Origin of the sequence: Pseudomonas sp. V98_8 (assembly GCF_029967975.1) — a bacterium.
Classification (GTDB): domain Bacteria; phylum Pseudomonadota; class Gammaproteobacteria; order Pseudomonadales; family Pseudomonadaceae; genus Aquipseudomonas; species Aquipseudomonas umsongensis.
This window is the reverse complement of the sequence record NZ_JASCAE010000031.1, coordinates 1-56,361: the sequence shown is the minus strand read 5'-3', so window position 1 is coordinate 56,361 and position 56,361 is coordinate 1. Positions and strand designations below refer to the sequence as shown.

The following is a 56,361-nucleotide window of genomic DNA, read 5'->3' as shown; positions in this document are numbered from 1 at the left end:
GGCAATACCCGGCTGGTGTCTGACTGGCTGTTGGTGAAGATCACCGCCAACCCCGGTGAGTCGACACTGGATCGCATGATCGCCCTGGTCGAAGGCGCCAAGCGCCAGAAAACCCCGAACGAAGTGGCGTTGGACATCCTGTTGATCGGCCTGACCCTGATCTTCCTGCTGGTGGTCGTGACTCTTCAACCGTTCGCCCACTTTGCCAATGGCAGCCTGCCGCTGGTGTTCCTGGTGGCGTTATTGGTCACGCTGATCCCGACCACCATTGGCGGTTTGTTGTCGGCCATCGGTATCGCTGGCATGGACCGCCTGGTGCGCCTGAACGTGATCGCCAAGTCCGGTCGCGCGGTGGAGGCGGCGGGGGACGTGCACGTCCTGCTGCTGGACAAGACTGGCACCATCACCTTCGGTAACCGTCGTTGCGCCGCCGTTGTTCCCGCTCCAGGCGTGACGGCCAGCGAACTGGCCGAGGGTGCCTTGTTGGCCTCTCTGGCCGATGACACGGCGGAAGGTAAATCCATCGTCGAATACCTGCGTGGCACGCAACCGCAACCGGAGCCGGCCGCCGAATTGCTGACGGCTGTACCGTTCAGTGCCGAAACCCGGCTGTCAGGTGTCGACTATCAGGGCCGCGTGTATCGCAAGGGCGCAGTGGATTCCCTGCTGGCGTTCGTCGGCTTGAAGCGCGCCGATCTGGCCGCGCCGTTGTCCCGGGAAATCGACAGGATTGCCCAAAGTGGCGGCACGCCGTTGCTGGTCTGCGCCAACGGCAAACTGCTCGGTGTGATCCACCTCAAGGACGTGGTCAAGCCGGGCATCCGCGAGCGTTTCGCCGAGCTGCGCAAGCTGGGGATTCGCACGGTCATGGTGACCGGCGACAACCCGCTGACCGCTGCCGCGATCGCCGCCGAAGCGGGTGTTGACGACGTGCTGGCCGAAGCCACGCCGGAGAAAAAACTGGCGCGCATCCGGCACGAGCAGAACGACGGTCGCCTGGTTGCCATGTGCGGCGACGGCGCCAACGACGCCCCGGCCCTGGCCCAGGCGGACGTCGGCATGGCGATGAATGACGGCACGCAGGCGGCACGTGAAGCGGCCAACATGGTTGACCTCGACAGTGACCCGACCAAGCTGCTGGACGTGGTGCAGATCGGCAAGGAACTGTTGGTGACCCGCGGCGCGCTGACGACCTTTTCCATTGCCAACGACGTGGCCAAGTATTTCGCCATCCTGCCGGCGCTGTTTGCCGCGATCTACCCGCAACTGGGCGTGTTGAACGTCATGCAGCTGCACAGCCCGCAGAGCGCGATTCTCTCGGCGATCGTGTTCAACGCCCTGATCATCGTGGTGCTGATTCCTCTGGCTTTACGCGGTGTGCGCGTGCAGGCGGCGAGCGCGGCGGCGTTGCTGCGACGCAATCTGCTGATCTATGGCCTGGGGGGGATTGTGGTGCCGTTCGTGGGCATCAAGGCGATCGACATGCTGTTGACGGCGTTGCATCTGGTTTGACCGTGTGTCAGGCGTACCGCCTTCGCGAGCAGGCTCGCTCCCACAGAGGCACCTCGTTTCCTTGTGGGAGCGAGCCTGCTCGCGAAAAAGACGACACGTTGCACATGACTGAACGCGGTACTTGTTCACCGAATTCGAGGAGTTTGAAATGTCCACAATGATACGCCCGGCCCTGAGCCTGTTGGTCCTGATGACCCTGATCACAGGCGTCGCCTATCCCCTGGTGGTCACCGGCGTGGCCCAGGTCGCCTTCCCGGACCAGGCCAATGGCAGCCTGGTGCGCGATGCCGACGGCAAGGTTCGCGGCTCATCGCTGATTGCCCAGGATTTCGTCGGCGACGCCTGGTTCCACCCGCGGCCATCGGCTGGTGCCTTTGCTACCGTATCGAGCAGCGCCAGCAACCTGTCGCCAAGCAACCCGGCCCTGGCCACTCGGGTGATCGACGACGCCAACAAGCTGCTGGTGCCAGGGCAAGGGCCGGTTCCGCTGGCGCTGGTCACCACCTCTGGCAGCGGCCTCGATCCGCACTTGCCACCGGCCGCGATTGCCTATCAACTGGCGCGTGTTGCGGCGGCGCGCAACCTGCCGGTTGCGACGCTCCAGCAACTGCTGGACGCCCACACCGAACAGCCATTGGTAGGCCCTGCGGTCGTGAATGTGCTTGAGTTGAACCTGGCACTGGAAAAGTTGTAGTCGGCAGTGACGCCATTCGCGAGCAGGCTCGCTCCCTCAGGAGAATGCATTCCAAATGTGGGAGCGAGCCTGCTCGTGAAGACGGCCCCCCAGGCACCACATGAATACCTGAATAAAGAGAACTGAAAGCATGAGCGACTCCGGCCGCGCCGACGCGCTATTAGCAAACCTGCCCCGTGATGGCCGTGGCCGGCTCAAGGTATTCCTCGGCGCCGCGCCCGGCGTCGGCAAGACCTACGCCATGCTGCAAGCGGCCCACACCCAATTGCGCCAAGGCGTGAAAGTCATTGCCGGTGTGGTCGAGACCCATGGCCGCTCCGAGACCGAAGCGTTGCTCAGCGGATTGCCGCAAATGCCATTGGTGCGCTCGGTGTACCGTGGCGTGGAGCTCGAGGAGATGGACCTCGACGGTCTGCTCGCAGCCAAGCCCAGGCTGGTGCTGGTGGATGAACTGGCCCACACCAACGCCCCCGGAAGCCGTCACGAAAAACGCTGGCAAGACATCCAGGAGCTGCTCGCCGCGGGCATCGACGTGTACACCACGGTCAACGTCCAGCACCTGGAAAGCCTGAATGACCAGGTGCGTGGCATCACGGGCGTGCAGGTGCGCGAAACCCTGCCCGACTGGGTATTGCAGGAAGCGTACGAACTGCTGCTGATCGATTTGCCACCGCGCGAATTGCTCGAGCGTTTGCGCGACGGCAAGGTCTACGTGCCCGAGCAGGCGAGGGCCGCCATCGATGCGTACTTCTCCCAGACCAACCTCACGGCGCTGCGTGAGCTGGCCATGCAAACCGCGGCGGCGCAGGTCGATAACGACCTGACCCAGGGCTATCGCCAGATGGGGCAAGCGGCGCCGACGGTGCGCGGTCGCTTGTTGGTCGGCGTCGATGGCGATGCCCAGGCCGAGCGCCTGGTGCGTCACGCCAGCCGCGTCGCCCAGCGTCGGCATCTGCCGTGGAGCCTGGTGCATGTGGATAATGGCAGCGTGCGTGACGAGCAGTCGCGCCTGCGTCTGCAAAGTGCCCAGCAACTGGCCGAACGCCTGGGCGGCGAAGTGGTGCTGCTGCGGGCCGGCGAGGTCGCCAAGACCCTGATCCAGCATGCCGCCGAACGCCGCGCCAGCCTGGTGCTGGTCGGCCAGTCGCGGCCGCGCCTGCGTCGTCGATTCTTCGGTGGCGGCCTGGCGGCGCGACTGCTGCGCAATGCCCGTGGGTTGGAAATCAACGTGCTCGACACCGAGCATCAACAGCATCAACCACGCCAGCGTTCGATGCAGGCGCCGGTATGGTTCGACTACGCCCTGGCCGTGGTGGCGACGCTGTTGGCCACTGCCCTGGCCTGGGCAGTTGCCAGTGTGCTGCCGTTGCCGAACATCTCGCTGGTGTTTCTCGCCGCGGTGTTGCTGGTAGCGGTGCGCAGCAGTCTTGGCCCGGCCCTGGCCTGTGCGGCGTTGTCGTTCCTGACCTACGATTTTTTGTTCATTCCGCCGAATTTTTCCTTCAGCATCCAGCGCGAAGAAGACGTGCTGACCTTGCTGTTTTTCCTGCTGATGGCGGCACTCACCGGCAACCTTGCTGCACGCCAGCGTCGGCAATTGCAGGCCCTGCGTGATACCCAGGAAGAGACCAGCGAACTGCTCGATCTGTCGCGCAAACTCACCGCCGCCACCGATCGTCAGGCGGTGGTCAACGCGGCGGCCCAGCACCTCAGCGGCTGGAGCGACCTGCAATTGTGCCTGCTCAATCGCGACGGCCAGAGCGGCTGGAAAGTCGAGATCGGTGGCCCGCTGGCGTTCACCGAAGCCGAACGTGCCGCCGCCGATTGGGCGTGGCAGCACGATCAGCCGGCGGGCGCGGGCACCGGGACCTTGCCGTTCGGTCGTTGGTGGTGGTGGCCATTGTCGGTGGAGGATGGGCCGCTGGCGCTGCTCGGTGTGTGTGCCAAAGAAGGCCAGGCCTTGAGCGGCCAGCGTCGACGTTTGTTGACCGCGTTGAGCCAGCCGTTGGCCCAGGCGCTGGCCCGAGCACAACTGGCCGATGATCTGGAAGCCGCGCGGCTGCACGGCGAAACCGAACAACTGCGCAGTGCCTTGCTGGCCTCGGTGTCCCATGATTTGCGTACCCCGCTGACCTCCATGCGCGGCAGTATCGATAGCCTGCTGGCCCTCGGTGAGGCCATTCCCCTGGAGGATCGCCGTGAATTGCTGGAAGGTACCCGCGACGAAGCCGAACGCCTCGATCGCTACATTCAAAACCTGCTGGACATGACCCGCCTCGGTCACGGCGCATTGAAGCTGGCACGGGACTGGGTGTCGCCGGCAGACATTGTCGGCAGTGCGCTCAATCGCCTGCGCGCGGTATTGGCGCCGTTGCAGGTCACCACCGAAGTGCCGGCGCAACTGCCGCTGTTGTTCGTCCACGCCGCGCTGATCGAGCAGGCCCTGGTCAACGTGATGGAAAACGCTGCGCGTTTCTCGCCATCCCACGGGCGCCTGCACGTGCGCGCGGGGGCTGATGACACGGAGCTGTTTTTCTCGGTAAGCGACGAAGGGCCGGGGATTCCGGAAGCGGAGCGGGAGAAGATTTTCGACATGTTCTACACCGCCGCCCGCGGCGACCGTGGCGGGCAGGGTACCGGGCTGGGGTTGGCGATCTGTCAGGGCATGGTCGGTGCCCATGGCGGGCGGATCAGCGTGGCCGACGGTATTGAAGGGCGCGGCACCTGCATCACTTTGCACTTGCCTTTGCAGGCGCAGCCGGGCTTTGAGAGTGAAGCCTGATCGTGCTTGCGTTACTCTCTTGCCACTACTTTGTGTTGATGTGAATTCATGAGCCAGACCGCGACCATCCTGGTCATCGACGACGAACCGCAAATCCGCAAATTCCTGCGCATCAGCCTCGCTTCACAGGGCTACAAAGTGCTGGAGGCCGGTACCGGCACCGAAGGCCTGGCGCAAGCGGCGTTGAACAAACCGGACTTGCTGGTGCTCGACCTCGGCCTGCCGGACATGGACGGCCAGCAGGTACTGCGTGAGTTTCGCGAGTGGTCGACGGTGCCGGTGCTGGTGCTCTCGGTGCGTGCCGGTGAAGGGCAGAAAGTCGAGGCGCTGGATGGCGGTGCCAATGACTACGTGACCAAGCCCTTTGGCATCCAGGAATTCCTGGCGCGAATTCGAGCGCTATTGCGCCAGGCGCCGGTGGGCGAGGCCCAGCAAGCGGCACTGGCCTTCGGTCCGCTGACGGTGGACCTGGCCTATCGGCGGGTATTGCTCGATGGCAGCGAAGTCGCGCTGACCCGCAAGGAATATGCAGTGCTGGCGCAACTGGCACGGCATCCCGGACGAGTCATCACCCAGCAACAACTGCTCAAGGACATCTGGGGGCCGACCCACACTGAAGACACGCATTACTTGCGGATCGTGGTGGGGCACCTGCGCCAGAAACTGGCGGACGACCCGATGCAACCGCGGTTCATCGTGACTGAGGCGGGGGTGGGGTATCGGTTGTTGAACGAGGGTGGCTTCTGATTTTTGTGTTGAATTGTTCGGCCTCATCGCCAGCAAGCGGGCTCCTACAGGGATCTGCGTCGAACACAAAACCTGTAGGAGCCGGCTTGCTGGCGATGAGGCCCTCACATTCACTCGAAAATTTCAGGAATCTCGCTCACTCTCATAGCGATCCAGCGTATCGCGCGCAATCTCGCGTCCCAGCGCGATCAACTCCGGCGCCTTGTAGAACTCGAAAAACCGGCACACCCGCTTCGGCACGTTGATCAGGATGTCCGGCGGATACCCGGCAATCTTGTATTGCGCCAAGGAGGTCTGCATGACCTCGAAACTCTGGTTGATCAAATCCAGCAGGGACGCCGGCCCCACGTTGTCGATGATGAACGACCCGGTGGCGGACTTCGGCGCACCGTCCCGTTCAGGCGCGGCCGCCGGTTGCTGGGCTTCAGGTTCGGCCGACTCGACCCAGGGGTTGATCTCTGCCGCTTCGGCCATCAACGCCTCCTTCTCCAGCAGCAGCAATTGTTCGGCCTGCTTGCGCCGGAACGGCAACTTCGAGCCCAGGGAATTGATCAGGCTGTCGAAGCGGGTCTTGAAGGCAGCTGGGCGCTGGATCACCGGTAACTGGTAGTGACGCTGGTTGGTGGAGTTGAGGTTGACCGCGATGATCAGATCGCAATGGCTCGACACCACCGGCACGATCGGCAAGGGGTTGAGGATGCCGCCATCGACCAGCATGCGGTTGCCCTGCATCACCGGGGTAAACAGACTGGGAATCGCCGCCGAGGCACGCATGGCCTGGTGCAGGCAGCCCTCCTGGAACCAGATTTCCTGCTGGTTGGTCAGGTCGGTGGCCACCGCGGTATAGGGGATGCGCAGGTCTTCGATATTGATTTCGCCAACGATCTTGCGGATTTGCCCGAAGACCTTTTCCCCACGGATGGCCCCGAGGCGAAAACTGACGTCCACCAGGCGCAGTACGTCGAGGTAATCCAGGCTCTCGATCCAGTCGCGATAATCATCCAGTTTGCCGGCGGCGTAGATCCCACCGACCACCGCGCCCATGGAACAACCGGCGATACAGGCGATATCGTAGCCTCGCCGTTCAATTTCCTGGATGACGCCGATATGGGCATAGCCCCGGGCTCCGCCCGAGCCCAATACCAGTGCGACACGCTTTTTCATTGATCGCCCTCGTTAGAATCGTTCAACAATGCACCCAACGAGGGGCGCGCTTCAATCGACAGGTCGTTCGGCCGCGTGAATGGGTCGTTTTTTCGACACTCCATGGCGGTGGATGGGTATTCTCGCCCCGTTGGGTTAACGTTGCCGACGGACGGCACTTTTTGTCCGCCGGACCGTCCTACCTGCATGACTGTTTACCTATTTTAGAGGTGTAAGAAATGAAAGCCTGGATCTGTGTGCCACTGATTGCCCTGGCACTGGCCGGTTGTGCCGGCAAAACTGCTTATCGCGACAGCTGCGGCAGCCAGCTCGATGCCGCCTGGCGTGAGCTGGACCTGGCAAAGGCCGAAGGTTTCGCCGGAACCGTTAGCTACTCCAAGGCTTTATCGCTGCTGACCGCAGCCAAGACCCAGCAACAATTCGAAGGCTTCGAGGGATGCGCGAAGAAGGCCGAAAAGGCGCGTTTCTATATTCGTGAGTCGCGCGCAGGGCGATAGGCGAAAAGCAGCTATAGGTTATAAGCTGCAAGCTACGCTCTCAGCTTGCAGCTTGCAGCTGTCTACGGAGTAAATGCCCATGATCGATAGGTTGGTGGCCCGGGTCTTGGGCTTGGAAATTCGTCTATTGGCCTGTCAGGCACGCTTGAGTGCCCACACCGATTCTGAGGCATTGCACGAGTTGCGTACCACGGTGCGCCGGTTGCGCAGCCTGCTGCGGCCGTTGCGGGGGCTGCCCGGAGTCGAGCAGCTGGAAGCGGCGGCGTCCGAAGTTGGCGACTTGACCACGCCATTGCGTGATCGCGAGGTGTTGGCGGCCTACTTGCTCGATCACGATCAAGTGCAAGCCGCGCAGCGGCGCATGGTGCAAATGGCCAAGGCTTATCCTGCGGTGGCGACCAGTTCGCAGTTTAAGCAGCTGCTGCTGATCCTCGATGCCTTTCCGCGATTCCTGCGCGCCGCCCAGCGCCAGGGTTTGCTCAAGGGGCTGGACAAGCGCATCGAAAAACGCCTGGGCAAACAGTGGAAGAAACTCGACACCGCCTTGCACGATCCGGCCCATGACCGCCATCGTTTGCGCTTGCTGATCAAGCGCGTGCGTTATGCCATCGACGCTTACCCCGAACTGGATCGCCTGCCCAAGGCCGCCATGCCCCGGCTGAAATCTGCCCAAGGGGCCTTGGGGGACTGGCACGACTGTGTGCAATGGCTGGCGATGGCCGAGCAGGAGGCGGATTTGCAGCCTTGTGTCGCCGCTTGGCAAGCCACCATGGCCAAGGCCGAACAGCGCGCGGACCGGGTGCTGGAAAAACTCAGCAAGGCCTGTTTCAAACCCTGAAACCACCACGACCCCTGTAGGAGCTGCCGCAGGCTGCGATCTTTTGATCTTTGTTTTTAAAATCAAAAGATCGCAGCCTGCGGCAGCTCCTACACAGGCGCAGGCGGCTTATCTGTCAGTCAATTTGACCGGAATAGGCACTGTACAGCCCCAGTGAGCTGGTTAAGATTCCTTCATCCGTTTCCTGCCTTGAGGTCTTCATGCGCTTTTGCGATTTGCTCGACGCTGTTCGCCGTCAACCACTGGAACTGTCGATCCCGACTGGATGGGCGCAAGGCCGTGCCAGTTTCGGTGGCCTGGTGGCTGCCTTGCAGTACGAAGCCATGCGCGCCAAGGTGCCAGCGGACCGACCGGTGCGCTCACTGGCAGTCACCTTTGTCGGCCCGGTCGAGCCCGACGTGCCGGTCAGTTTTGAAGTCGATGTATTGCGCGAGGGCAAGGCGGTCAGCCAAGTGCTGGGCCGCGCAATGCAGGGCGGCCAGGTAGTCACCCTGGTGCAGGGCAGCTTCGGCGCCTCGCGTCCATCGGAAGTGGCGGTGCAAGCGTTGCCGGCACCCGAGATGAAGCACTGGGACGACTGTCAGGAATTGCCTTTCATCGAGGGCGTGCTCCCGCAATTCATGCAGCACCTGGCAATGCGCTGGAGTGTTGGCGGGTTGCCATTCACCGGCAATACATCGCGTCAAATGGGCGGCTGGGTGCGCTTGCGTGGTGATGTGAAGGAGGAACCTGTCACCGAAGCGCACATCCTGGCGCTGGTGGATGCCTGGCCACCAGCCCTGATGCCGTTTCTGAAGAAGCCGGCGATGGGCAGCACGCTGACCTGGACCATCGAATTCGTCCAGCCATTGCTGGCGCTAAGCACCCTGGACTGGTGCAAATACCTGGTTGAAACCGAGCATGCCGCCGACGGCTACGGCCATGCCGCGGCGAAGCTGTGGGACGTGGAGGGGCGGTTGATTGCCATGAGCCGGCAGACGGTGACGGTGTTCGGCTGATCAATGTCGACGGTGGCGTTCGCGCCAGGCGCGCCACCAGCCGCCGCTGAGGACGTATCGCGGGAAGGTCAGGAACTGCTCGACCAACAAGCGTGAAACCGCATCTTTGCGATCGCTGAATGGCTCGGAGGCTTGCGCCTCCAGGGTATGGCCATGACGTTGCAATCCCAAGGCGGCAATTACACCGATGACGCCGATGGCGAAATTCGCCAGGTTCAGGCCGAATACCCCGCAGGCGATCAGCAGGAAGGCGACAATGAACAGTGGCACGGCAATCAGGTGCAACACCAGGTTGGTCGGGTGCTGGTGATTGTTCGGGTACGCACGCCATTGCCAGGCGGGAAGGTTGGGGTGACGTTTACCCATGATGCTTATCCTCGATCCTTGTTGAACTCATGAATCAAGGATAGGCCCGGTAAATGCAGGCGGCGAATCAAGCTTGGCTATCGAAGCGATAGGGGTCATGTTCACCCTCGATGTTATAGCTTGAGCTGCCCTATCGCCGTGCTCAACTCCCCGGCCAACACCGCCAGTTCATCACTGGTGGTAGCCGAGCTGACGGTCTGGCGCACGGTATTTTCGGTCACATCGCGGATGCTCACTACCGCCCGGTTCATCTCTTCGGCCACCTGGCTTTGTTGCTCGGCCGCCACGGCGATCTGGGTGTTGCTTTCGCGCATCTGCGCCACTGCCCCGGTAATCTGCGCCAACGCGGCCCCAGCCTCCTGGGCTTGCTGTACGCATTCATCGGCCTTGAATGAACTCTCCTGCATGAAGTCCACCGCATCGCGAGTACCTGATTGCAAGGCGGACACCATCACGGTGATTTCATCGGTGGAGGTTTGGACGCGCTTGGCCAGGTTGCGTACTTCATCGGCGACCACCGCAAACCCACGGCCCATTTCGCCGGCCCGGGCCGCTTCGATTGCCGCGTTCAGCGCCAGCAGATTGGTCTGCTCGGCAATGCTGTGAATTACGTTGACCACACCGTTGATCTTCTGGCTGTCCTCGGCGAGGCGCTGGATCATCTCGGCGGTCTGCTGCACCCCGGTAGACAGTCCGGCAATCGATCGCTGTACCCGCATGACCACTTCCTGCCCGCTGCCGGCCAAGGTGTCGGCAGATTGCGAAAGGTCTCGGGTGGCACCGGCGTGCTGGGCGATGTGATAGACGGTGGCGGTCATTTCATTGATGGCCGTTGCCGCCTGATCGGTTTCGCTCTGCTGGCCAAGCATGCCATGACGCACTTCATTCATGTTCGATGCCAGGCGTGCGGCGCCTTCGTCCAGTTGTCGGACGGTGCTGGCGACGGTACTGACCACGCCTTGGTAACCGGCCTGCATGGCGTTGAAAGCGTTGGCCATCTGCCCGACTTCGTCGCTGCAGGTCAGCGGGACACGGGCCGACAAGTCGCCAGTTTTTTCAACGTGGAGCATCACGTCTTTCAGGGTATTGAGTTGACTGAGCAAAAAGCGAATCAACAACTGTGAGGCACCGAGCATCGCCAGCATCAGGATAAACACCGCCAGCGCATAATTGACAACACGCTCGCTGAACACCTGGCCCAGGCTTGGACCATGGGCAATCAAGGCGACCCGCTGGCCGTCAGTGCGGGTGAAGACTTCGGCGCCGATCGGCGGGTTGCCACCGAAATACGGCAGCGCGTCGAACTCGACCCAGCCGGTGGCATCGGCCAGTGCCTGCAGCGGCTGTCCGTCCAACCGCGGTGCCTGGCCGTGATCGAAGGTCAGCAGGTTCCCGGCCCTGGGCAACGGCTGCCCGGCAGGCCAGGCTTCGAGCAATCGCGCCTGGGCCTGGGCCGATTCCTGGGCGGCATGGCTGCGGGCTTGTTGTTCGAGTTGCACGGCATAAAACACCAGCAGTAGCGTGGTGACGAAAGCGACGGCGTTCACCGCCCAGAATTTGTACTTCAGTGAGATGTTGCTAAGCCAGGCACCCATGGAGGTCTTCTCTGATAGCGGAAACAGTTTTGGCAAGGTGCCATTATTGTGCCGCTATTGTTGGGCTGAACGCTTGATGCAGGTCAAGATTGCGAGGCTTGCTTGCAAGACGCCATCGCAGGGCGTAATGCGCTATCCTGCGCGCCCTGAAAATTTACCAGCTACAGGATCCGCCCCCATGAAAGCCGCCCTCATCGAACTCATCAGCAACATCAGCTCCGGGTGCATGGCCGATGACGAAATCGAGAAAGTCGCTGATGAAGCGGCCCAGGCTTACGCTGATCCGGCGGCTTTCCTGAACGCCAACCCGGACATCAACTACGACGACAGCTTCCCGATCCCGCTGGGTGAGTGGGTCGTGGTTGGCAGCCTGCCCGAAACCGTGTTGTTTCAGGCCGACACCTATGTGGACCTGTTTGCCCAGATCGTCGCCTCGTTCGGCCCCGGGGTTGAGTTCAATCTCAAGCCCAAGCAGTTGGCCAGGACCGAAGCCCTGACCGCACTGAATCGCATCCAGGTGCAGATGAGCAGCCTGAACAAGGAAAACGGTGGCTACACGCTGATGAACTTCAGCCAACTGCTGGACGATGAACTGCAAGTGGTGCTGGTCTATGGCAATGCCGTGCCTCGGGTGCTCGAACTGTGCGCGCAAGTCGGCATCGCCGCTGCGCCATCGCTGGAAGCCTTGAAAGTGGCGATCCACGTCTGAACCGGTAAAGCTGTCAAAAAAAGGGAACCCTGTTCACGGCGGGCTATCCTAAGAGGGCATATCACTCTTCAGGAGCGTCATCATGGGTTCCACGTTCAATAGCCTGGTTGGCTTGATCATTCTTGCCTTGGACATCTGGGCAATCATCAACGTGCTGAAAAGTGGCGCCGAGACCGGAATGAAAATCTTCTGGGTGCTGTTGATCCTGTTGCTGCCGGTTCTGGGCCTGATCATCTGGGCCATTGCGGGCCCACGAGGAAATGTGCGCATCTGAAGCGAAACACTCGCCGGAACATTGCCCGGCGCCCGAGGTCGAGATAGGTGTAAGCCCATCCATGGGTTTTATCGAGGAGGCACCGATGCAAAGGTGGAAAGTCACTTTCGTGGATGATCATGGTGAAATAATCGACGAAGTCTTCGAGTGCGATGAGTGCCCGAGTCACGAAAAGGCCGCCAAACTCATCAAGGAACGATTGCTTCCCGTGGCCGCCGAACTGGATTTGAACGACTATGAGGGCCGGACCCCTGATGCAGGCGTCAAAAGCCTGAAAGCCCAGAACAGTATTGAAATTCGCAGCATCACCCCCGTCTGAACCTCTTCTCGTTATCGACTACAGAACCAGGCCTTGGCAGCGGCTCTATCTTGGGGCTACTCTGCAAGCGAGATCAGCGAATGGATCGCTAAGGTCTGGTCTTGTCAGCTCCATGCTTGTTTCCCGTCGCGCGCACCCTTGGGTTCGCACAAGGGAGTACGGAAAGTCTATCCATCAGTTTGAGGAGGACGTTTCATGAGCACAGCCTATCAAGAAGACATCAGCAGCAGTGTACTGCGCCGCATGAAAGAAGGCGGTTTTGACTTTTCCCGGTTCCATCCCATCGAGTTCTACGCCATTTTCCCGGACGAGGAGCGGGCACGCAGGGCGGCAGGTCATTTCCACCGTGGTGAATCCCTGGATGCGCAAATCAGTGTGCGCGACGATGGCGCCTGGGCGTTGGAATTGTGCAAGGTCATGTATGCGACCTACGACGACATTGGCGATTTCGAACAGGGTTTCGAGGCAGTGGTCGAGCCTCTGGGCGGCATCATCGAAGGCTGGGGTGTGAAACAGGAGGTACGAGGGCGACTCGCATAAACCTATGAACAGTTACAACCAGCAATGACGGCTAACCTTCGGGTTGGCCGTTTTCGTTTTTGCCGATGGCAATCAAACAAGGCCGACCCGATCGCCGGCAAGCCGGCGCCTACGGTCTATGCTGGTGATGGGCGACGACAACGCCTTGCAATGAAGCGGGGGCCGTCAGGTGGGGGCATTTGCCGCACAGGATTGGTGCGGCGCTCGCGTAGTGATTATCCAACCGATTGAAATCAAAGCGTTTCTGCCGATGGCACGGGCCTTGCGAAGGCCTGTATGTCCGGGTGACAAGGAGTACGGCATGATCCGCACCTATTTTGATGAAATGTACGACGCCGGCGGCCAGGTCCGCCCGCATTATCGGGAGTTTGCCCGTTGGCTGGCCGAGACGCCTGACGAGCTTCTGGCACAACGGCGACGCGAGGCCGATCTGCTGTTTCATCGCGCCGGGATTACCTTCACGCTCTACGGTGATGAGCAGGGCACAGAGCGCCTGATTCCCTTCGACACCATCCCGCGCAGTATCCCCGCCAGCGAATGGCGTGTGGTCGAGCGCGGCTGTATCCAGCGGGTCAAGGCGTTGAACATGTTTCTCGCCGACCTTTACCACGAGCAGCGCATCATCAAGGCCGGGATCATTCCGGCCGAGCAGGTGCTGGCCAACGAGCAGTACCAGTTGGCGATGCAAGGCCTGGACCTGCATCGGGATATCTATTCGCACATTTCCGGCGTCGACCTGGTGCGCGACGGCGACGGCACGTACTACGTGCTCGAAGACAATCTTCGTACACCGAGCGGCGTCAGCTACATGCTCGAAGACCGCAAGATGATGATGCGCCTGTTCCCCGAGCTGTTTGCGGCCCAGCGCATTGCCCCGATCGACCATTACCCGAACCTGTTGCTCGACACCCTGAAAAGCTCAAGCCCGATCGAAAACCCGAGTGTCGTGGTGCTGACGCCGGGGCGCTTCAACAGCGCTTTCTTCGAGCATGCGTTCCTGGCGCGGGAAATGGGCGTGGAACTGGTGGAGGGCGCGGACCTGTTCGTGCGTGACGACAAGGTGTTCATGCGCACCACCGACGGGCCGAAAGCCGTCGATGTGATTTACCGCCGTCTCGACGATGCGTTCCTCGACCCGCTGGCGTTCAATCCCGACTCGATGCTGGGCGTGCCCGGCCTGCTGTCGTCCTATCGTTCGGGCAATGTCGTGTTGGCGAACGCCATCGGAACCGGGGTGGCGGACGACAAATCGGTGTATCCATTCGTCACCGACATGATCCGTTTCTACCTGGACGAAGAGCCGATCCTGAAAAACGTGCCCACGTGGCAGTGTCGCAATCCTTCTGAACTGTCCCACGTCCTGGCCAATCTTGCGGAGCTCGTGGTCAAGGAAACCCAAGGCTCCGGCGGCTACGGAATGCTGGTGGGGCCCGCGGCAAGCACCGCGGAAATCGAAGCCTTCCGCGCACGCATCATCGCCAAGCCCCATGCCTACATCGCACAGCCGACGCTGTCGCTGTCGACCTGTCCGACCTTTGTCGAAAGTGGCATCGCGCCACGCCATATCGACCTGCGTCCGTTTGTACTGTCTGGCCGCGAAACCCGGGTCGTGCCCGGCGGCTTGACCCGTGTCGCCCTGCGCGAAGGCTCCCTGGTGGTGAATTCCTCCCAGGGCGGCGGAACCAAGGACACCTGGGTGGTTGAGGATTGAAGGAAGCCTGACATGTTAAGTAGAACTGCCTCGGATTTGTATTGGATGTCGCGTTACCTGGAGCGGGCGGAAAACCTCGCGCGGATGCTCGACATCAGTTATTCGCTGTCGCTGATGCCCCAGGATGGCCGTGGTAACGGCCTGCACGAATTGGCCATGCCGTTGCTGATTACCGGCACGCTGGATGATTATCTCGAACGCCACGGCGAGCTGCATGCCGAAAGGTTGTTGCATTTCTTTGCCCTGGACGCGGCCAACCCGGCCAGCATCTACAGTTGCCTCGGCGCCGCACGGGCCAGTGCCCATGCGGTACGTGGCCGCATCACCGCCGACATGTGGGAAAACATCAACGCCACTTGGCTGGAGATTCGCGGCATCGCCGAACAGGGCCTGGGCCGCTACGGCATGAGCCGTTTCTGCGAGTGGATCAAGGAACGTTCCCATCTGTTCCGTGGTGCGTCCTACGGCACCATCATGCGCAACGACGCGTTCCGTTTCATCCGCCTGGGGACGTTCATCGAAAGGGCCGACAATACACTGCGCCTGCTCGATGCGCGCTATGAAATGGCCGGTGATCAGGCCGAAGCGGTCAGCGACGGCACGGCCCACGCCTATTACCAGTGGAGTGCGCTGTTGCGGGCCCTGTCGTCTTTCGAGGCGTACACCGAGATCTACCGTGACGCCCCCGGCGCCCGGCATGTGGCCGAGTTGCTGCTGCTGCGGGCCGATGTTCCACGCTCCTTGCGCGCCTGCACCGAAGAAATCGATCTGATCCTGGCGCAACTGCCGGGGGCCAATGGCCGCCCGGCACAGCGCCTGGCTGCGGAGATGGACGCACGATTGCGCTACACCGGCATCAACGAAATCCTCGACGAAGGCCTGCATGCCTGGCTGACCGAGTTCATCCCGCTGGTGCGCCAGTTGGGTAATGCCATTCACAGTTCCTACCTGGAGGCTGCATGAGACTTTCCATAAGCCACGAGACCACCTATCACTACGAGGATCAGGTGCGGGCGAGCATCCAGTACCTGCGGCTGACGCCTCACGACAGCGAGCGCCAACACGTGCTCAGCTGGCAGCTCGATCTGCCGCGGCCGGTGCGAGCGCAACTGGACCCCTTCGGCAACATCCTGCACGTACTGACCATGGACGAACCTCACGCGGCCATCATCATCGGTGCCCGTGGCCAGGTTGACATCGACGAGTTGCGCGAAGCCGAGCACGAGAGCCAGTCGGCATTGCCGTTCCTGCGTTTCACCCGGCTGACCGAGGCCGACCAGGCGCTACGCGCGTTCGCCGACAAGGCTTGCAAGCAGCGCCGCGACCGAACGGCGCTGATCGACTTGATGCATGGCTTGAACCAGCACATGACCTACACGCCGGGCGCCACCGAAGTGGACACCAGCGCCGCGCAGGCTTTCGCCGGGCGTTCGGGCGTGTGCCAGGACCATACCCACGCGTTCCTCGCCTGCGCCCGCAGCCTGGGCGTGCCGGCGCGCTATGTGTCGGGTTACCTGTACAGCGAAAACAGCGAACACCTGGCCAGCCATGCCTGGGCCGAAGCGTGGCTCGATGACGCCTGGTACAGCTTCGATGTGACCAATGAACTGGCCCGTCCTGAACGCCATTTGAAACTGGCGGTGGGGCTCGATTACCTGGACGCCTGCCCGGTACGTGGCATGCGCCGCGGTGGTGGGTGTGAGCAGATGCATGCCAAGGTGTTCGTATCGCCGACGCCTGCGCCGGTGATCTCCGTGCAGCAACAGTAAAATCGGGGATACCGCTTCGCGAGCAAGCCCGCTCCCACATTTGATCTTTGTTGGTCACAAATTCTGTGTTCGCAGAAGATCGAATGTGGGAGCGGGCTTGCTCGCGAAGAGGCCGGCCCAGACACCACAAACTCAGGGTTTAACCTTGCGCCCGGCCATGTGCTGCAAATACCCCACCAACATCTGCAGATCCCCATCCGGCAGCACCTCGGCCGAGAACCCCGGCATTTTCGCCTGCGGCCACTGGCGCAAACTCTGCGGGTCGCGGATATAGCGCTGGAGGAAATCCGCGCCGAAGTACTCGGTCGGGTTGTACGGGATATTCAGGTCCGGGCCGAACTGCGAATCCCCGGCACCGTTGAGTCGATGGCACGCCAGGCAGTTTTTCTGAAACAGCGCAAAGCCCTTGTTCACCGGATCGTCGGCCTTCAACGCAGGATCAGGCAGCAGGGCAGGGAAGCGCGCGGCCACCGGTGCCATGCGCTTGATGCTGGCGACTTCGAACGGCCATTGTTCCGGGCTGATGTTGCCTGCCCGCGGATCGGTCCAGACCAGGTAAAACGGCCCGGCGCTGTGTTTGCCTTCTGCCAGCGGCGGCCACGGCTGGGCCGGATCTTCGATCGCCAACCAGGCACGCGCGCCTTGGGTATTGAGCAGCGGCGCCGCTGACAACTCGGCCGCGAAGCCGTCCAGCGCCACGGCTTGCAGGTGATCATCAGGCTGGATGTCGGTCATTAGCGCAGCGAGCGGCACGGCGCGATAGGTCATGTCACGCTTGTAGGACACGTCATTGCTGATATTGATGGTCTGGACCTGAGGATGCTTGAGCAACTCCTCGGTTTGCCACGTGCGACTGTTCGCGCCCAGCTCCAGGTTCAGCTGTGCGGCATGAAGAGGCGTGCTGAGTAGCAAGGCCCCGAACACAATAAGCGTTTTCAAATGATCGCCATCCATGTCGTGCAAGTGCCGCAAAGGTTGGCACAGCCAGGCTGGCCCGGGAAGCGAGCCAGTCACATTTTTACATGGCGATTAAAGACCTGCCGCCGTCTTTTCAAGATCGACTAACCGATCACCTTGGTCAGGTTTGGCAAAATCAACAATAGAGTGGTGGCGAAAAGAATGAGTCCGGCTTGACGAACTTTAGATTGTTTGAACATGGCTGACCGCCTTTTTTTTTGTTATTTCCTGATGCCTGCCTGCCCATCTCCATGACGGCAAACGTTGCACTTCCTGTAGCACGAGCGCCTCGGCAAAACCCGACGACAACTTCGTACACCTTCACCTTAGAGCCCGCGTCACACTTGGTTTAGATCCATTTAGTATGGTGTTCTCACCGAATGCTATTAAAACGGCATGAGGCCTATTGCCAGCTTCTTGGGCGGCCTTTTGCTAGACACCTGCGTGTGCTGAACCCCATCGCCGGTGGCGGGATGACCGTCCGTCTGAGCGTGGGGGTCAACGTTGGTGAGCGTTGCGGTCATTGAATGGCCGGCAGCTCGGAATAAGGTGGAGGCTCTCTGGTAGATCAAAATATCGCAGCCCCATCAGGTTCGAGGACGCCATGACCCAAGCTTTGATTTTCGACGCGTTACGTACGCCCCGTGGCAAAGGCAAGCCCAGTGGCGCCTTGCACAGTGTCAAGCCGGTGAGCCTGGTGGCCGGCTTGCTCACGGCGCTGCAACGGCGAACCGACCTTGATACCAGCCAGGTCGACGACGTGGTGCTCGGATGCGTGACGCCCATCGGTGACCAGGGCTCCGACATCGCCAAGACCGCGGTCCAGGTGGCGGATTGGGACGTCAGCGTGGCGGGCGTGCAGATCAATCGTTTCTGCGCCTCTGGGCTGGAGGCAGTGAACCTGGGGGCGATGAAAGTCCGTTCCGGTTTCGAAGACCTGGTGGTGGTCGGCGGCGTCGAGTCCATGTCACGCGTCCCCATGGGCAGCGACGGCGGGGCGTGGGCGCTGGACCCGCAAACCAACCTGCACGGCCATTTCATTCCACAGGGCGTGAGCGCCGACCTGATCGCCACGCTTGAAGGTTTCAGCCGGCAGGACGTCGATGCCTACGCCTTGCACTCGCAACAAAAAGCCGCAAGGGCGAGGGCTGACGGGGCTTTCAAAAACTCATTGGTGCCGGTGCAGGACCAGAACGGCATCATCCTGCTCGATCATGACGAGTTCATCCGCGCCGAATCGACCCTGGAAGGCCTTGGCAAACTCAAGCCGAGTTTCGAAATGATCGGGCAAATGGGGTTCGACGCCACTGCGCTGCGGGTTTTCAGCCAGGTGGAGCGGATCGATCATGTACACACCCCCGGCAACAGTTCCGGGATCGTCGATGGCGCGGCGTTGATGTTGATCGGCTCCGAAGCCATGGGCCGGGTCCTGGGCTTGCAGCCACGGGCGCGGATCGTCGCCACCGCAGTCACCAGCACCGATCCGACCCTGATGCTCACCGGTCCTGCGCCGGCCACCCGCAAGGCGTTGGCCAAGGCCGGGTTGCGGGTCGACGACATTGATCTGTTCGAGGTCAACGAGGCGTTTGCCTCGGTGGTGTTGAAGTTCATCAGGGACATGGCCGTCGACCCGGAAAAAGTCAATGTCAATGGTGGTTCGATTGCCATGGGCCACCCGTTGGGCGCCACAGGCTGCGCCATTCTCGGCACGCTGCTCGATGAACTGGAAAGTCGGAGCCTGCGCTATGGCCTGGCGACCTTGTGTGTCGGCGGCGGCATGGGCATTGCCACCATCATCGAACGCCTCTGAGCCCCGATTGCAAGGAACCTGTATATGAGCCAAGCCATTCGCTACGAAAAAGGCCAGGACCGGATCGTCGTCCTGACCATCGACCTGCCGGGCCAGAGCGCCAACACCATGAATGCGCTGTACCGCGAGGCCATGGCCGACTGTGTCGCCCGCCTGCAGGCCGAAAAAGACAGCATCGCGGGCGTGATCATCACCTCGGCCAAGAAAACCTTCTTTGCTGGCGGCGATCTCAATGAACTGATCAAGGTCGACAGGCCCCAGGCCACGGCCTTTTACAACAGGGTGCTGAGCCTCAAGAGCCAACTGCGCACCCTGGAAACCCTTGGTAAACCCGTGGTCGCCGCAATCAACGGCGCGGCGTTGGGTGGCGGCTGGGAAATCTGCCTGGCTTGCCATCACCGCATAGCGCTGGACGATCCCTCCCTGCAACTCGGCCTGCCGGAAGTGACCCTCGGTTTGCTGCCGGGTGGTGGGGGAGTGGTGCGCATGGTGCGAATGCTGGGCATTGAAAAAGCCCTGCCGTATCTGCTCGAAGGCAAGAAATTAGCCCCGCAGAAGGCCTTGCAAGCGGGTTTGATCGATGACCTGGCGAGCGATCGCGAGGCGCTGCTGAGCAAGGCGCGCACTTGGATCAAGGCCAATCCAACGGCTGTCCAGCGCTGGGACGTGAAGGGATATCAAATTCCGGGTGGCACGCCGTCGAACCCGACAGTCGCCCAGATGCTGGCGATTGCACCGTCGATCCTGCGCAGTAAAACCCAGGGTACGTTGCCCGCGCCGGAGAAAATCCTGTGTGCGGCGGTGGAGGGTGCCCAGGTGGATTTCGACACGGCGCAGCTGATTGAAACCCGTTACTTCACGGAGCTGGTCACCGGCCAGGTCGCGAAAAACCTGATCGGCACCTTCTGGTTCCAGCTCAACCAGATCAATGCCGGTGGTTCGCGTCCTGAAGGTTTCGCACCTTATGTGACGAAAAAAGTTGGCGTGCTCGGCGCCGGGATGATGGGGGCGGGTATCGCTTTTGTCAGCGCGTCCGCCGGTGTCGACGTGGTGCTCAAGGACGTCAACCTGGCGGCGGCCGAGAAGGGCAAGGCGCATTCAGCGGCGTTGCTGGACAAGAAAGTGGCGCGCCGGCAAATCAGCGTCGAGCAACGTGAAGCCGTGCTGGCGCGCATCCATACCACGGACAATGACGCCGATCTGGCAGGCTGCGATCTGATCATCGAGGCCGTATTCGAGGACCGCGAATTGAAGGCCAGGGTCTCATCGGCCGCGCAAAAAGTAGTGGGCGCCGATGCAGTGATCGCCTCCAACACCTCGACCCTGCCGATCAGCGGCCTGGCCACGGCGGTGCCCGACCCGAGCAAATTCATTGGCCTGCATTTCTTCAGCCCCGTGGAAAAAATGCCGTTGGTGGAAATTATCAAGGGCGCCAGCACCAGCGACGAAACCCTGGCCCGTGGGTTCGATTTCGTGCTGCAAATCAGGAAAACCCCGATCGTCGTCAACGACAGTCGGGGTTTCTTCACTTCTCGGGTGTTCGGCACATTTACCAATGAAGGCATTGCCATGCTGGGTGAAGGCGTCTGCGCGGCGATGATCGAGACCGAGGCGCGCAAGGCCGGCATGCCAGTCGGACCTCTGGCGATCTCCGACGAAGTTTCCCTCAGCCTCATGAGCCATATCCGACAGCAAACCGCCAAGGACCTGCAGGCAGAGGGCAAGGTGCTGGTCGAACACCCGGCGTACGCCGTGATCGACTTGCTGCTCAGCGAGTACAAGCGTGCAGGCAAGGCCGCCGGGGGTGGGTTCTATGAATACCCGGCGGGCGGGCAAAAACAATTATGGCCGGAACTGAAAACCCGCTTTGAAAAGGCTGATGGGCAGATTTCGCCCAAGGATGTGCGCGATCGCCTGCTGTTTGTGCAAGCCATCGAAACCGTGCGCTGTGTGGAGGAGGGCGTGTTGACGTCGACGGCGGATGCCAACGTCGGTTCGATCTTCGGTATCGGCTTCGCTGCCTGGACCGGCGGTGCACTGCAGTTCATCAATCAGTACGGGGTCAAGGACTTCGTCGCTCGCGCCCAGTACCTGGCCGGGCAATACGGCGAGCGCTTCGCACCACCGGCCCTGCTGCTGGAAAAAGCCGCCAAGGGCGAGGCGTTTTAGGGATCGGTGACACACTGCGGGGCTTGCCTTGTCACGGTGTTTCAAGGCAGGCTCTGGGCTGTGCATTATTCCCATCACGTGTCAGGTATTTTTTATGTCGTTACGCATCTGCATTTTGGAAACCGACAACCTGCGTCCGGAATTGGTCGACCAATATCAGGGCTACGGGCAGATGTTCAAACACCTGTTTTCGCAGCAACCCATCGCCGCTGAATTCACGATCTATAACGTGGTACAGGGTGAATATCCCAGCGATGACCTGACCTTCGACGCCTACCTGGTTACCGGCAGCAAGGCTGACTCCTTTGGCACCGATCCGTGGATCCAGACCCTCAAGGAGTACTTGCTGACCCGCTATGAGCGTGGCGACAAACTGTTGGGCGTGTGCTTCGGCCATCAGTTGCTGGCGCTGTTGCTGGGCGGCAAAAGCGAACGTGCAACGCAAGGCTGGGGCGTTGGCACCCATAAATACAAACTCGCTGCCAAGGCTCCCTGGATGAACCCGGTGAGGGAAGAGCTGACCCTGTTGATCAGCCACCAGGATCAGGTCACCTCGCTACCGGAAAACGCTACGGTGATCGCCTCCAGCGATTTCTGCCCATTTGCCGCCTACCACATCAACGACCAGGTGCTGTGCTTCCAGGGACATCCGGAATTCATCCACGACTATTCCCGGGCCTTGCTGGAAATTCGCCAGCAGGCGCTGGGGGAGCAGGTGTATTCCAAAGGAATCGCGAGCCTGGAAAGTGAACACCACGGCACCACGGTCGCCGAGTGGATGATGCGGTTTGTGGCGCACAAACCCGAAGCCCTTTAACGGCTAAAACCTTCGCGAGCAGGCTCGCTCCCACACGGAACTGTGCAGCATCGAAGATCCGATGTGGGAGCGAGCCTGCTCGCGAATATCCCAGACACATCGGTCTCGATTACAACCACCCCGACCTTTTGAAGCTCGCCCACAACCCCACACACCCCACCGTGATAAACGCCAGAACCCCGAAGTACCCGTAATGCCAGGACAACTCCGGAATGTTCTGGAAGTTCATCCCGTAAATGCCCGCCACCGCCGTCGGGAACGCCAGGATCGCCGCCCACGCGGCAAACTTGCGCTGCACCACGCTCTGGCGTGAGGCTTCCAGCAACACCCCGACCTCAATGGTCTGGCTGGCAATGTCCGCCAGGGTCGTCAGGTCCTCCATCTGCCGCGTCACATGAATCTGCACGTCGCGAAAATACGGGCGCATGTTCTTGTCGATGAAGGGAAAGCTCAGCTTTTGCAGTTCCTCGCCAATTTCCACCATCGGCGCCGCGAACCGACGCAAGCGCAATACATCGCGGCGTAGGCTGTGGAGTTTTTGAATGTCGTGCTCGTTCAGGGAGCCGCACATGACGTTGCGTTCCAGCTCATCGATTTGAGCATGAATGGCTTCGCCCATCGGCTGATAATTTTCAATGACGAAATCGAGGATGGCATAGAGAACGAAGTCCTCCCCATGCTCCAGCAACAACGGGCGCGCCTCACAACGCTGGCGGACATACGCGTAGGACGCCGAATGGCCGTTGCGCGCGGTGATGATGTAACCATTGCCGGCAAAAATATGGGTCTCGATGAACTTGAGCTTGCCTTCTTCCATGATGGGCGAATACGTGACAATGAACAGCGCATCGCCAAAGGTTTCCAGCTTCGGACGGCTGTGTTTTTCCAGGGCGTCTTCAATGGCCAGTTCATGCAGGTTGAACTGGCGTTGCAGGTTGTAAAGTTCCTCGGCGTTCGGCTCTTCAAGGCCGATCCAGACAAAGTGGCCTGGCTTCGCAGCCCAGGCTGCGCCTTCGTCGAGGGTGATGTTGGTGACTTTTTTACCAGCGCTGTAAACCGCAGCAGCAACAACTCTACCCATGATGTTGATTCACTTCTTCTTGGCAGCGTTCAGCTTAGCCTTGTCTGCTATCGAGAGTCAGTGAAATCTTGTAGGAGCCGGCTTGCCGGCGATGGCGCCCGCTCAGGCGATGAATTTGTCGACGGTCAGACTGCATTCAAGCGGCTTGCAATTGCCGATCCATCGAATCGATGCATTCGCGCATCTGCTCGCGACACTGGGCCATCAGCATGGGCATGTCATCCAGGCTCAATCCCGCGGTCGGAATGGCCGGCAAGGAACGGATCAGAATTTTCCCACTGCGCCAGCGGTTCAATCGCATGTGCTTGACGTAACTGCTGACGCACACCGGTACGATGGGCACCCCGGCTGCGATGGCCATCTGAAAGGCGCCTTTTTTGAACGGCAACAGCTCTTCGCCCAGGTTGCGCGTGCCTTCCGGGAAAACCCAGATCGAAGTGTCTTCGTTTTGCAGGGTATGGGTGGTGGTCAACATCGACTGACGCGCCTTCTGCGCATTGCCACGGTCGATCAGTACATTGCCGGCCAGCCAGAACAACTGCCCGAACAAGGGCACCCATTTCAGGCTCTTTTTACCGATGCATACCGTACGGCGGGGCACCACATTACCAAACACGAACAAATCATAGTTGGACTGGTGGTTGGCAATGATCACGCAACTGTCGGGTTTGTCCATCAACGGCCCGACGTCGGCTTTTACCCGCAGTCGCAGTATGCACATGGCTGGCCAAGCATAGAGGCGCGCGCACAGGCGACTGTTGTCCGGATTGAACGGGCGACACAGGCCAAGCACGACGCCCAGCACGCCCGCCACAATAAAGTGCAGGCCCATCAAAGACATACGTAAAGCGAACAGCATTTGCAGGCCCCACCGGGACAAAAGGTGGCGCAGTGTACGGATGTGCACTGTTTTCGGCAATTGCCACTATAGAGGCGGGAGATAGGCGATGTTTGAGCGCATGTTTCCGACTGATGGGTCAGACGCGCTCTAGAGCGGTCGCAGGCTTTTCAACGTGGCGCGTACGAAAAGCCCGACACGACGGTCGGGCTTTTCGTTGCTACCTGTCAGGGCTTAACCCATATGCTCCTGATCCAGCATGATTGCGTTGTCCAGAGTTTCCAGCAGTGCCTTGCGTACTTTGAGCTTGGTGTTCTTGTGCGCGGTCATGTTGATCTTCTTCAACTGTCGAGCCGCTGTCAGTGCTGCACCTTGCAGCTCCTCGGCCGACACCACCACGTCAAGGAAACCGGCATCCACCGCAGACTGCGGATTGAACATCTCAGCGTTGATCACCGAACGGTGGAACGCCGATTTGCGCAGGCGATCACGGGCCAGTTCGATACCCGCGTGGTGCATGGTCATGCCGATCTGTACTTCATTCAGGCCAATGCTGAACGGACCGTCGACACCGATGCGATAGTCGGCGGACAGCAGTAGAAACGCGCCCTTGGCCACGGCATGCCCAGGGCAAGCCACAATCACCGGGAAAGGGTGTGACAACAGGCGACGGGCGAGCGTCGAGCCGGCAGTCACCAGCGCCACGGCTTCTTTAGGGCCAGACGTCATCACCTTCAAATCGTAACCGCCCGAGAGAATCCCTGGCTGACCGGTAATGATCACCACCGCGCGATCAGTCACTGCCTGATCCAGCGCAGCGTTGAACGCTGCGATCACGTCCGGAGAGATGGCATTGACCTTGCCGTTACTCAAGGTCAGGGTCGCGATACCGTCTTCGAGGTGGTAGGAAATCAACTCACTCATGACGCTAATCCTTTCAGTAAAGTAGGGCAGACGTTACTCACCGACACCCGCCAGGTAAAGCGCCGTGACTGACTCGCCGGTCACGCTTTACGCCGTCGGCGAGCGTCACCCGGCACGCCAGCCGCGGATCGCCGGCTATATAGAGAGGCATGCCAAGCCGGAGATTGGCCGGTTTGCCATTACCTAGGGCAACCAGAAACAGCTATGCGAGTTAAGCGCATGAAAATTCTGAAAAAAATGTTTGCCATCAGAAAAGCTTTCGACTACATTAGCGCGCCTCGACAGACAGAACTTGTTTGAAGAGATACGGTGAAGTGTCCGAGTGGCTTAAGGAGCACGCCTGGAAAGTGTGTATACAGGAAACTGTATCGAGAGTTCGAATCTCTCCTTCACCGCCACATTTATACGAAAAAGCCCTGATTATTCAGGGCTTTTTCGTTTCTGCGTTTCTGAAAAGATCCCAGCCCGCGACAATGCTTACCCTGGCATCGCCCAGGACTGCAGCGTGTAGCCCCCCTGGCTCAACTCGGCGCGCACTTCTTGCAGCAGGCTTTCCAGCTGCGCCGGGTCGGAATAGGTGCTGCTTGGAATCTGTTTGCGACAAATTCGAGTGGCGGCCCGGTCGATGACGGTCAGGCTCAGGTCGCCATTACCGTCTTGCGGAGCCCAGGCGACGCATTGAAAGGGTTCGAATGCTCGACCTGCAATCAAGAGTGCTTCGTTGATGCGGAACGGGGTGCTCATGGAGCCTCTCTCCTTGTACCCAAACAAATGAAGTGCCGCCGGTTGGGCTTACCGGCGGCTATCTATTGCGTTTGCGTGATTTGATTCGTCTGTGCGATCAATCTGCTGTGTTGCAGGCAGTGTTGCGCTGCGCAGCACTCCACAGCAGTCTTTCATTGCTTTACAAAGCTTCCTGGCGCCGGCTCCAGAGGCGGGTATTGGTCATTGCCGATGTGCGCAACCGCGGGTTGACGCTCGCCTGAGTGCCCCGCCAGCCAGTTGAACCAGTCATTCCACCAGCTACCTTGTTGCTGCTCGGCATTCTTGAACCAGGTCTCGGGGTTTTTAGTCACCCTATTGTTGGTCCAGTAATGACGCTTCTGCTTGGCCGGCGGATTGACGACGCCGGCGATGTGCCCGGAAGCACCCAGTACGAAACGCTTGGGCCCGGAGAGCAGGTGGGTGCTGGCGTAGGCACTCTTCCACGGCACGATGTGATCGTCATGGGTAGCGAGGATGTAGGCGGGAGCGTCGATTGCACGAAAATCCAGCCGGGTCCCGCAGCACTCCAGCTCGCCTGACTTCAAGTCGTTCTGCAGGTAGGTGTGGCGCAGGTACCAGCAGTACATCGGCCCGGGAAGGTTGGTGCTGTCGTTGTTCCAGAACAGCAGGTCCAGTGGAATCGGCTTTTGCCCCTTGAGGTATTTGTCGACGTTGTAGTTCCACCACAGTTCGTTGGGGCGCAGCAGGGAAAAGGTATTGCCCATGTCCTCGCCACGGAACAGTCCGATAGGGCCGTTGACACCGCCAATGGTGCGCTCGCGGTAGGCCACCAGTTCTTCATCGACGAAGATGTCGATGGGGCCGGTATCCAGGTAATCGAGGAACGTGGCGAACAGGCTCAGGCTGGCGATCTCGCGGTCGCCACGTGCAGCCAATACGGCCAGCGCCGTGCTCAACAGGGTGCCGCCAATGCAGAAACCCACGCAATTGAGGCGCTGTTGGCCACTGATCTCGCGGGTCACTTTCACGGCGTTTATCACCCCGTGCTCGATCAGGTCATCCCAGGTGGTACCGGCGTGTTCCTGGTCAAAGTTGCGCCAGGAGACCAGGAATACGGGATGTCCCTTTTCCAGCAGGTGGCGGACCATCGAGTTGTCGGGGCGCAGATCAAGGATGTAGTACTTGTTGATCGATGGAGGTACGACTAGCACCGGCTGTTGGTACTGGGTTTCGCTTTGCGGGTAGTACTGGATGAGTTGGAAGATGCGATTCTCGAAGACGACTTCGCCGGGGGTATTGGCCAGGTCGACTCCCACCTTGAAGGCGCCGCTGTCGCACTGGCGCATTTTGCCTTCGTTCATATCGCTGGCCAGGTGCTGCATCCCTGTGATCAGGCTGGCGCCTTGGGTCTCGACCGCACGCTGCAACGCATCAGGGTTACTGACCAGGAAATTGCTCGGTGCACTGGCGGCAATGGCTTGTTCCACCAGATAGCGCAGGCGTTGGCGTGCTTTCTTTTCGTCGATTCGCAGCTTGTCGAGCAGTTTCAGCAGGAAGCTGGAGTTGAGCAGGTAAAAGGCAGCAAGGGAGCCGAACAGGGGGGCGCTCCAGTTGCCACTGGTGAAGCGTCGATCATCGAAGCTGAAGGGCTGGCCGGTCAGCAGTTTCTGGCCGAGTTGCGCCCATTCAACCTGATAGTCCGCTTGGAGGCTGTCCAGGGTCTCGCGTGGCAGGTCGAACCAGGTGTCGTGGTCATGCCCGGAAAACCAGGGATTGGTGCTCACCCATAGGCGCAATTGTTGCACTGCAAAAGAGGCGATGAACGGAACCTGTCCTGACCAGAAGGTTTTGAATGTATGCGCGTTGTTGTCCATAAAATTCATACCGATGTGCCGGGCAGAAAAAAGCCGCGCTATACCGGATTGCGGCGTAGCGACGGCAAGGGAGGCGGGCAACGTTGTCCGAGGCCAGCCTGATGCGCGGAGCAAGGAGCCCGCGTCCGCGCATTGGCTATTCGTATGCCGTTGGTTAGCGTTCGATAGCCAGGCCGACGCCTTGTCCGCCACCGATGCACAAGGTGGCCAACCCTTTCTTGCCATCGCGACGGATCAGTTCGTGCACCAGCGACACCAGGATCCGTGCGCCCGACGCGCCGATCGGATGGCCAAGGGCGATCGCGCCGCCATTGACGTTGACTTTGCTGGTGTCCCAGCCCATCTCTTTGCCAACCGCCAGCGCCTGGGCGGCGAAGGCTTCGTTGGCTTCGATCAGGTCCAGGTCCTCGACGCTCCAGCCGGCCTTTTGCAGGGTCAGGCGTGTGGCCGGGACCGGCCCTATGCCCATGATCGACGGGTCCACGCCGGCGCTGGCATAGGCCTTGATTTTGGCCAGTACTGGAAGGCCCAGCGCCTGGGCTTTGGCGGCGCTGGCCAGCAACAGAACGGCCGCACCGTCGTTGAGGGTCGAGGCGTTGCCAGCGGTTACGCTGCCGTCGTTCTGGAAGGCCGGTTTGAGTTTGGCCAAGGCTTGCGCCGTGCTGTCGACACGCGGCTGTTCGTCGGTGTCGAAGGTCAGCGGTTCGCCCTTGCGCTGAGGGATCAGGATCGGTGTGATTTCGCTCTGGAAACGCCCGCCCTCAATGGCGGCGGCGGCCTTCTGTTGCGAGGCGGCAGCGAAGGCATCCTGTGCTTCACGGGAGATTTCGTACTTCTGCGCCAGGTTCTCGGCGGTGATGCCCATGTGGTAGTCGTTGAATGCATCCCACAGGCCATCTTGGATCATGCTGTCTTGCAGTTGTGCATGGCCCATGCGCAGGCCGGTGCGTGCCTTGGGTAGGACATAGGGGGCCAGGCTCATGTTTTCCTGACCGCCAGCGATGATCAGTTCCGCGTCGCCGCAACGGATGGCCTGGACGGCGAGGTGGACCGCCTTGAGGCCGGAGCCGCAGACCTTGTTCAAGGTCAGGGCAGGCGTGGTGTGAGGCAAGCCAGCCTTGATCGCGGTCTGGCGTGCCGGGTTTTGCCCGGCGCCGGCGGTGAGCACCTGGCCGAGGATCACTTCATCAATGTGCGCAGCTTCGACACCCGTCTGCTCCAGCAGGCGGCGAATCACTGCTGCACCCAGTTCGGTCGCGGGAATTGCAGACAAGGCACCCTGGAAACTGCCAATGGCGGTACGAGTAGCGGCAACGATTACGACTTCGTTCATGCATGACCTCATGGAAAAGACAAAATTCGACGAGCAAACCAGGGCATTCAGGCCCGGGTCAGGGTTACTGCATGTTCATGCCGCCGTTTACCGAGAAGTCGGCACCGGTGCTGTAGGCGGATTCATCGGATGCCAGCCAGGCCACGATCGAGGCGATCTCTTCCGGCAGGCCAAGGCGACCTACCGGGATTCCCGAGATCATGCCTTCGAGAATGTCCGGGCGAATGGCTGCGGTCATGGAGGTCTGGATGTAGCCTGGGGATACGGTGTTGACGGTCACGCCCTTGCCGGAGACTTCCCGGGCCAGTGCCATGGTGAAACCATGGATGCCAGCCTTGGCGGCGGAGTAGTTGGTCTGGCCGAACTGGCCACGCTGACCGTTGATCGAGGAGATATTGATGATCCGCCCCCAACCTTTGGAGAGCATGCCCTCAATGACCTGCTTGGTGGTGTTGAACAAGCCTGTCAGGTTGGTCCCGATCACGCTGTTCCAGTCTTCTGGAGTGAGCTTGCGAAAGGACGCATCGCGGGTGATGCCGGCGTTGTTGACCAGCACATCGATCTGCCCGAATTGTTCACGAGCCATCTCGAAAGCCTTGCGGGTCGACTCCCAGTCGGTGACGTCGCCATAGATGAACTCGAACTCGTAACCTGCCTCACGCTGGCTGGCAGCCCAGGCGTCCTTGCGGCTGGAGTCAGAACTGCAGCCGACGATTACCTTGAATCCTTCCTTGTATAGACGTTGGCTGATTGCTGTACCGATACCGCCCATACCACCCGTTACCAAAGCAATACGACTACGCGATTCCATACATCTACTCCGTTTTTTTTTGCGCTGCAGGAGGTGGTGATTGTTGGTTATCGACGGGCTGTGGGGGAAGTGTTTGAAGGTGACGTTCTCCTGTCCTTCGGTGCCACCCTGGGAGTGAGGGGATGGCAAAAAGCGCGGAGTACCTATACTTGGATCAATACTTAGAACTGAATGGATAGTTAATATTTCTGCAACAGAGTTGAAATATGTTCTACACGTGTCAGCATCGGCTCCGGACAGGACGTTCGGTTCCACTGGTCATTGAGGACGCCATGTACAGGATAAGTTCAGGTTATGCCAGCGTGCTGGCGAATACGTTTTTTGCCCAGGGTCTCGACCTGGCCGCTTTGTGCGAGGAGGCGGGGCTGGATGTCGGGTTCGTGAATAAACCAGGAGCATTCTGCGAGCGAAACGTTATCTATCGTCTCTGGGATCTGGCGGCCGAGGCATCGAACGATCCGAATATCGGTCTGAAAGCCTACGGGGAATGCCATCCCAGCAGTTTCCAGATCGTGGGTTACACGATGATGTCCAGTTCGAACCTGAAAAGGGCGCTGGAACGCCTGGTCCGTTTCAGCCCGTTGATCGGAACCGGATTCAGCCTTTTCCTTGTACAGGAGGAGCAGCATTACCGATTGGCCAGTCTCGATCATCAGCAAGATGGCTCGGTCAAACCCCGGCAATACACGGATGCTGCCTTGGCGTCGCTGCTGGGTTTCTGCCGTTGGCTGGCAGGTGGCAAGTCACCGCAACCCATGAGTGTGGAGTTCTCCTATCCCGAGCCGGAAGACACGTCGCAGCATCAGCGACTTTTTGGCTGCCCGCTGAGTTTCGGGGCGGCCTATGACAGCATCCTGTTCGATGGCCAGGAGCTCCTGACGCCATTGAGCATGGCCAACGAGGCGTTGGCCACGCTGCATGACAGTTTTGCCGAAGCTCAATTGGACCTGTTGTCCGGTTACTCGATCGTTGGCAGGATTCGTCGCCTTTTGACCGAGCGCTTGAGCCAGGGGCAAGGCCAGGGGCAGTGTGATATGGAGTCGATTGCAGCAGCGCTGAACATCAGCAAGCGCACACTTCAACGGGGTCTTGAGAAGGATGGCACGCAATTCAAGGATGTCCTGAGCGATGTGCGCCGGCAGATGGCCGAATTCTACTTGCGCCACTCTCATTTCAACCTGAAGCATGTCACCCACCTGCTCGGCTTTCATGATCACAGCAGCTTCCACAAGGCGTGCACCCGTTGGTTCGGTATGACCCCCGGCCAATATCGAACCCATGAGTCGTTGCCTGTGCTCAAGGACATCGTGCCGGTCCTACCCATGAGTGCTATAGGTCGGAGCGGGGATCACAAGATTCCAGGCTTCGCCAAAGATTACGTCGAACGGATGCACCGCTAATCTCCTGTGAAGGCACATTGAGAGATGGGGCTCCACGAGGGCCTCCAGGATGACAACCGATTCATCGGGCGATCGACTCAGGTGCCTGGAGATTTCTCGCAGGCTGGGCGCCGGCGAAGGCGCCCAGTGCGCCGTAAATACCGTAAAAGCAGATCTCCTGAGTAGCGTCACGCACATCGCGGTACGCATTCAGGGTGTCTTGCATCTGGTTGGAGAACAGTTCCTGCCAGGCCAGCAGCGGGTTGTCCTCGTGTACGGGGCGACGATTACGATTGACCGCGGAAATTGTCCCGGGTAACCACCACAGCGCTGGATTCAAGCTACTCCAAAACAACTGCTGCTGATGGAAGGGGTGTGTCCTGCGCATCCATTCGGCCATGGGCTCGTTGACGACTTGACGCAGCCACGGACGTATTGATCCGTCGTAAAACGCGTTATTGATTTCAGAGGTGCGCACTACCGACGAGAATTCGCGATCGTCGTCACGGGCTGGCTCGTCGTCATCGTGGATATCGGCAATTCGCCTGGGTTCGAAGCGCACTCGGTATTGCACGTCACTGCTGCCTGAAGGGGCCGGCAGATCGTCAATCAGCATTTCATGCAGCCCCGGCGGCAGCGCATTGATGGTTTCGACCGCGCCGAGCAACCCCCGGTGTTCGCGTCGCGCGACCTGGCCGGAAACAAAGATCCCCAAATGGCCGATGCTGGCGTGCCGCAGGTAGACGATAGTGCGGCCTGCCTCCTGCAAGGCGAGATCGCTGGAATAGATATCGGCGATCCAGTTCAATGCCTGCTGGGGAGGGGTGATGTTGTCGCCGAAGGAACAGAACACCACCACCGGCACTTCGATCTGTTTCAGGTCGATACCGTTGCTCTTGCGGTCGGGACCGCCCGACAATTGGTTGCCGATGAACAGATCATCGACAATCATCTCGATCTCTTCGCCATTGAGCAGGGTCGGGCTGCCCCACCAGCGTTCGAAGTCGAGGAAGCGCTCAGCCTCGCTGTCGACCTGGCTGAACAACTGGTAGTACTTGCCCCAATAGGTGTTGGCCGGGTCCAGGTTTTCGAAGTTGCTGACCAGCCAGGTACCGTCAAATCGGCCATTGCCCAAGTCGCTGCCAAGGCGAGCCATCCAGCCGCCACCCAGCAGGCCGCCGGAATAGCGCATGGGATTGCGTCCATTGACGCCGGCCCAGTAAGACAAGGGGGCGCCGTTGATAATGATCAGTCCCGGGAGTTCCGGTCGTGAGGCTGCCAGTCCCATCAAGGCCCAGCCTGCCTGACAGTTACCGATGATGATCGGCTTGTCGTTGGCTGGGTGCAGGGCGCTGACGGCTTCGATGAACCGGGCCTGGGCCTGGACGATATCGTCCAGGGTTTGCCCAGGCTGTGGCGAGTGACTGAAAGAGATGAAGTAGGTGGGGTGCCCGGCCCTGAGGCTCTCACCTATGATCGAATCCTGCTTGAAACCACCGATTCCCGAACCATGTCCGCCGCGCGGGTCAATGATGATCACCGGCTGGCTGTTACTGTCGATTTCTTGCTCGGTGCCGGGGAGGATCCGCAACAGTGAAAAATTGACCGGGCGCGCAAGATCAGGGCCAGCGATCAAGGTTTCATGATCGAACTTGAGCAGCAGTGGATACCCGGCGCGTTCATGGGCCAGCCTGTTGTCGCCGCGCTGGCGCAGGGTGTCCCAGAACAGCAGGCAGCGTTGGCCGAAGTCGATGACATATTCCTGCCATTGAGCGGGAGTAGGTTGTCTGAGTTGGCCGCGTTTCAGGGGCGTGAGGGTTTTTTTCTGGCGTTGGCGCACAGCCTCGAGGACGTTCAGCGCATTGAGGCGCTGCAGATGACTCAGGTGTTCCCACAGGCCGCGTTGTGAGGCGGGTTTTTCCTGTTGCGATGCACTAGTGTCTTCCTGGTCCATGGTGATCTCCCGAGGATTATGCATGTTGAGCACGCGTCTGCGGCTCATTGACAAAGCGAAGGCTTTGGCTGTCCGTTCTTTAACAGGAGTCTATAGCGATTATGGGGAGGAGGGGAAAGTCTTTTGTGCGGTGCACAAAAATCGTTGCCAAAAGAAATTGTGCACTGCAATATAAACCCTAACGCGATGACCGGCAGGATCGCTATCGCGTCCTCAGGCCCGAGTCGGCCTTCAAACCAGGAGATTCAAGCATGTCTTTTTTCAACTCGGAAAAATTGCAAGACGCTCAGAAAGCCAACCTCGACCTGCTGCAGCAAATCAGCGGCAAAATCTTTTCCAGTGTCGAGCAGCTGAGCCAGTTGCAGTTCAAGACCCTGCAGGCTTCCACCGAGGAGCAGTTCGACGGCCTTCGCAAGCTGCTTTCGGTTCGTGATCCCCAAGGATTCGCTGAGCTGCAGGCTTCTTTCACCCAGCCAAATGTGCAAGTCGAACGTCTTGTCGATTTCAATCGCCAAGTGCAAGCGTTGATTGTCGATACTCACTCGGAAATCGCCAAGCTGACCTCGCGTCAGTTCGAGGCGGGCACCCAGCAGGTGCAAGAGTTCGTTGAAGTGATCAGCAAGAATGCACCGGCTGGCTCCGAGCCGGTGGTGTCCGGGTTCAAATCGTCGCTGGCCAATGCCGGTGCCGTTTTTGAAAGTGCACAGAAAGCTGTAAAACAGGCTGCTGACGTTGCCCAGAGCAATTTTGACGCAGCGACCGCTGCAGTTGGAAAAACCGCAGCTGGTGGCAAGGCTGATAGCAAGTAAGCCTGACCAGGCTGGTTACAGGATGGCGATGGGGTTTACTCCCCATCGCCATTTTTTTTCGGCCCGCCATCGGCACCTGGCTTGCCGGGTGGCACCGCGCCGAACATTCCGAACAGGTTCTGGGTATTCATGTAGAGCGCTTTTGACTGGTCGACATACTGGCGCATCAAATCCTGCATCACCGGAGCCTGCTGGTGCATGAACGCGCTCCAGGTTTCGGAGGATTGAGCGCCGGTCTGGGACTGGATGTCGATGACCGTCTGGATGCTTTTATCCAGATAGCTGCCGAGGACGCTCTGGTAGGGCCCGTAGAACTGGATGATCCCCATCAGCATCTCGCTGGAAAATATTGGCTGGCCGCCACTTTCGGCTTCCAGAATGACCTGCAGCAAAATACTCCGGGTCAGGTTCTCGCCAGTCTTGGCGTCGACCACCTCGAACGGGATTCTATCGACCACCAACTGGCGAATATCCGCAAGGGTCAAATGACTGCTGGTGTGCGTGTCATACAGACGGCGATTCGGGTACTTCTTGATCAGGCGGGTGGTGTTCCGACTGTTTTCTGTCATGCGGGGCTACTCACGGCGAGCCTGGTTTGCTGGCATCTTATCCTACTCTGGGCAGTGCCACTCTTATGTGTTGCCTCACAATCACACCGCGGTGTAGGTCAAACTGCTCTGACAGGCTTCGCCCATTCGTCGGGCATTCGGTTGTCTGAACCACAAGTCCGTTAATGACCGGCTAGTCTCAAAATCCTTGGTGATCGATATTTTTCGGGCAAAGGGCTTGCCGGTGTCGATCGCATATTTTGAGAGGGGTGAAGCGATGACTGAACCGTATATCGAAGACGACGGCGCAGAATATCCGATCAACAATTACGTTCAATGCGGCCAGACTGAGTATGTAGCCAGCTTTGGCGAAGATCAGGCCAAGGTCCTCAAGATCAAGACCAAGGCTTGCCGAGCACTGAAGGGAAAATTCCTGCCCAAGCTTACAGAACCGGCCAGTAAGTAAATGACCCGCGAGCGAACCCCGTCATCGAACGGGGTTTTTTGTGCTTGAAATGTGAACGAATATTTAAGCCGGGAATTTTTCACAAACTTTTCACAACGCCGTACGTAGGCTCAACTCATCCGTTAGAAGCAACACCCTGCCCGTTCCCCAGCGGGCTTTTTTTTGCCTGCGATAAAACCTTTTCCAAAATTGCTGTCCAACCGTCGCCTACAACGAGGTTGAGCGCGCGCATGTCTGGACTTTGTTCCCTCTAAAGCATTCAATCTCGACCCTTTTGAATTTCATCCCTTTTTTGAGGTTTTTGTCATGCGTTTCACTTTGCCTGCTCTGGTTCTGGGTCTTCTGGTTGCTCAAGGCGCAATCGCCGGTGACGGTACTGCCGCCATTGGTGGCGGCCTCGGTGGTGCTCTGGGCAACGTTGTGGGCCAAAGCATGGGTGGAAGCACCGGTGCCGCGATCGGTGCTGGTGTCGCGGGCGCTGCGGGCAGTGCGGTTGCCGCCAAGAAAGGCCGCCGCACCAGCGCGGCCATCGGTGGTGGCGTGGGCGCTGCCGGCGGTTCGATCATCGGTAACAGCCTGGGTGGCAGGACCGGCTCGACGATCGGCGCAGGCCTGGGCGGCGCCTTGGGCGGCGGCGTAGGCAGCAACCTGGCCCACGGCCACAAGCGTCATTGATCCGTAGGGTAGTCAACAAAAGCCCGGCTTGATGCCGGGCTTTTGCGTTTTTGAACGTTTATGGAATTAAAGGCTCGTATACACATACCCCCGATAAATAAGAGGCGTGCCATGACCCCGAAAACCCAAGGTAATGAAGTGCAGTACCCGAGTACTCGACGCTTGACGTTACCGGCGATTGTTTTTGGATTGTTGTTTACACCGTTCGTAATGGCTGCAGGCGATGGTACCGCAGCCGTGGGCGGTGGTATTGGTGGTGCATTGGGCAACGTGGTAGGCGGTCAAATGGGTGGCAGCACGGGTGCTGCAATCGGTGCCGGTGTCGGTGGCGCCGCTGGTAGCGCGATCGGCGCACCCAAGGGCAGTCGCACCGAAGCGGCGGTAGGCGGTGGATTGGGTTCCGCCGGCGGTTCGGTGATCGGCAACAGCCTGGGCGGCAGAACCGGATCGACCATTGGCGCCGGCCTGGGTGGTGCAGCCGGTGGTGCGGTCGGTAACAATCTGGGAAGCGACGATGGCGATTCCCACTCCCATTCCGGCAACGGTCACAAGCATAAGCACAAACACAAGAACAAACATCACTGACGGATTCGATCGGCAACATAACCGATGGTCTCCCTGATCGAACCTGACGATCGACGCTGCCTCCAACGGTCAGGGCCTGCCTTTCAGGTCCGTTGCGAGGTGCTCCATGAACGCAGATCCGAAAGTCGCCGACATCGACGAAACCCCCGAATACCCCCTGCCTTCACCTACCGATTCCCTGAGTCGCGATCAGCGGCCTCCCGATGACGAGCCCGGTGTCGAACAGGTCCCCAACGATGACCTCAAGCGCACGGATTCTGATGTCGAAGTCGATCCGGACGATCCGGACATCGCTGGTGAGGACGCATCCGGCGAGCCGAGCTGACCGACCTCTGGCGCGAGACCGCCTGTCGAATGAGTGGCAACCCTGCCGATGCACTGCTGCCAGACTCAAGGTATGCAACGGGTAAAAGGAGACGTCCATGATCAGGTCAAGCGTGTTGGCCCTGGCAGTGGCTAGTCTGTTATCGATCGGTTCAGGCGTAGCATTTTCACAATCCTCAGGTAACGACGCGCCCGTCGATAAGGGCGGTATGCCGCCGTCTACTGAAATGAATGCAGGCTCTGGAACGGAGAACGCATTACCGCCTGGCGCCATCAGGAATGGCAATGCAGGCGATGCCAACGGGAGCACCACCCGCCCGGAGACGGGAAGCGGGTCGACCAGCGGTGGCAGTTCGACGGGGAGCGCTTCTGGCAATGGGTCTGGAGGATCAGATAGTGCTGCCAAAAGTAGTGGGACAGGCAAGGCGGGCGGTTAGCCTGGCATAAATCAACAGCGCGTAACGCTGTCCGGGCCCGGCGATTTGCCGGGCTTTTTGCGTCATGCGCCCGTTGCTCTTGGCCACGGCGGCTCGTTATGCTGCTGAAACCTTTAATCTGTCGCGGAACGGCCGTACCTGAGCCGCCTGGGATGTCATGAAAACGGATCAGATGCGATGAATTTACCGCTCAAGGAGTTCGGCCCCATCAAGGCCGTGATTTTCGATATGGACGGCTTGTTGCTGGACACCGAGGGGATTTACACCGAAGTCACGGCCACGATTGCCGCGCGCTATGGCCGAACGTTCGACTGGAGCGTCAAGCAGAACATCATCGGCCGTGGCGCAGGTGACCTGGCGAGTTATGTGGTGCAGGCGCTGGACTTGCCCATCAGCGCCGAAGAGTTCCTGGTGATTCGCGAGCCGCTGATGCGCGAGCGTTTTCCTGCGGCGCAGGCGATGCCGGGAGCAGAAGAGCTGGTTCGGCACTTGAAGGCGCACAACATTCCCATTGCGGTGGGAACCAGCTCCTCAAGCCAGTCGTTCGGCCAGAAAACCACCTTGCATCGCGACTGGTTCGCCTTGTTCGACTTCATCGTCACGGCCGATGATCCAGAGGTAGGCGCGGCCAAACCGGCGCCGGATATCTTCCTGACGGCCGCGCGGCGCCTGGGTGTCGACCCGCGCGATTGCCTGGTGTTCGAGGATTCGCCGTTCGGTGTCACGGCGGCCAAGGCGGCGGGGATGACGGCGATTGCGATTCCGGATGCGGCGATGGCCGACGAAAAATACGCACACGCCGATGGCATTCTTCGTTCGCTGAAAGCCTTCAAGCCCAGTGCCTGTGGTTTGCCAGCGCTCGATTGGGCCTGATGATCAAAACTTGTAGGAGCGAGCATGCTCGCGATGAGCCTGAGAGCGCCGCTGGGTGTCAGGGTTCCCTCGTCATCGTTGACGACCATCGCGAGCATGCTCGCTCCTACAGGGTCAGGCGCCAAACCCACCGTCGATGGTCAGACTCGCACCGGTGATGTAGCCGGCTTCGGGGCCGACCAGGTAGGCGACGAAACTGGCGATCTCTTCGGCTTTGCCGTAGCGCCCCACTGCCATCAACGGGATCAGGCTGTCGGCGAAGTCGCCGTGGGCAGGGTTCATGTCGGTATCGACCGGGCCCGGTTGCACGTTGTTGATGGTGATGCCCTTGGGGCCGAGGTCGCGGGCCAGGCCCTTGGTCAGGCCAACCAGCGCCGATTTGCTCATGGCGTACGGGCCACCACCGGCGAAGGGCATGCGGTCGGCATTGGTGCTGCCGATATTGATGATTCGGCCCCCTTCGGTCATGTGCCTGGCGGCAGCCTGGGTGGCGATGAATACGCTGCGTACGTTGATCGCCAGGGTCTGGTCGAAGTCTTCGAGCTTGAAATCTTCCAGCGGTGCGACGGCCAGCACACCAGCGTTATTGACCAGGATATCCAACTGGCCAAACGTTTCTACGGTGCTCGTTACGGCTGCGCGAATGGCCTCGGCGTCAGCGCTGTCGGCCTTGATGGCCAGGGCTTTGCCTCCGCCCTGGATGATGCTGTTCTGCAATTCTTCGGCCTTGGCCGTGGAGCTGACGTAGGTAAAGGCGACTGTCGCGCCTTCAGCGGCCAGGCGCTTGACGATGGCAGCGCCGATGCCGCGGGAACCGCCTTGGATCAAAGCCACTTTGCCGCTGAGGTTCTGAGTAGTCATATCGATCTCCAAAGTCCCGAGGCGAGATGTCCCGGTTGATGGAGCCTAGTATCGATTCAGGATTTCAAGCTGAGTAGACGGCTATTGCGATAGTCTGTGTAAACCATAAGTTTATAATGGCTCCTATGGAAACCTTCAGCAGTATCGAATGCTTTGTGCGCAGTGCCGAGGTCGGCAGCTTTGCCGAGGCCGCGCGACGCTTGAGCCTGACGCCGGCGGCGGTGGGCAAGAGCGTGGCCAAACTGGAAGTGCGGCTGGGGGTACGCTTGTTTCAGCGCAGCACTCGCAGCCTGACGCTGACCGAGGCCGGGCAGCTGTTTCTGAGCGAAGTCAGTGCCAGCCTGCATACGATCCAGAATGCCGTCGCCAATCTCGCCAGCGCCGAGGGTCGTCCGGCGGGCACCTTGAAGGTCAGCATGGGTACCGTCTTCGGGCGTCTATACATCGTGCCGTTGCTCGGGGAGTTTTTGCGGCGTTTTCCAGCGATCAGCCCGGACTGGCATTTCGATAACCGTCAGGTCGACCTGATTGCCCAGGGCTTCGACGCCGCGATTGGTGGCGGATTCGAACTGCCCCAAGGGGTGGTTGCGCGCAGGCTGACACCGGCCCATCGTGTGCTGGTGGCCTCGGCCGGATACCTGGCGGCGCATGAAGCGATACTCGAGCCCGATGATCTCAAGCTTCACCACGGCATCCTCATTCGCTCGCCGCAGACTGGCCGCGTGCGCTCCTGGCAGTTGACCAGCCGCACCCGACAACACAGCCCGCTGACGCTCACGGCGCGGATGACCATGAGCGATTCGGAGGCGGCCTGCGCCACGGCGGTCCAGGGTTTGGGCATTGCCCTGGTGAGCATGCCGTTTGCCGTGGGGTATCTGGAGGCGGGGACGCTGGAGCGGGTGCTGCCGGACTGGTATGTCGATGATGGCAATATTTCGATCTATTACGCCGAGCACAAACTGCTGCCGGGCAAGACCCGGGCGTTTGTGGATTTTATTATCGAGCATTTTGCCGGGCAGGGGTTAAGCCAGCGGTTTAGTGCTATTTGAGTCAGGCTTGAAACCGAGGTGCTGCCTTCGCGGGCAAGCCCGCTCCCACATGGGATTTGTGAACGACACAGAACCAATGTGGGAGCGAGCCTGCTCGCGAAGAACGGTAATGCGGTCTACCTGCCAAACCGCCCTGGCCAGCCCATGATTTTTTTCGGCCGCGGCGTCGCATAGGTTCGCACCTTGGACGTCGATAACCCCAGCCGCACCAGCGATTCGGCAATGGTCACCGCCGCCGTCACACCATCGATTACCGGCACGCCTGTGCGCTGGCGAATCTGCTCGTCCAGCCCGGCCATGCCACCGCAACCCAGGCAAATCACTTCGGCCTTGTCCTGGGTGACCGCCAGTTCAGCCTGATGCACGATGGCTTCCAGCGCGCGTTGTGGTTCGTGTTCCAGTTCCAGCACCGCCAGGCCGCTAGCTCGCACCGAGGCGCAGCGGTCCCAGAGCCCTGACAGTTTCAGGCGATCTTCGATCAGAGGAACGGTGCGGTCGAGGGTGGTGACGACCGAGTAGGCATGGCCGAGAAACATCGCGGTGCTCGCTGCCGCATCGGTGATGTCCACCACTGGCACGTTGAGCAATTCCTGCAGGCCTTCGCGACCGTGTTCGCCATAGCCTGCTTGAATCACGGCATCGAAGGGCTGGTCGTAGGCCATGACCCGATCCATCACCGCAATGGCGGCCAGGTAGCTTTCGAAGTTGCCTTCAATCGAGTCGGCACCGAAGTAGGGCGTCAGGCCAACGATTTCCGTGCCGGGCGCGGCCACGGCCTGGGCCGAACGGGCAATGGCCTGGGTGATGGATTCGGTGGTGTTGACGTTGACCACGAGAATACGCATGGGGATTCCTTATAGCGGGTGGTTCAGCGGCCCGACGCTGCCGGGCCGCGATGGAGTCAATGGCTGACGTTGTCCACGGCGATGGCTTCACCGCTGACGTCGGCGTAGTGAGGTTGGCGCTTGGCGATGATCAGGTAGAGCATCCCGGCAATCCCGGCCCCAATCAGCCAGGAAAACGGCGACACCCGGTGGAAACCCGGTACCAGCGCCAGGACGATGGCGATCAGCGCGGCGGGAATGAATGCCGCCACGGCGCGCAGATTGACCCCGCGGCTGTAGTAATAGGCGCCGTTGGGGTCTTCGCTGTACAACTGCGGCACGTTGACCTGGCCTTTTCGTACAAGCCAGTAGTCGACCATGATCACGCCATACAGCGGGCCGAGCAGGGCGCCAAGGCCAGAGAGGAAGTAGACGATCACCAGCGGGCTGTTATAGAGGTTCCACGGCAGGATCAGCACGGCGATGGTCGCGCTGATCAGCCCGGCACGACGGAATGTCAGGTATTTGGGCGCCAGGTTGCTGAGGACAAAGGCCGGCGCGACGAAGTTGGCCATGATGTTGACCGCTACGGTAACGATCAGGAACGCCAGGCAGCCCAGGACCAGGAAGAAGGTGTTGGGGATCGAGGCGATGATCTCCGTAGGACTTTCAATAATGCGGCCATTGATCTGGAATTGCGCGCCACACAGCAGGACGGTGATGGCAGCGAATGCCAGGATGTTCACCGGCAGGCCCCAGAAGTTTCCGACCTTGATGGTCTTGCGGCACGGCGAAGAGCGGGCGAAGTCGCAGAAATTGAGGATTAGCGTACCGTAGATCGCCAGCCACAATGCACCGCCGGCAAAAATGTTGCGCCACATCTCGCCTCCGCTCAGCGGCTCGCGGATCGACCAGGCGATGGTTGCATTGGCCTGGAAATACATCCAGGCGGCGAGGGCGGCGACGGTCAGCAGGATCACCGGCCCGGCAAAGGCTTCATAGCGCCGCACCATTTCCATGCCGTAGGCAAGGATGCCCAATTGCACCAACCAGATCGCCACGAAACACACCCAGCCCAGGCTAGACAGCCCGAGGATCGAATCGTGGTCGTACTCGGCGAATCCGGGGTGGATGGCGGTCAGCAGGACGCGGAACACAACCGAGGCCAGGTACGTCTGGATGCCGAACCAGGCGATGGCGATCACGGCGCGGATCAGGGCAGGAATCTGCGCACCGTGGATGCCGAAACTGATGCGGCTGATGACCGGAAACGGCACACCGGTCTTCTGGCCCATGTAGCCCGACAGGTTCATGAAGCAATACACCAGCGCCGCGCCGATGCCCAGCGACAGGAGTATCTGCCAGCCGCCCAGGCCCAGGGCGTAAAGGCCAATGGCAAACGAGTAGTTGGCGATGTTATGCACATCGTTGGTCCATAACGCGAAGATGCTGTAGCGACCCCAGCGCCGGCCTTCTGCCTTGGTCGGGGCCAGGTCCTTGTTATGCAGGCGGGGGCTGAGTACCACGGGGCATTGTTGTGTTTGATCACCGGTGGTTGGAGAGGAGTGGGAGGAGGGTAGATCCAGCGCGATATTGTTATTGGAGAGGCTTGTACGCATTCCGGCAGGCTCCTGATGCTCGACGCCGCGATGACTGTGCATGAGCGCAATGGCTCGACAAATCTTCGTCGCGGGTAGCGAATATCATTGGTTACGGGGCATCTGCAGCCTGTACGGGATAGGGCGCTTCAGGCTTGCGGATCTGGGTGTTTTTATGTTTTGAGATGATTGTATACAAAACATGTATGCACTTAAGCGAGATGCGTGCCAGTCCGGGATCTATGAAATTTGCGGCTGATTTCGTTTTGTTATGGATGAACTTCAAATTGCTGAAAAACGGGCGAAATAAGTTGACCGATTGCGCAGGTATTTATTTTTTCGGAGGTGTTTTAAAGAAGCTGTGGCGAGGGGGGGCAGGCAGGGAAATGTAACTTTTTAGGGCGAAGAAACAAAAAGTGCACACAAAAATGACACCGATGGTGACAATGATGTGTACACATTTTTAGGGTTGAGTGCTGACACCTGTGGGAGCGGGCTTGCCCGCGATGCTCTTCAACGATAACGCAGGGTGCCTGAGACACCGCGGCGTTCTCACGTTTTTTCGTGAGCGAGCTCGCTCCTACAGGGGGTATCGCTGTTATGACTTGCTGATGATATTGCCGGCATGCAGCCCGCATTCCTTCTGCGTGGCCTCTTCCCACCACCAGCGACCTTCACGCTCGTGCTGGTTTGGTAGTACCGGACGGGTGCACGGCTCACAGCCAATGCTGATGAACCCGCGTTCGTGCAGGCTGTTGTACGGTAGTTCCAGCATCCGGATGTAGCCCCAGATTTCCTCGCTGGTCATCTGCGCCAGCGGGTTGAACTTGTACAGGGTGCGTTCTGGGGTAGAGAACGCGGTGTCGATTTCCATCACTGCCACAGCGCTGCGCGTGCCAGGGCTCTGGTCGCGGCGCTGGCCGGTGGCCCAGGCCTTGACGCCAGACAATTTGCGACGCAGCGGCTCGATCTTGCGGATGCCGCAACATTCGCCATGACCGTCCTTGTAGAAACTGAACAGGCCTTTTTCCTTCACGAACGGTTCAAGCTTGGTGTGATCCGGCGACACCAGTTCGATATCGATCTTGTAATGCTCGCGCACCTGGTCGATGAAGCGGTAGGTTTCGGGATGCAAGCGGCCGGTGTCGAGGCTGAACACTTTGACGTTCTTGTTCAGCTTCCAGGCCATGTCCACCAGCACCACGTCCTCGGCGCCGCTGAAAGATATCCACAGATCATCGCCGAACTCGGCAAAAGCGAGTTTCAGGATGTCCTGGGCGGATTTGTTGGCATAGGTCGTGGCGAGTTCCACGACGTCGAACGTTGGGCTCATCAGGGCGGCTTCCTACAGGTCGGTGGCGCTGGGCGCTCTATATGGGGCCGATGGTAACAAAAAGCTGCGCTGGCCGGGGCGTCCTCTGCGTTGCGTGGTAGGGGAGTTGTCGCTAGAGTTCGGGCTCGCTCGACTCAATAAACAATACCAATGGGAGTGTCTTGTGGAAATTGCCTGTCTGGATCTTGAAGGTGTGCTGGTCCCGGAAATATGGATCGCCTTCGCCGAAAAAACCGGGATCGAATCCCTCAGGGCCACCACCCGGGACATTCCCGACTATGACGTGCTGATGAAGCAACGCTTGCGGATTCTCGACGAACACGGCCTGAAACTCGCCGACATCCAGGAGGTGATCGCCACGCTCAAGCCGCTGGACGGTGCCGTCGAGTTCGTCGATTGGCTGCGCGAGCGCTTCCAGGTGGTGATTCTGTCGGACACCTTCTACGAGTTTTCCCAGCCGCTGATGCGTCAGCTGGGGTTTCCGACCTTGCTCTGCCATCGTTTGATTACTGACGATACCGGCCGGGTGACGGGCTACCAGCTGCGCCAGAAAGATCCCAAGCGCCAGTCGGTGCTGTCCTTCAAGAGCCTCTACTACCGGGTGATTGCAGCGGGCGATTCCTACAACGACACCACGATGCTGGGTGAGGCGGACGCCGGGATTCTGTTCCATGCGCCGGACAACGTGATTGCCGAGTTCCCGCAGTTCCCGGCGGTGCATACGTTTGAAGAGTTGAAGCAGGAGTTCATCAAGGCTTCCAGCCGCACCTTGAGCCTTTAGTCGTCTGGTCTGACGCCTTCGCTGGCAAGCCAGCTCCTACAGGATTGTCGCATCTCTGTAGGAGCCGGCTTGCCGGCGAAGCTTTTAGAGGTTTTGCAGGGTATCGAGCAGCACCTTCACCTTGGTGATCGATTCCTGATACTCGGCCTGCCACTCCGAATCGGCGACGATTCCACCACCGCCCCAGCAACACACCTGCCCATCCTTGACCAACAGGCTGCGGATGGCGATGGAGCTGTCCATCTCGCCGCGCACGTCCAGATACAGCAATGAACCGCAGTACAGGCCGCGTCGGGTGGGTTCCAGCTCGTCGATGATCTGCATCGAGCGAATTTTCGGCGCACCGGTAATCGAGCCGCCCGGGAAGCTGCCGGCGATCAGGTCCAACGCATCCCGGTCATCCGCCAGTTCGCCGGTCACGCTGCTCACCAGATGATGCACGTTCGGGTAGCTTTCCAGGCTGAACAACTCAGGCACACGAACCGAACCGGTGCGGCAGGTGCGACCGAGGTCGTTGCGCAACAGGTCGACGATCATCAGGTTCTCCGCACGGTCCTTGGGGCTCGCCAGCAGTTCGGCGGCGTTCGCCGCGTCCTCGGCAGCGCTAAGGCCGCGCGGGCGTGTGCCTTTGATCGGACGGGTCTCAACATGGCGATCGCTGACTTTGACGAAACGTTCCGGTGACAGGCTCAGCACCGCGCCGCCGTCGGGCAGGCTCTGGAAGCCGGAAAACGGAGTGGGGCAAGCCAGCCGCAGCGCGCAATACGCCGTCCATGGATCACCTTGGCAGGGTGCACGGAAACGCTGGGCGAAGTTGACCTGATAGCAATCGCCTGCCTGGATGTATTGCTGGATGCGCTCAATCGCCTGGCGATACTGATCAGCGTTCAGATCGGCATTCATCGGCGCTTGCAGCTTGAACGGCTCGACCGCTTCAGCGGCGGGCTGGCTGAACAGCTGGATCAGGCGTTGGCGCTCGTTGTAGGCCAGCGTTGGGTGAAACACCAATTGGCTGGTGGCCTGGTGGTGATCGCTGATCAGCGCCCAGTCGTACAGGCCGAAGCGCGCATCGGGCAACTGCAGGTCATCCAGGGCCTGGCTCGGCAGGTTTTCCAGGTGGCGGCCGAAGTCGTAGCTCAGGTAACCGATCAAACCGCCCGCGAACGGCAGTTCGTAAGGTGCAGGCAGCGATGCTTCGCCCAAGCGTGTCAGATTGTCCCGAAGGCGTTGCAGGAAATCGCTTCCGCATTCGTCGGGCGCTACGGCCAGTTGTTCCAGCGGCCAGGCGCTGAGCAGGTCAAAGCGCCCGCGCTCGGCGCTGGGGCGGCCGCTGTCGAGCAGCACGGCACCTGGGGCATGACGAATGGCCGCGAAGTAGTCGGCAGGGTTGGCGCGATAGGGCAGCGGGTGTACGGAACAGGTCAGCATGGGCGGGTTGGATCAGCCATCGAGGCGGGGTGGCGATTGTAGTCCCCTCGGGGAATTGCTCCTAGAGGGGATTGGCAGATTGGAGGCAGGCATGACTACTGCGCAATCTGGCAGATCGTATTCGCGAGCAGGCTCGCTCCCACTAGGACTGCGCTGAACCCTGTGGGAGCGAGCCTGCTCGCGAAAGAGACATCTCGGTTCCGGATCAGCCCTCGACCGGTGGAATATGCCCGAACATCTCCTGCACAAACGCCATGCGCTCTTCGACGGTTTCAGTCACGCCACGTGCCTTCAAGTCTTCCAGCCGTGCCTCGACAGCATGGGTGCGCAAGGTCAGGCCGCAATCATTGGCAATCTGGATGTTCAAGCCAGGTCGGGCGTTGAGCTCTAGGATCAGTGGGCCTTTCTCCTGGTCCAGCACCATGTCGACACCGATGTAACCCAGCCCGCACAGTTCGTAGCAACCCGCGGCGAGTTTCATGAAACCGTCCCAGTAGGGCAGTTGCACGCCATCCACCGCATTGGTGGTGTCTGGGTGTTTGGCGATGATGTTGTTCAGCCAGGTGCCGCGCAGGGTCAGGCCGGTGGCCAGGTCGACACCCACGCCGATGGCGCCCTGGTGCAAGTTGGCCTTGCCGCCGGACTGACGGGTGGGCAAGCGCAGCATGGCCATGACCGGATACCCCATCAACACGATGATGCGGATGTCCGGTACACCTTCATAGCTGATGCTCTTGAAGATCTGGTCGGGGATCACCCGGTATTCGATCAGTGCACGGTCGCGATGCCCGCCCAGGGAATACAGGCCGGTCAGGATGCTGGAGATATGGTGCTCGAGCTCTTCGTGGTCGACGATCTTGCCCGACACCGTGCGATAGCGCCCCTCGAAGCGGTCGGCGATGACAATGATGCCGTCGCCGCCGGCGCCCTGGGCCGGCTTGATCACGAAGTCGTTGCGCCCGCCGATGATCTCGTCGAGCTTGTCGATTTCCTTCTCGGTCGAGATCACGCCATACAACTGCGGCACGTGGATGCCGGCCGCGATGGCGCGTTCCTTGGTGATGATCTTGTCGTCGACGATCGGGTACAGGCTGCGCTTGTTGTACTTGAGCACGTAGTCCGCGTTACGCCGGTTGATGCCCATGATGCCCCGGGCTTCCAGGGCTTTCCAGGTCTTCCAGAAGCCGAACATCAGGCGTCAGCCTTCTTCAGGAAGGCCTTGAAACGCACCAGTTCAGTCAGGCGGTAGCCGCGATAGCGACCCATGGCCAGCATGAAGCCCACCATGATCAACAGGATCGCCGGGAAGGTGAATACGAAGTACACCAACTCTGGAATAGTCATGATCAGGTGCGCCAGCGTCGCGGCGAACAGGGTGCCGATCGCCACTTTCATGGCATGGCTGGCGCCTCGTTCTTCCCAGGTGATCGACAGGCGTTCGATGGTCATGGTCAGGATCACCATCGGGAACAATGCCACCGACAGCCCGCGCTCCAGGCCGAGCTTATGGCTGAACAGGCTGATGGCCGCAATCAACACCACGACGAACGTCAGCACCACCGACAGCCTTGGCAGCATCTGCAGTTTCAGGTGCTCAAGGTAAGAGCGCAGCGACAACCCCAGCGCCGTGATGATGGTAAACAGCACGATACCGAAGCCGAGCTGGGTCTCGCGGAAGGCCAGGGCGATCAGCACCGGGGTAAAGGTGCCGAGGGTCTGCAGGCCGATCAGGTTGCGCAGGACCAGGATCACCAGCACGCCGATCGGGATCATCACCATGATCATGAAGGTCTGCTGGGTTTGCAGCGGCAGGCCGTACAGCGAGTACTCGAGGAAATTGGCGTCGGTGTTCTCGTCGGTCAGCTTGGCCAGGCGAATGGCGTTCATCTCGCTGTTGTTCATGCTGAAGGTCACAGTGGCCTTCTTGCCGCCATCGACGGTGATCAGGTTTTCATCGCCGGTCCACCACAGCAGGCGGTCGGTCGGCAGGCCCTGTTCGCCGGTTTCCGGGTTGAAGTACAGCCAGTCGGTGCCGTTGAAGCTGCGCAGCCAGAGTTCCGGGGTTTGTGGCTGGTCGGCCACCAGGCGAATGGTGTGGACCTTTTCCACCGGCACGTGGGCGATGGACAGCAGCAGCTCGACGATCTTCGCCTTGTGGGCCGGTGTCGGGTCGCCGGCCAGGAGCATCTTGGCGTTGTCGTCGTTGCTGTTGTTGACCCGCTTGATCGCTTCGCTGATGAAGGTCTCGACGTCGGCCGAGTGCTGGCGAATCGGCGCCAGCAGCGCTTCGGCGGCGAGTTTTTCAGGGCCTTCCACGGCAATGCTGTCGCGGAAGGTCGGCCCCTTGATCTTGGCTTTTTCGGCGGTGTAGCGCTTGGTCAACACCAGGCGGTAATAAAGGGTCTGGTTGCCTTTGGCCCGACGCGCCGACCAGGTGACCTTGCGGTTGCCGTCGACTCGGTTCACGGCCACGCCGTAATTATTGGAAATGAAGCTTTCGTTGAGGCTTACGTAATCGCGGCTCAACGGTGGCACGAACATCTGGATCTTGACGGGGTCCTTGGCACTGGCGACGAACTCGACCTTGGCGTCGATGTTCCACAAGTCGTCGGTGGCGTCTTCCGTCACGGGAATGCCGAGTACGAAGATCTGGTAGGCCGTGACTGAAATGCCCAATACCACCAGGATGGCGATCAACATTTTCAGATGAAGGGTAAGAGAGCGCATTTAAATTACTCGGCGGTATGAGCGTCGGCGGCGCAGGCGGGTTTGCCGGCAGCGTATTTAAGACTGGGGTCGACCAGCGCATCGAAGCGTTTGAGTGCTTCGGAGCCGATCAAGAGCGGATATTGGAACGCGCTACGGTCGGTCAGGTTCACTTCGATGCTGCGTAAAGCTGAACCCATGCAGATATCCAGCTCGATCACCGGACGGGCAGTGTACTTCTTGCCCTCTTCCGGGTCGTAGTCACCGGCCCGGCGTTTGATCTTGCTGACGCGGGCCAGCGGTCGTTCGATCGGGTGCGAATGGGCGGTGTCGATGGCCAGGTAGAAGCGCACCCAGGACTCGCCATTGCGTTTGAAGCGCTTGATGTCGCGGGCGCTCAAGGATGCGGTTTTTGCCCCGGTGTCGAGTTTGGCGGCCACTTCGAGGTCGATGCCGCCCAACGAAGCATATTCATTGAGGCCGTACACGGTCTTGTCCCCGGCAGCGGCGAAACCGGGCAGGCAAAGAAGAAAAAGGAAGATCGGGAAGGGCTTGAGTCTCATAAATCCTGGTGCGCAGCGGTCTGTTCTTTAATTCAAGACCCTGGCATCGCTGCGCAAGCTCCTCGTATGCCTATCAGCTATTTATGACAAGCCGTGCAGATGTCACAAACAAATGCGGGCGGCATTCTAGCACGGCAGGTTGATGGCGCCAGCGCTGGCGGGCGGCTGTGAATCGCGGCCTCTGCTTTGTTATGGTGCAGGCGGTTATTAGACGATTGTCGACAATATCTAATTATCCTTTGACTGCGACGGCAGTTTTGGTTAATTTTTGCCGCACTGGCTTTCAAGGTGTCGACAATATGCTGGATCAACTGGCTCCCCCGCTTACCGTTCAGGATGACTCGGAAACGCTTTCCGAAAACGTCTTCCGACGCATTCAAGCGGCCATCGTCAAGGGTGAGATCGCCCCGGGCAGCAAAATCTCCGAGCCCGAGCTGGCCCGTACCTACGGCATCAGCCGTGGCCCGTTGCGCGAAGCCATCCACCGCCTGGAAGGCCAGCGCCTGCTGGTGCGCGTGCCACACGTCGGAGCACGGGTGGTGTCGCTCAACCATGCCGAGCTGGTGGAACTCTACGAAATTCGCGAATCCCTCGAAGGCATGGCCTGTCGCCTGGCCGCCGAGCGCATGAGCGTCGAGGAAATCGACGAACTGCGCCGGGTCCTTGAAACCCACGAGCGCGACGAGGCCTTCCAGGCTGGCCGCGGCTACTACCAGCAGGAAGGCGATTTCGACTTCCACTACCGGATTATCCAGGGCAGCGGTAACCGCACCCTGACGCAAATGCTCTGCGGCGAGCTGTATCAATTGGTGCGCATGTACCGCATCCAGTTTTCCACCACGCCCAATCGCCCGCACCAGGCCTTTGCCGAGCACCACCGAATTCTCGATGCCATCGCCGACCGTGACGGTGAACTGGCCGAGTTGTTGATGCGCCGTCACATCGGCGCCTCCAAACGCAACATCGCCCGTCATTACCAGGACGGCGCTAACCCGACAGCCAAACGAGGTGAGTCATGAGTTTGAACAAGAGCACTCCAGGCCAGCGTTTCCGCGATGCGGTCGCCAGCGAGCATCCATTGCAAGTGGTCGGCGCCATCAACGCCAACCACGCCCTGCTGGCCAAGCGTGCCGGTTTCAAGGCGATCTACCTGTCTGGTGGCGGGGTGGCTGCTGGCTCCCTGGGCGTGCCGGACCTGGGCATCACCGGCCTGGATGACGTGCTGACCGACGTGCGTCGCATCACCGACGTCTGCGACCTGCCGCTGCTGGTGGATGTGGACACCGGTTTCGGTTCCTCGGCGTTCAACGTCGCCCGTACCGTCAAGTCGATGATCAAGTTCGGCGCGGCGGCGATTCACATTGAAGACCAGGTTGGCGCCAAGCGTTGCGGTCACCGTCCTAACAAGGAAATCGTGACCCAGCAGGAAATGGTCGATCGCATCAAGGCGGCCGTCGATGCCCGTACCGATGACAGCTTCGTGATCATGGCCCGTACCGACGCCCTGGCCGTGGAAGGCCTGGAATCGGCACTGGATCGCGCCGCGGCGTGCATCGAGGCTGGCGCCGACATGGTGTTCCCGGAAGCCATCACCGAACTCGAGATGTACAAACTGTTTGCCAGCCGTGTGAAAGCGCCGATCCTGGCCAACATCACCGAATTTGGCGCGACGCCCCTGTACACCACCGAGCAACTCGCCGCTGCCGACGTGTCGCTGGTGCTGTACCCGCTGTCGGCCTTCCGCGCCATGAACAAGGCTGCGGAAAATGTCTACACCGCGATCCGTCGCGATGGCACGCAGGCGAATGTCATCGACACCATGCAGACCCGCATGGAGCTTTACGATCGCATCGACTATCACACCTTCGAGCAGAAGCTCGATGCGTTGTTCGCCGCGAAAAAATGAAGATCAAAAGATCGCAGCCTTCGGCAGCTCCTACCTCGGCCGTGATCCACTGTAGGAGCTGTCGAGTGCAACGAGGCTGCGATCTTTTCGGCATCACCCGAATAACCTGATGAAGCACAATTTGCCGATTCCCTAACAAAATTAAAAACTGGAGGCAGAAATGGCCGAAGCAAAAGTACTCAGTGGCGCCGGGCTCCGTGGCCAGGTTGCCGGGCAAACCGCACTGTCCACCGTGGGCCAGTCGGGCGCAGGCCTGACCTATCGTGGCTATGACGTCCGCGAACTGGCGGCTGACGCGCAATTCGAAGAAGTCGCTTACCTGCTGCTGTACGGCGAACTGCCGACCAAGGCGCAACTGGCCGCCTACATCACTAAACTGAGCAAGCTGCGTGACCTGCCGCAAGCGCTCAAGGAAGTGCTGGAACGCATCCCCGCCGACGCCCACCCGATGGACGTGATGCGCACCGGCTGCTCGTTCCTGGGCAACCTGGAGCCAGAGAACGACTTCTCCGAGCAGCACGACAAGACTGACCGCCTGCTGGCGGCATTCCCGGCGATCATGACCTACTGGTATCGCTTCAGCCACGAAGGCAAGCGCATTGAATGCGTTAGCGACGAACCATCCATCGGTGGTCACTTCCTGCACCTGCTGCACGGCAAGAAGCCGAGCGAGCTGCACGTCAAGGTGATGAACGTTTCGCTGATCCTCTACGCGGAGCACGAATTCAACGCCTCGACCTTCACCGCGCGTGTGTGTGCCTCGACCCTGTCCGACCTGTATTCGTGCATCACCGCGGCCATTGGCTCGCTGCGCGGTCCGTTGCATGGCGGCGCCAACGAAGCGGCGATGGAAATGATCGAGCGCTTCAGCTCGCCGGAAGATGCGATCAAGGGCACCCTCGGCATGCTCGAGCGCAAGGACAAGATCATGGGCTTCGGCCACGCGATCTATAAGGACAGCGATCCGCGCAACGAGGTGATCAAGGGCTGGTCGAAAAAGCTCGCCGACGAAGTGGGCGACAAAGTGTTGTTCCCGGTCTCCGAAGCCATCGACAAGACCATGTGGGAGCAGAAGAAGCTGTTCCCGAACGCCGACTTCTACCATGCCTCGGCGTACCACTTCATGGGTATCCCGACCAAGTTGTTCACACCGATCTTCGTCTGCTCGCGCCTGACCGGCTGGGCCGCACACGTGTACGAACAGCGTGCCAACAACCGCATCATCCGCCCAAGCGCCGAATACGTCGGCGTTGAACAGCGCAAGTTCGTGCCAATCGAACAACGCTGAATGGTGGAGGCTGCCACACGGGTTACTGGCTGAACCGGTGACCCTGTAGGAGCTGACTTGCCAGCGAAAGCGATTTGCCGTTCAACATTTATGTTGCCTGAGCCACCGCATTCGCTGGCAAGCCAGCTCCTACAGAGGTCCGTGAATCCTCAGAAACCGTACCAGGCCCCACCCTTTGAAACTACCGTGACCGAGTCCTGACCGATGAACACAGAATTCCGTAAATCGCTGCCCGGCAGCCACCTGGATTACTTCGACGTCCGTGCGGCAGTCGAGGCCATCCAGCCCGGCGCCTATGACACCCTGCCGTACACCTCCCGCGTGCTGGCGGAAAACCTGGTGCGTCGCTGTGACCCGGCCACGCTGACCGAATCCCTGAAGCAATTCATCGAGCGCAAGCGCGACCTCGATTTCCCGTGGTTCCCGGCCCGTGTGGTGTGCCACGACATTCTTGGCCAGACCGCGCTGGTCGACCTCGCCGGCCTGCGTGACGCTATCGCTCTGCAAGGCGGCGACCCGGCACAAGTCAACCCGGTGGTGCCGACCCAATTGATCGTCGACCACTCCCTGGCCGTCGAGCGCGGTGGCTTCGATCCGGAGGCGTTCGAGAAAAACCGCGCCATCGAAGACCGTCGCAACGAAGACCGTTTCCACTTCATCAACTGGACCAAGAAGGCGTTCAAGAACGTCGACGTGATCCCGCCAGGCAACGGCATCATGCACCAGATCAACCTGGAGAAAATGTCTCCGGTGATCCAGGTGCGCGACGGCGTGGCGTTCCCTGATACTTGCGTCGGTACCGACAGCCACACCCCGCACGTCGATGCGTTGGGCGTCATCGCCATCGGTGTGGGTGGCCTGGAAGCGGAAAGCGTAATGCTCGGTCGCGCCTCCTGGATGCGCCTGCCGGAAAGCGTTGGCGTCGAGCTCACCGGCAAGCTGCAACCGGGCATCACCGCCACCGACATGGTGCTGGCGCTGACCGAGTTCCTGCGCAAGCAAAAGGTCGTCGGTGCCTGGCTGGAGTTCTTCGGCGAAGGCGCCGCGGCCCTGACCCTGGGCGACCGCGCGACCATCTCCAACATGGCCCCGGAATACGGCGCCACCGCGGCGATGTTCTACATCGACCAGCAAACCATCGACTACCTCAAGCTCACCGGCCGTGAAGACGTGCAGGTGCAGCTGGTCGAGAACTACGCCAAGACCACGGGCCTGTGGGCCGATAGCTTGAAAGGCGCGCAATACGAGCGCGGTCTGACCTTCGATCTGTCCTCGGTGGTGCGCAACATGGCCGGCCCGAGCAACCCGCACGCCCGTGTGGCGGTGTCAGACCTGGCCGCCAAAGGTATCTCCGGCCAGTGGGACGACGTGCCTGGCCAAATGCCGGACGGCGCGGTGATCATCGCCGCCATCACCAGCTGCACCAACACCAGCAACCCGCGCAACGTGATCGCCGCCGGCCTGCTGGCGCGCAACGCCAACAAACTGGGCCTGACCCGCAAGCCGTGGGTCAAGTCGTCCCTGGCGCCAGGCTCGAAAACGGTCGCCCTGTACCTTGACGAAGCCGGCCTGACCAATGAGCTGGAGCAACTTGGTTTCGGCGTCGTGGCCTTCGCCTGCACCACCTGCAATGGCATGTCCGGCGCGCTGGACCCGGTGATCCAGCAAGAGATCATCGACCGCGACCTGTACGCCACTGCCGTGTTGTCCGGCAACCGCAACTTCGACGGGCGGATTCACCCGTACGCCAAGCAAGCGTTCCTGGCTTCGCCGCCATTGGTGGTCGCTTATGCCATCGCGGGCACCATCCGCTTCGACATCGAAAAAGACGTGCTGGGCGTGGTCGATGGCAAGGAAATCCGCCTGAAAGACATTTGGCCGAGCGACGAAGAAATCGATGCCGTGGTGAAAGCCTCGGTGAAGCCGGAGCAGTTCCGCCAGGTCTACATCCCGATGTTCGCCATCCACGAAGACACCGGCCCGAAAGTCGCGCCGCTGTATGAATGGCGCGAGATGAGCACCTACATCCGCCGTCCGCCGTACTGGGAAGGCGCACTGGCCGGCGCGCGTCCGCTCAAGGGCATGCGCCCGCTGGCGGTGCTGCCGGACAACATCACCACCGATCACCTGTCGCCGTCGAACGCGATCATGCTCGACAGCGCCGCTGGCGAATACCTGGCGAAAATGGGCCTGCCGGAAGAGGACTTCAACTCCTACGCGACTCATCGGGGCGACCATTTGACGGCGCAGCGCGCGACCTTCGCCAACCCGAAACTGTTCAACGAAATGGTTGTGGAAAACGGCAAGGTCAAGCAGGGCTCCCTGGCCCGTGTCGAGCCGGAAGGCAAAGTGATGCGCATGTGGGAAGCCATCGAGACCTACATGGATCGCAAGCAGCCGCTGATCATTATCGCGGGTGCCGACTACGGTCAGGGTTCATCCCGCGACTGGGCAGCCAAAGGCGTGCGGCTGGCGGGGGTGGAAGCGATCGCCGCCGAAGGTTTCGAACGCATTCACCGCACCAACCTGGTGGGCATGGGCGTGTTGCCACTGGAGTTCAAACCGGGCACCAACCGTCACACCCTGGCCATTGACGGCAGCGAAACCTACGACGTGATCGGTGATCGCACCCCGCGTGCCGAGCTGACGCTGGTGATCCATCGCAAGAACGGCGAACGCGTCGATGTGCCGGTGACCTGCCGCCTCGATACCGCTGAGGAAGTGTCGATCTACGAGGCCGGTGGGGTGCTGCAACGCTTCGCCCAGGACTTCCTCGAAGAATCGGCGGTTGTCGTTTAACACACGCAGCATGGACACGGGACTTTGAGTCCCGTGTCTGTTTTGAAGGAGCACTCATGTCTCACGCACCGCAAATCAAAATTCCCGCCACCTACATGCGCGGCGGCACCAGCAAAGGCGTGTTCTTCAGCCTCAAGGACCTGCCAGAAGTTGCACAGGTTCCAGGCCCGGCTCGCGATGCATTGCTGCTGCGCGTGATCGGCAGCCCGGACCCGTACGACAAGCAAATCGACGGCATGGGCGGCGCGACCTCCAGCACCAGCAAAACCGTGATCCTGTCGAAAAGCACCAAGGCCGATCACGACGTCGACTACCTGTTCGGCCAGGTGTCGATCGACAAGCCATTCGTCGACTGGAGTGGCAACTGCGGCAACCTGACCGCGGCAGTCGGCTCGTTCGCCATCAGCAATGGCCTGGTGGACGCCAGCCGCATCCCCCAGAACGGCATCGCCGTGGTACGCGTATGGCAAGCCAACATCGGCAAGACCATCATCGCCCACGTGCCGATCACCGACGGTGAAGTGCAGGAAACCGGCGATTTCGAACTCGACGGCGTGACCTTTCCAGCGGCGGAAGTGCAGGTCGAATTCCTCGATCCGGCAGCAGAGGAAGAGGGCGGTGGCGGTTCGATGTTCCCTACCGGCAACCTGGTGGACGACCTGGAAGTGCCTGGCGTGGGGACCTTGAAGGCAACCCTGATCAACGCGGGCATCCCGACCATTTTCGTCAATGCCGAAGACATCGGTTACAAGGGCACCGAGTTGCAGGGCGCGATCAACGGCGATCCAAAAGCATTGCTGATGTTCGAAACCATCCGTGCCTACGGCGCACTGCGCATGGGCCTGATCTCCAACATCGACGAAGCGGCCAAGCGCCAGCACACGCCGAAGGTGGCATTCGTCGCCAAGCCTGCGGACTACGTGTCGTCGAGCGGCAAAGCGGTTGCGGCGGGCGATGTCGACCTGCTGGTGCGCGCGCTGTCCATGGGTAAGTTGCACCACGCGATGATGGGCACGGCGGCAGTCGCCATCGGCACGGCGGCAGCGATTTCCGGGACGCTGGTGAACCTCGCGGCAGGCGGTATAGAACGCAATGCGGTGCGCTTCGGTCACCCTTCGGGCACCTTGCGCGTCGGCGCCGAGGCCAGCCAGGTGAACGGTGAGTGGACCGTGAAAAAGGCCATCATGAGCCGCAGTGCGCGGGTGCTGATGGAAGGTTCCGTCCGTGTGCCGGGCGATTCCTTCTAAGCGACACGTACCCCTGTAGGAGCTGCCGCAGGCTGCGATCTTTTGATCTTAAAAACAAATCAAAAGATCGCAG

General features: G+C 60.2%; 53 protein-coding genes and 1 tRNA gene (1 of these 54 only partly in view). 33 read left to right on the top strand and 21 right to left on the bottom strand.

Features of this window, described 5'->3' with window-relative positions; all coding sequences use genetic code 11:
• The 4 genes from kdpB to QLG10_RS08940 form a co-directional block, all read left to right on the top strand.
• On the top strand, positions 1–1,512 hold the 3' portion of the coding sequence (gene kdpB, locus QLG10_RS08955) for a potassium-transporting ATPase subunit KdpB (protein WP_110749607.1). The gene continues 546 nt to the left of window position 1, outside the view; only the last 1,512 of its 2,058 coding nucleotides appear in the window; its start codon lies off the left edge, out of view; it ends in the stop codon at positions 1,510–1,512.
• Positions 1,513–1,660: 148 nt separating this feature from the next.
• Entirely contained in the window at positions 1,661–2,206 is a 546-nt protein-coding gene (kdpC, locus tag QLG10_RS08950; protein ID WP_110749798.1) for a potassium-transporting ATPase subunit KdpC, read from the top strand.
• Positions 2,207–2,336: 130 nt separating this feature from the next.
• Positions 2,337–4,988, top strand: a complete 2,652-nt coding sequence (locus tag QLG10_RS08945) for a sensor histidine kinase KdpD (RefSeq protein ID WP_282486961.1) — start codon at positions 2,337–2,339, stop codon at positions 4,986–4,988.
• A 48-nt stretch (positions 4,989–5,036) separates the two neighbouring features.
• On the top strand, positions 5,037–5,735 hold the full coding sequence (locus tag QLG10_RS08940; RefSeq protein ID WP_110749603.1) for a response regulator: 699 nt from the start codon (positions 5,037–5,039) through the stop codon (positions 5,733–5,735).
• 123 nt (positions 5,736–5,858) lie between these two features.
• Here the strand turns inward: QLG10_RS08940 and QLG10_RS08935 are convergent, their stop codons facing one another.
• Entirely contained in the window at positions 5,859–6,899 is a 1,041-nt protein-coding gene (locus QLG10_RS08935; RefSeq protein ID WP_110749601.1) for a patatin-like phospholipase family protein, read from the bottom strand.
• Between the two features lie 218 nt (positions 6,900–7,117).
• Here QLG10_RS08935 and QLG10_RS08930 point away from each other — a divergent pair, with 218 nt between their 5' ends.
• From QLG10_RS08930 to QLG10_RS08920, 3 genes are all read left to right on the top strand, one after another.
• Entirely contained in the window at positions 7,118–7,396 is a 279-nt protein-coding gene (locus tag QLG10_RS08930; RefSeq protein ID WP_020796126.1) for a hypothetical protein, read from the top strand.
• A gap of 79 nt (positions 7,397–7,475) precedes the next feature.
• The gene (locus tag QLG10_RS08925; protein WP_110749599.1) at positions 7,476–8,234 is read left to right on the top strand and encodes a CHAD domain-containing protein; all 759 of its coding nucleotides are present in this window, start codon (positions 7,476–7,478) and stop codon (positions 8,232–8,234) included.
• Positions 8,235–8,434: 200 nt separating this feature from the next.
• Positions 8,435–9,232 (top strand): thioesterase family protein, encoded by a 798-nt coding sequence (locus tag QLG10_RS08920; protein ID WP_188263793.1) that lies wholly within the window; start codon positions 8,435–8,437, stop codon positions 9,230–9,232.
• Here the strand turns inward: QLG10_RS08920 and QLG10_RS08915 are convergent, their stop codons facing one another.
• On the bottom strand, positions 9,233–9,598 hold the full coding sequence (locus tag QLG10_RS08915; protein ID WP_020796123.1) for an Mpo1-like protein: 366 nt from the start codon (positions 9,596–9,598) through the stop codon (positions 9,233–9,235).
• Between the two features lie 113 nt (positions 9,599–9,711).
• The gene (locus QLG10_RS08910; RefSeq protein ID WP_282486918.1) at positions 9,712–11,193 is read right to left on the bottom strand and encodes a methyl-accepting chemotaxis protein; all 1,482 of its coding nucleotides are present in this window, start codon (positions 11,191–11,193) and stop codon (positions 9,712–9,714) included.
• Positions 11,194–11,371: 178 nt separating this feature from the next.
• Between QLG10_RS08910 and QLG10_RS08905 the strand changes: the two genes are divergently transcribed.
• The 7 genes from QLG10_RS08905 (at position 11,372) to QLG10_RS08875 (ending at position 16,515) form a co-directional block, all read left to right on the top strand.
• Complete coding sequence (locus QLG10_RS08905) at positions 11,372–11,902, top strand: hypothetical protein (RefSeq protein ID WP_282486916.1); 531 nt, start codon at positions 11,372–11,374, stop codon at positions 11,900–11,902.
• A gap of 82 nt (positions 11,903–11,984) precedes the next feature.
• Positions 11,985–12,176 carry a PLDc N-terminal domain-containing protein gene (locus QLG10_RS08900; RefSeq protein ID WP_020796120.1) on the top strand — a complete coding sequence of 64 codons (192 nt, stop codon included), beginning with the start codon at positions 11,985–11,987 and terminating at the stop codon, positions 12,174–12,176.
• 85 nt (positions 12,177–12,261) lie between these two features.
• Positions 12,262–12,495: a hypothetical protein gene (locus QLG10_RS08895; RefSeq protein WP_110749591.1), complete on the top strand. Its 234-nt coding sequence runs from the start codon at positions 12,262–12,264 to the stop codon at positions 12,493–12,495.
• 195 nt (positions 12,496–12,690) lie between these two features.
• Positions 12,691–13,035 (top strand): ribonuclease E inhibitor RraB, encoded by a 345-nt coding sequence (locus QLG10_RS08890; protein ID WP_020796118.1) that lies wholly within the window; start codon positions 12,691–12,693, stop codon positions 13,033–13,035.
• A gap of 301 nt (positions 13,036–13,336) precedes the next feature.
• Positions 13,337–14,746, top strand: coding sequence for a circularly permuted type 2 ATP-grasp protein (locus QLG10_RS08885; RefSeq protein WP_110749589.1), 1,410 nt, complete (start codon positions 13,337–13,339; stop codon positions 14,744–14,746).
• A gap of 12 nt (positions 14,747–14,758) precedes the next feature.
• The gene (locus QLG10_RS08880) at positions 14,759–15,709 is read left to right on the top strand and encodes an alpha-E domain-containing protein (RefSeq protein ID WP_020796116.1); all 951 of its coding nucleotides are present in this window, start codon (positions 14,759–14,761) and stop codon (positions 15,707–15,709) included.
• Positions 15,706–16,515 (top strand): transglutaminase family protein, encoded by an 810-nt coding sequence (locus QLG10_RS08875; RefSeq protein WP_110749588.1) that lies wholly within the window; start codon positions 15,706–15,708, stop codon positions 16,513–16,515. Before QLG10_RS08880 ends, QLG10_RS08875 begins: the two co-directional genes overlap by 4 nt.
• Before the next feature lie 132 nt (positions 16,516–16,647).
• Here the strand turns inward: QLG10_RS08875 and QLG10_RS08870 are convergent, their stop codons facing one another.
• On the bottom strand, positions 16,648–17,469 hold the full coding sequence (locus QLG10_RS08870; protein ID WP_110749586.1) for a cytochrome c: 822 nt from the start codon (positions 17,467–17,469) through the stop codon (positions 16,648–16,650).
• A 607-nt stretch (positions 17,470–18,076) separates the two neighbouring features.
• Between QLG10_RS08870 and QLG10_RS08865 the strand changes: the two genes are divergently transcribed.
• The 3 genes from QLG10_RS08865 to QLG10_RS08855 all read left to right on the top strand — a co-directional run bounded on the left by QLG10_RS08865 (position 18,077) and on the right by QLG10_RS08855 (position 22,268).
• A complete protein-coding gene (locus QLG10_RS08865; protein ID WP_110749583.1) occupies positions 18,077–19,282 on the top strand; it encodes an acetyl-CoA C-acetyltransferase in 1,206 nt (401 codons plus the stop codon).
• A 24-nt stretch (positions 19,283–19,306) separates the two neighbouring features.
• Entirely contained in the window at positions 19,307–21,451 is a 2,145-nt protein-coding gene (locus tag QLG10_RS08860) for a 3-hydroxyacyl-CoA dehydrogenase NAD-binding domain-containing protein (RefSeq protein ID WP_282486909.1), read from the top strand.
• Positions 21,452–21,545: 94 nt separating this feature from the next.
• Positions 21,546–22,268 carry an amidotransferase gene (locus tag QLG10_RS08855; protein ID WP_282486907.1) on the top strand — a complete coding sequence of 241 codons (723 nt, stop codon included), beginning with the start codon at positions 21,546–21,548 and terminating at the stop codon, positions 22,266–22,268.
• A gap of 109 nt (positions 22,269–22,377) precedes the next feature.
• Here the strand turns inward: QLG10_RS08855 and QLG10_RS08850 are convergent, their stop codons facing one another.
• From QLG10_RS08850 to QLG10_RS08840, 3 genes are all read right to left on the bottom strand, one after another.
• A complete protein-coding gene (locus QLG10_RS08850) occupies positions 22,378–23,349 on the bottom strand; it encodes a magnesium and cobalt transport protein CorA (protein ID WP_110749578.1) in 972 nt (323 codons plus the stop codon).
• Positions 23,350–23,485: 136 nt separating this feature from the next.
• Positions 23,486–24,208 carry a 1-acylglycerol-3-phosphate O-acyltransferase gene (locus tag QLG10_RS08845; RefSeq protein WP_020796108.1) on the bottom strand — a complete coding sequence of 241 codons (723 nt, stop codon included), beginning with the start codon at positions 24,206–24,208 and terminating at the stop codon, positions 23,486–23,488.
• Positions 24,209–24,421: 213 nt separating this feature from the next.
• Entirely contained in the window at positions 24,422–25,111 is a 690-nt protein-coding gene (locus tag QLG10_RS08840) for a crotonase/enoyl-CoA hydratase family protein (RefSeq protein ID WP_110749574.1), read from the bottom strand.
• Between the two features lie 64 nt (positions 25,112–25,175).
• On the opposite strand from QLG10_RS08840, the gene QLG10_RS08835 reads away from it, so the two are divergent.
• Both QLG10_RS08835 and QLG10_RS08830 read left to right on the top strand, forming a co-directional pair.
• Positions 25,176–25,298 (top strand): hypothetical protein, encoded by a 123-nt coding sequence (locus QLG10_RS08835; protein ID WP_282486904.1) that lies wholly within the window; start codon positions 25,176–25,178, stop codon positions 25,296–25,298.
• Between the two features lie 121 nt (positions 25,299–25,419).
• Positions 25,420–25,509 (top strand) — tRNA-Ser (locus QLG10_RS08830).
• Positions 25,510–25,588: 79 nt separating this feature from the next.
• Here QLG10_RS08830 and QLG10_RS08825 read toward each other — a convergent pair.
• The 4 genes from QLG10_RS08825 to phbB form a co-directional block, all read right to left on the bottom strand.
• A complete protein-coding gene (locus QLG10_RS08825; protein WP_033040196.1) occupies positions 25,589–25,855 on the bottom strand; it encodes a hypothetical protein in 267 nt (88 codons plus the stop codon).
• A gap of 152 nt (positions 25,856–26,007) precedes the next feature.
• Positions 26,008–27,711, bottom strand: coding sequence for a class I poly(R)-hydroxyalkanoic acid synthase (gene phaC / locus QLG10_RS08820; RefSeq protein WP_282486968.1), 1,704 nt, complete (start codon positions 27,709–27,711; stop codon positions 26,008–26,010).
• A 154-nt stretch (positions 27,712–27,865) separates the two neighbouring features.
• Complete coding sequence (locus QLG10_RS08815) at positions 27,866–29,044, bottom strand: acetyl-CoA C-acetyltransferase (RefSeq protein ID WP_188263798.1); 1,179 nt, start codon at positions 29,042–29,044, stop codon at positions 27,866–27,868.
• A gap of 64 nt (positions 29,045–29,108) precedes the next feature.
• On the bottom strand, positions 29,109–29,855 hold the full coding sequence (gene phbB / locus QLG10_RS08810; protein ID WP_110749569.1) for an acetoacetyl-CoA reductase: 747 nt from the start codon (positions 29,853–29,855) through the stop codon (positions 29,109–29,111).
• A 272-nt stretch (positions 29,856–30,127) separates the two neighbouring features.
• Here phbB and QLG10_RS08805 point away from each other — a divergent pair, with 272 nt between their 5' ends.
• Complete coding sequence (locus tag QLG10_RS08805) at positions 30,128–31,255, top strand: AraC family transcriptional regulator (protein WP_248678316.1); 1,128 nt, start codon at positions 30,128–30,130, stop codon at positions 31,253–31,255.
• A 61-nt stretch (positions 31,256–31,316) separates the two neighbouring features.
• On the opposite strand, the gene QLG10_RS08800 is transcribed toward QLG10_RS08805, so the two are convergent.
• The gene (locus QLG10_RS08800) at positions 31,317–33,188 is read right to left on the bottom strand and encodes a DUF3141 domain-containing protein (protein WP_282486896.1); all 1,872 of its coding nucleotides are present in this window, start codon (positions 33,186–33,188) and stop codon (positions 31,317–31,319) included.
• A gap of 251 nt (positions 33,189–33,439) precedes the next feature.
• Here QLG10_RS08800 and phaP point away from each other — a divergent pair, with 251 nt between their 5' ends.
• Entirely contained in the window at positions 33,440–33,997 is a 558-nt protein-coding gene (gene phaP / locus QLG10_RS08795) for a TIGR01841 family phasin (protein ID WP_110749563.1), read from the top strand.
• Between the two features lie 35 nt (positions 33,998–34,032).
• Here the strand turns inward: phaP and phaR are convergent, their stop codons facing one another.
• Positions 34,033–34,566 (bottom strand): polyhydroxyalkanoate synthesis repressor PhaR, encoded by a 534-nt coding sequence (gene phaR / locus QLG10_RS08790; protein ID WP_110749562.1) that lies wholly within the window; start codon positions 34,564–34,566, stop codon positions 34,033–34,035.
• A 256-nt stretch (positions 34,567–34,822) separates the two neighbouring features.
• On the opposite strand from phaR, the gene QLG10_RS08785 reads away from it, so the two are divergent.
• From QLG10_RS08785 to QLG10_RS08760, 5 genes are all read left to right on the top strand, one after another.
• A complete protein-coding gene (locus QLG10_RS08785) occupies positions 34,823–35,011 on the top strand; it encodes a hypothetical protein (RefSeq protein WP_110749796.1) in 189 nt (62 codons plus the stop codon).
• Positions 35,012–35,317: 306 nt separating this feature from the next.
• On the top strand, positions 35,318–35,686 hold the full coding sequence (locus tag QLG10_RS08780; protein WP_110749560.1) for a bacteriocin: 369 nt from the start codon (positions 35,318–35,320) through the stop codon (positions 35,684–35,686).
• Between the two features lie 111 nt (positions 35,687–35,797).
• A complete protein-coding gene (locus QLG10_RS08775) occupies positions 35,798–36,271 on the top strand; it encodes a glycine zipper domain-containing protein (protein WP_110749558.1) in 474 nt (157 codons plus the stop codon).
• Positions 36,272–36,377: 106 nt separating this feature from the next.
• The gene (locus QLG10_RS08770) at positions 36,378–36,596 is read left to right on the top strand and encodes a hypothetical protein (RefSeq protein ID WP_033041340.1); all 219 of its coding nucleotides are present in this window, start codon (positions 36,378–36,380) and stop codon (positions 36,594–36,596) included.
• Between the two features lie 613 nt (positions 36,597–37,209).
• Positions 37,210–37,905, top strand: a complete 696-nt coding sequence (locus tag QLG10_RS08760) for an HAD-IA family hydrolase (protein ID WP_110749554.1) — start codon at positions 37,210–37,212, stop codon at positions 37,903–37,905.
• A gap of 114 nt (positions 37,906–38,019) precedes the next feature.
• On the opposite strand, the gene QLG10_RS08755 is transcribed toward QLG10_RS08760, so the two are convergent.
• A complete protein-coding gene (locus QLG10_RS08755; protein WP_110749551.1) occupies positions 38,020–38,766 on the bottom strand; it encodes a 3-oxoacyl-ACP reductase family protein in 747 nt (248 codons plus the stop codon).
• A 125-nt stretch (positions 38,767–38,891) separates the two neighbouring features.
• On the opposite strand from QLG10_RS08755, the gene QLG10_RS08750 reads away from it, so the two are divergent.
• The gene (locus QLG10_RS08750; protein WP_110749549.1) at positions 38,892–39,815 is read left to right on the top strand and encodes a LysR family transcriptional regulator; all 924 of its coding nucleotides are present in this window, start codon (positions 38,892–38,894) and stop codon (positions 39,813–39,815) included.
• Positions 39,816–39,931: 116 nt separating this feature from the next.
• Here QLG10_RS08750 and QLG10_RS08745 read toward each other — a convergent pair whose 3' ends face one another.
• From QLG10_RS08745 to QLG10_RS08735, 3 genes are all read right to left on the bottom strand, one after another.
• A complete protein-coding gene (locus QLG10_RS08745; RefSeq protein WP_110749547.1) occupies positions 39,932–40,660 on the bottom strand; it encodes an aspartate/glutamate racemase family protein in 729 nt (242 codons plus the stop codon).
• Between the two features lie 56 nt (positions 40,661–40,716).
• Complete coding sequence (locus QLG10_RS08740; protein ID WP_282486883.1) at positions 40,717–42,258, bottom strand: NCS1 family nucleobase:cation symporter-1; 1,542 nt, start codon at positions 42,256–42,258, stop codon at positions 40,717–40,719.
• 577 nt (positions 42,259–42,835) lie between these two features.
• Positions 42,836–43,570 carry a phosphoadenylyl-sulfate reductase gene (locus QLG10_RS08735; RefSeq protein WP_033044110.1) on the bottom strand — a complete coding sequence of 245 codons (735 nt, stop codon included), beginning with the start codon at positions 43,568–43,570 and terminating at the stop codon, positions 42,836–42,838.
• Between the two features lie 163 nt (positions 43,571–43,733).
• Here QLG10_RS08735 and thrH point away from each other — a divergent pair, with 163 nt between their 5' ends.
• The gene (gene thrH, locus QLG10_RS08730) at positions 43,734–44,351 is read left to right on the top strand and encodes a bifunctional phosphoserine phosphatase/homoserine phosphotransferase ThrH (protein ID WP_110749541.1); all 618 of its coding nucleotides are present in this window, start codon (positions 43,734–43,736) and stop codon (positions 44,349–44,351) included.
• 84 nt (positions 44,352–44,435) lie between these two features.
• Here thrH and pabB read toward each other — a convergent pair whose 3' ends face one another.
• The 4 genes from pabB to QLG10_RS08710 all read right to left on the bottom strand — a co-directional run bounded on the left by pabB (position 44,436) and on the right by QLG10_RS08710 (position 49,048).
• On the bottom strand, positions 44,436–45,779 hold the full coding sequence (gene pabB / locus QLG10_RS08725) for an aminodeoxychorismate synthase component I (RefSeq protein ID WP_110749539.1): 1,344 nt from the start codon (positions 45,777–45,779) through the stop codon (positions 44,436–44,438).
• Between the two features lie 205 nt (positions 45,780–45,984).
• Complete coding sequence (locus QLG10_RS08720; RefSeq protein WP_110749537.1) at positions 45,985–46,971, bottom strand: alpha-L-glutamate ligase-like protein; 987 nt, start codon at positions 46,969–46,971, stop codon at positions 45,985–45,987.
• Positions 46,971–48,506, bottom strand: coding sequence for an inactive transglutaminase family protein (locus QLG10_RS08715; protein ID WP_033044105.1), 1,536 nt, complete (start codon positions 48,504–48,506; stop codon positions 46,971–46,973). The genes QLG10_RS08720 and QLG10_RS08715 overlap by 1 nt, the downstream gene beginning before the upstream one ends.
• Before the next feature lie 5 nt (positions 48,507–48,511).
• The gene (locus tag QLG10_RS08710) at positions 48,512–49,048 is read right to left on the bottom strand and encodes an ATP-dependent zinc protease (RefSeq protein WP_020800455.1); all 537 of its coding nucleotides are present in this window, start codon (positions 49,046–49,048) and stop codon (positions 48,512–48,514) included.
• Between the two features lie 302 nt (positions 49,049–49,350).
• Between QLG10_RS08710 and QLG10_RS08705 the strand changes: the two genes are divergently transcribed.
• From QLG10_RS08705 to prpF, 5 genes are all read left to right on the top strand, one after another.
• The gene (locus QLG10_RS08705) at positions 49,351–50,067 is read left to right on the top strand and encodes a GntR family transcriptional regulator (RefSeq protein ID WP_173667179.1); all 717 of its coding nucleotides are present in this window, start codon (positions 49,351–49,353) and stop codon (positions 50,065–50,067) included.
• The gene (gene prpB, locus QLG10_RS08700; protein ID WP_020800453.1) at positions 50,064–50,954 is read left to right on the top strand and encodes a methylisocitrate lyase; all 891 of its coding nucleotides are present in this window, start codon (positions 50,064–50,066) and stop codon (positions 50,952–50,954) included. Before QLG10_RS08705 ends, prpB begins: the two co-directional genes overlap by 4 nt.
• A 160-nt stretch (positions 50,955–51,114) precedes the next feature.
• Positions 51,115–52,242 carry a 2-methylcitrate synthase gene (gene prpC, locus QLG10_RS08695; RefSeq protein WP_110749535.1) on the top strand — a complete coding sequence of 376 codons (1,128 nt, stop codon included), beginning with the start codon at positions 51,115–51,117 and terminating at the stop codon, positions 52,240–52,242.
• Between the two features lie 204 nt (positions 52,243–52,446).
• On the top strand, positions 52,447–55,041 hold the full coding sequence (acnD, locus tag QLG10_RS08690) for a Fe/S-dependent 2-methylisocitrate dehydratase AcnD (protein ID WP_282486868.1): 2,595 nt from the start codon (positions 52,447–52,449) through the stop codon (positions 55,039–55,041).
• Positions 55,042–55,097: 56 nt separating this feature from the next.
• Positions 55,098–56,288, top strand: coding sequence for a 2-methylaconitate cis-trans isomerase PrpF (gene prpF / locus QLG10_RS08685; RefSeq protein ID WP_282486866.1), 1,191 nt, complete (start codon positions 55,098–55,100; stop codon positions 56,286–56,288).
• The last annotated feature ends 73 nt before the right edge of the window (positions 56,289–56,361 follow it).

Bases quoted from the DNA above. Each gene is read 5' to 3' on its own strand.
- QLG10_RS08775 (WP_110749558.1), top strand. From the start codon at position 35,798: ATGACCCCGAAAACCCAAGGTAATGAAGTGCAGTACCCGAGTACTCGA.
- kdpC (WP_110749798.1), top strand. From the start codon at position 1,661: ATGTCCACAATGATACGCCCGGCCCTGAGCCTGTTGGTCCTGATGACC.
- QLG10_RS08755 (WP_110749551.1), bottom strand. From the start codon at position 38,766: ATGACTACTCAGAACCTCAGCGGCAAAGTGGCTTTGATCCAAGGCGGT.
- QLG10_RS08740 (WP_282486883.1), bottom strand. From the start codon at position 42,258: ATGCGTACAAGCCTCTCCAATAACAATATCGCGCTGGATCTACCCTCC.
- QLG10_RS08855 (WP_282486907.1), top strand. From the start codon at position 21,546: ATGTCGTTACGCATCTGCATTTTGGAAACCGACAACCTGCGTCCGGAA.
- prpB (WP_020800453.1), top strand. From the start codon at position 50,064: ATGAGTTTGAACAAGAGCACTCCAGGCCAGCGTTTCCGCGATGCGGTC.
- QLG10_RS08845 (WP_020796108.1), bottom strand. From the start codon at position 24,208: ATGCTGTTCGCTTTACGTATGTCTTTGATGGGCCTGCACTTTATTGTG.
- QLG10_RS08710 (WP_020800455.1), bottom strand. From the start codon at position 49,048: ATGAGACTCAAGCCCTTCCCGATCTTCCTTTTTCTTCTTTGCCTGCCC.
- QLG10_RS08750 (WP_110749549.1), top strand. From the start codon at position 38,892: ATGGAAACCTTCAGCAGTATCGAATGCTTTGTGCGCAGTGCCGAGGTC.
- QLG10_RS08935 (WP_110749601.1), bottom strand. From the start codon at position 6,899: ATGAAAAAGCGTGTCGCACTGGTATTGGGCTCGGGCGGAGCCCGGGGC.
- QLG10_RS08880 (WP_020796116.1), top strand. From the start codon at position 14,759: ATGTTAAGTAGAACTGCCTCGGATTTGTATTGGATGTCGCGTTACCTG.
- phaR (WP_110749562.1), bottom strand. From the start codon at position 34,566: ATGACAGAAAACAGTCGGAACACCACCCGCCTGATCAAGAAGTACCCG.
- QLG10_RS08780 (WP_110749560.1), top strand. From the start codon at position 35,318: ATGCGTTTCACTTTGCCTGCTCTGGTTCTGGGTCTTCTGGTTGCTCAA.
- QLG10_RS08860 (WP_282486909.1), top strand. From the start codon at position 19,307: ATGAGCCAAGCCATTCGCTACGAAAAAGGCCAGGACCGGATCGTCGTC.
- QLG10_RS08910 (WP_282486918.1), bottom strand. From the start codon at position 11,193: ATGGGTGCCTGGCTTAGCAACATCTCACTGAAGTACAAATTCTGGGCG.
- QLG10_RS08840 (WP_110749574.1), bottom strand. From the start codon at position 25,111: ATGAGTGAGTTGATTTCCTACCACCTCGAAGACGGTATCGCGACCCTG.
- QLG10_RS08745 (WP_110749547.1), bottom strand. From the start codon at position 40,660: ATGCGTATTCTCGTGGTCAACGTCAACACCACCGAATCCATCACCCAG.
- QLG10_RS08805 (WP_248678316.1), top strand. From the start codon at position 30,128: ATGTACAGGATAAGTTCAGGTTATGCCAGCGTGCTGGCGAATACGTTT.
- acnD (WP_282486868.1), top strand. From the start codon at position 52,447: ATGAACACAGAATTCCGTAAATCGCTGCCCGGCAGCCACCTGGATTAC.
- QLG10_RS08715 (WP_033044105.1), bottom strand. From the start codon at position 48,506: ATGCGCTCTCTTACCCTTCATCTGAAAATGTTGATCGCCATCCTGGTG.
- QLG10_RS08815 (WP_188263798.1), bottom strand. From the start codon at position 29,044: ATGAACGAAGTCGTAATCGTTGCCGCTACTCGTACCGCCATTGGCAGT.
- QLG10_RS08895 (WP_110749591.1), top strand. From the start codon at position 12,262: ATGCAAAGGTGGAAAGTCACTTTCGTGGATGATCATGGTGAAATAATC.
- QLG10_RS08890 (WP_020796118.1), top strand. From the start codon at position 12,691: ATGAGCACAGCCTATCAAGAAGACATCAGCAGCAGTGTACTGCGCCGC.
- QLG10_RS08720 (WP_110749537.1), bottom strand. From the start codon at position 46,971: ATGTTCGGCTTCTGGAAGACCTGGAAAGCCCTGGAAGCCCGGGGCATC.
- phaP (WP_110749563.1), top strand. From the start codon at position 33,440: ATGTCTTTTTTCAACTCGGAAAAATTGCAAGACGCTCAGAAAGCCAAC.
- QLG10_RS08885 (WP_110749589.1), top strand. From the start codon at position 13,337: ATGATCCGCACCTATTTTGATGAAATGTACGACGCCGGCGGCCAGGTC.
- QLG10_RS08940 (WP_110749603.1), top strand. From the start codon at position 5,037: ATGAGCCAGACCGCGACCATCCTGGTCATCGACGACGAACCGCAAATC.
- QLG10_RS08900 (WP_020796120.1), top strand. From the start codon at position 11,985: ATGGGTTCCACGTTCAATAGCCTGGTTGGCTTGATCATTCTTGCCTTG.
- QLG10_RS08735 (WP_033044110.1), bottom strand. From the start codon at position 43,570: ATGAGCCCAACGTTCGACGTCGTGGAACTCGCCACGACCTATGCCAAC.
- QLG10_RS08760 (WP_110749554.1), top strand. From the start codon at position 37,210: ATGAATTTACCGCTCAAGGAGTTCGGCCCCATCAAGGCCGTGATTTTC.
- QLG10_RS08870 (WP_110749586.1), bottom strand. From the start codon at position 17,469: ATGGATGGCGATCATTTGAAAACGCTTATTGTGTTCGGGGCCTTGCTA.
- QLG10_RS08875 (WP_110749588.1), top strand. From the start codon at position 15,706: ATGAGACTTTCCATAAGCCACGAGACCACCTATCACTACGAGGATCAG.
- QLG10_RS08915 (WP_020796123.1), bottom strand. From the start codon at position 9,598: ATGGGTAAACGTCACCCCAACCTTCCCGCCTGGCAATGGCGTGCGTAC.
- QLG10_RS08905 (WP_282486916.1), top strand. From the start codon at position 11,372: ATGAAAGCCGCCCTCATCGAACTCATCAGCAACATCAGCTCCGGGTGC.
- QLG10_RS08825 (WP_033040196.1), bottom strand. From the start codon at position 25,855: ATGAGCACCCCGTTCCGCATCAACGAAGCACTCTTGATTGCAGGTCGA.
- QLG10_RS08920 (WP_188263793.1), top strand. From the start codon at position 8,435: ATGCGCTTTTGCGATTTGCTCGACGCTGTTCGCCGTCAACCACTGGAA.
- QLG10_RS08945 (WP_282486961.1), top strand. From the start codon at position 2,337: ATGAGCGACTCCGGCCGCGCCGACGCGCTATTAGCAAACCTGCCCCGT.
- phbB (WP_110749569.1), bottom strand. From the start codon at position 29,855: ATGGAATCGCGTAGTCGTATTGCTTTGGTAACGGGTGGTATGGGCGGT.
- QLG10_RS08865 (WP_110749583.1), top strand. From the start codon at position 18,077: ATGACCCAAGCTTTGATTTTCGACGCGTTACGTACGCCCCGTGGCAAA.
- pabB (WP_110749539.1), bottom strand. From the start codon at position 45,779: ATGCTGACCTGTTCCGTACACCCGCTGCCCTATCGCGCCAACCCTGCC.
- QLG10_RS08770 (WP_033041340.1), top strand. From the start codon at position 36,378: ATGAACGCAGATCCGAAAGTCGCCGACATCGACGAAACCCCCGAATAC.
- QLG10_RS08800 (WP_282486896.1), bottom strand. From the start codon at position 33,188: ATGGACCAGGAAGACACTAGTGCATCGCAACAGGAAAAACCCGCCTCA.
- QLG10_RS08785 (WP_110749796.1), top strand. From the start codon at position 34,823: ATGACTGAACCGTATATCGAAGACGACGGCGCAGAATATCCGATCAAC.
- prpF (WP_282486866.1), top strand. From the start codon at position 55,098: ATGTCTCACGCACCGCAAATCAAAATTCCCGCCACCTACATGCGCGGC.
- phaC (WP_282486968.1), bottom strand. From the start codon at position 27,711: ATGGACAACAACGCGCATACATTCAAAACCTTCTGGTCAGGACAGGTT.
- QLG10_RS08850 (WP_110749578.1), bottom strand. From the start codon at position 23,349: ATGGGTAGAGTTGTTGCTGCTGCGGTTTACAGCGCTGGTAAAAAAGTC.
- prpC (WP_110749535.1), top strand. From the start codon at position 51,115: ATGGCCGAAGCAAAAGTACTCAGTGGCGCCGGGCTCCGTGGCCAGGTT.
- QLG10_RS08925 (WP_110749599.1), top strand. From the start codon at position 7,476: ATGATCGATAGGTTGGTGGCCCGGGTCTTGGGCTTGGAAATTCGTCTA.
- QLG10_RS08930 (WP_020796126.1), top strand. From the start codon at position 7,118: ATGAAAGCCTGGATCTGTGTGCCACTGATTGCCCTGGCACTGGCCGGT.